Consider the following 57,671-nt stretch of genomic DNA (forward strand, 5'->3'; position numbering starts at 1 on the left):
TATGTTCTTTTGCGGGTGCAGGGCGGGATACCGGGAGACAGCCTGCAGCGTGTGGCCCAGTCTCCTGACCTGGCTTTTAATACGGCCATCTCCTTTACGACCAATACCAACTGGCAGGCGTATTCGGGGGAGTCCAGTCTGTCCAATTTTTCCCAGATGGCGGCCATCACCTTTCTGATGATGATCAGTGCCACAACAGGTCTGGCGGCGGCAGGCGGTTTCATCCGTGGTTTAAGCCGGAAAAGTTCGGCTGATATTGGCAACTACTGGGTGGACTTCACTCGTTCTTTGTATCGCCTGCTCTTGCCGTGCAGCTTCTTGCTGGCCTTGCTTTATATCTGGCAGGGTATGCCGCAGACACTGGCGTCTGATGTCGTGGTCAACACGCTGGAAGGGCTTAAGCAGCAGATTATTCTGGGGCCAGTGGCCAGCCTTGAAAGCATCAAGCATGTGGGAACCAATGGGGGCGGTTTTTTTGGCATGAATGCGGCCCATCCTTTTGAAAATCCCACCCCGCTGACCAATACCATTCACATGCTCAGCATGTTGCTGGTTCCCTCGTCCCTGACCTATGCCTTTGGCACCATGCTGAGCCGCCGTCGCCAGGGTTGGGCATTTTTTGCCGCTTTTCTGGTGATGTTCGTGGGCTTTCTGGCCCTGATTTACAGCGCTGAACAAGCCGGTAATCCCTTGCTGACTCCTTTAGGGGTGGACCAGACTCAAAGCAGCACGCAGGGTGGAGGCAACCTGGAGGGTAAGGAGCTGCGTTTCGGGGTGGCGCAAAGCAGTCTGTTTGCCACAGTGACCACGGCCGCGACCACTGGCTCGGTCGATGCCATGCATTCGTCGCTGACTCCTTTGGGTGGTCTGGTGCCGATTGCCCAAATGATGCTGAACAATGTGTTTGGCGGGATCGGGGTGGGCTTTATCAGTCTGGTCAGCTACGCCATTTTGACGGTCTTTCTGGTGGGGATGATGATAGGGCGCAGCCCCGAGTTTCTGGGCAAGAAGATTGAGGCGCGGGAGATGAAGTACGTGATGCTGGCCATGTTGGCGCATGCCTTCAGCATCCTGGGCTTTACCGCTTTGGCCAGCCTGCAGCCCTCGACCCTGGACAGTCTGTCCAATATGGGCCCGCATGGCTTTAGCGAGGTGCTCTACGCCTACACCTCGGGCACGGCCAATAACGGTTCAGCCTTCGCAGGCTTTAATGCGAACACTCCTTTCTTCAATACGACGATAGGGCTGGCGATGCTGGTTGGGCGGTATCTGACCTTGCTGCCCTTGCTGGCTTTGGCCGGTGTGCTGGCCGCCAAGAAAGCGGTTCCTGCGGGTCCAGGCACCTTGTCGACGGCTACCCCCTTATTTACGGGTCTGTTGATTTTTGTGGTTCTGGTGGTGGGCGGGTTGACGTTCCTGCCTGCATTGGCGCTGGGCCCGATTGTGGAGCACCTGTTGATGCTCGATGGCATTACTTTTTGAGGATTGACCGTCATGTCTACCCATCACTTTTTGGTTTCGACACTGGCTGCCCCGACGATGAGAAGCTTGTTGCGGCCGGTATTGGTGTCTGCTGTGTTTTTTATGCTGTTGACGGGCATTGCCTACCCCTTGGCCACGACCTTTATCGGCACCGCCCTGTTCCCGGTTCAGGCAAAGGGCAGCCTGATTCAACGTGATGGCCAGGTCGTAGGCTCCCGCCAGATTGGCCAGTACTTCAGCCAGCCCGCGTATTTTCACGGCCGCCCCAGCGCGACTGTGGGAGTGGACCCGGCAGATCCTTCCCAAAGTATTGCCCAACCCTATAACGCCGCGGCCAGCGGGGCTGGCAATCAGGGCGTGTTAAGCAGCAGTTTGCTGGATGCTGTGGCGGAGCGCAGCAAGGCCTATCGCCTGATGAACGGTTTGGCAGAGGATGCACCCGTGCCGGTGGATGCCGTGACGGCGTCGGCATCGGGGCTGGACCCCCATATCTCGGTAGCCAATGCCCGTTTGCAGGCCGCTCGTATTGCCAGGATGCGGGACATGCCGCTGGCTCAGGTCCAGGTCTTGATCGATCGCTACACCCAGGCCCGTCAATGGGGAGTGCTGGGCGAGCCGCGTGTGCAGGTCTTGGAGCTTAATCTGGCACTGGACAGGGTCAAGCCTGTTCAGCCCGCCGTGCGTTAGGAACAGGTGTCATTATGTCTATTACTGATCTGAAAGCCATGCAAGAGGCGGGTCATTCATCGTCATTGCGCGCCATACCGTGGGGAACGGTGTGCAAGGAAGCCTTCAAAAAACTCTCGCCCCGGGCGCAATTCAAAAACCCGGTGATGTGCGTGGTGTATCTGGGCAGCATTGTGACCAGCTTGCTGGGCACGCAGGCTCTGCTGGGCCAGGGTGAGGCTCCGGCCGGATTCATCTGGTCGGTGTCGGCCTGGTTGTGGTTTACGGTCCTGTTTGCCAATGCGGCCGAGGCCGTAGCGGAAGGGCGGGGCAAGGCGCAAGCCGATGCATTGCGTTCCACCCGCAAGCGGGTCATGGCCAGGGTATTGAAAGAACCCGCGCGCGATAGCCGTGCCTGGTCGGTCCCCAGCGACGAGCTGCTGCCGGGCGCTTACGTGTTGGTTGAGGCAGGCGAGATTATCCCCGCCGATGGGGAGATTTTGCAGGGTGCCGCCTCGGTGGACGAGTCTGCCATCACAGGTGAGTCGGCGCCGGTGATCCGTGAGTCCGGGGGAGACTTCTGTTCCGTCACGGGCGGTACCCGGGTGCTGTCAGACTGGATCGTGATGCGGGTGACCGCCAAACCGGGTGAGGCCTTTCTGGATCGCATGATAGCAATGGTGGAGGGGGCCAGGCGTGGCAAAACCCCCAACGAGATTGCTTTGACGATTTTACTGGTGGCCTTGACGCTGATCTTCTTGCTGGTGTGCGTCACCTTGTTGCCTTTTTCCAGCTTTGCGACGGTGCTGACCGGACAAGGTTCACCTGTCACGATGACAGCCCTGATTGCTTTGTTGGTGTGCCTGATTCCCACCACCATCGGCGCCTTGCTGTCGGCAGTGGGGGTTGCTGGCATGAGCCGCATGATGCAAGCCAATGTGCTGGCGAGTTCTGGCCGCGCTATCGAGGCAGCCGGGGATGTGGATGTTTTGCTGCTGGACAAGACCGGCACGATCACGCTGGGCAACCGGGAAGCCTGGGCGTTTCTGCCCGCGCCGCAGGTGTCTGAGCAGGCTCTGGCCGATGCCGCCCAATTGGCCTCGCTGGCGGACGAGACTCCCGAGGGGCGCTCCATTGTGGTCTTGGCCAAGCAACTGTTTCATTTGCGAGGCCGTGAGCTGCATAGCGCGCGAACCATTGCCTTTAGCGCCCATACCCGCATGAGTGGAATTGATATTGACGGTCGTCAGATCCGAAAAGGCGCGGCGAGCACGATGCGCGCTCACATTGAATCGTTGGGAGGTATTTTTCCGCCTGAACTGGATGGTCTGGTCAATGAGCTGGCGCGACGGGGCAGCACGCCGCTGGTGGTGACCGAAGGCAATAAAGCGCTGGGCGTGGTGGAGCTGAAAGACATCGTCAAAGGCGGGATCAAGGAGCGGTTTGCTGAGCTGCGGGCTATGGGGATCAAGACCATCATGATTACCGGGGACAACCCGTTGACGGCCGCAGCCATCGCGGCCGAGGCCGGGGTGGATGACTATCTGGCCGAAGCCACGCCGGAGGACAAGCTGCAGTTGATCCGGCGTTATCAGGATGAAGGGCGACTGGTTGCCATGACGGGTGACGGGACCAATGATGCTCCTGCGCTGGCCCAGGCTGATGTGGCTGTGGCGATGAACAGTGGCACGCAGGCGGCCAAAGAGGCGGGCAATATGGTCGATCTGGACAGCAATCCCACCAAGCTGTTGCGAGTGGTGGAAGTGGGCAAACAGATGATTATGACCCGCGGCGCCTTGACGACTTTCAGTATCGCAAATGATCTGGCCAAGTACTTTGCGATTATTCCCGCGGCTTTTGTAGTCACTTATCCCGCTCTGGGTGCCTTGAATGTGATGCAGTTGCACAGCCCGGCCACTGCCATTCTGTCTGCAGTCATTTTCAATGCCCTGATTATCATCGCTCTGATTCCCTTGGCCTTGCGGGGGGTGAAATACCGTGCCGAACCGGCCAGCCGTTTACTCAAGCGAAACCTCTTGATTTACGGCCTGGGCGGGCTGATCGCTCCGTTTGTCGGCATCAAGTTGATTGATCTGCTGCTGACGCCGTTTTTTGGATAAGAGCGTAAGATCATTACCAGTTTTCTGCAGGGAGTACACAGACCCATGTCGCTTGAAGATAGGCCGGACCCGGATGAGCTGTTGCAGGTGGTTGGCGAGGACCCGCACCAGCCTCGCCGGGGGCAGCTCAAGATCTTCTTTGGAGCGTGCGCCGGTGTGGGGAAAACCTACGCCATGCTCAAGGAAGCGCATCAGCGTCAGTCCGAGGGAGTGTCCGTTGCGATTGGTATTGTGGAGACGCATGGCCGTCAGGAAACACAGACGTTGCTGCAGGGGCTGCCCGTACTGGCGCGCAAGGAGTATCAGCGTCAGGGACGGGTGGTCACCGAGTTTGATCTGGATGCGGCCCTTGTGTCGGGGTATCAGTTGCTGCTGGTCGATGAGCTGGCCCATTCCAATCTTGAGGGTAGCCGTCATGCCAAACGCTGGCAGGATGTGGAAGAGCTGCTGGATGCGGGAATCGATGTGTATACCGCGTTGAATGTGCAACATCTGGACAGCCTGAATGAGGTGGTGGGGGGCATTGTCGGGGTGCGGGTTCGGGAGACCGTTCCAGACCGGATATTTGATCGTGCGGCCGATGTGCTGCTGGTGGATCTGCCCCCGGATGATCTGTTGGCTCGCTTGAATGCCGGCAAAGTGTATCTGGCGGACTCGGTGGCCCAGGCGCGTCAACACTTCTTTCGTCGGGGCAATCTGATTGCCTTGCGTGAACTGGCCTTGCGTCGCGTGGCGGACCGGGTCAATGCCGATGTGCATGTCTACCGAATCTCCCATGCCATACGAACCGTCTGGCCTACTCGTGAACTGTTAATGGTGTGCGTCAGTGCGGACAGTGCCCAGGAAGCGCTGATTCGGGAGGGGGCGCGGCTGGCCCAGCAATGGCAAACGCCCTGGATCGTGCTGCATGTGGACACGCCATCGGAAAGCGGTCAGATCAAGGCGCAGGAAGCGCTGGTGCGCCTGGCGGCCAGTGCGCAGCATGCCGGCGCTGAGTTTGCCAATATTGCCGGTCAGGATGTGGCTCATACCGTCCTGGCCTACGCACGGCAACGCAATGCCACCAAGTTGATTCTGGGTAACTCCTCGGCACGTTCGCGCTGGCCCTGGCGGCCTGCCTTGTCGGAGCGGCTGGCGCGTAGCAACCCCGAGATTGGCCTGCTGCTCGTGCGTGTGGATACGGTTCAGCGACCTATCCGCCCCCTTGAGCTGCTGGAGACCCCCATGGCGCAGGGCAAAGCCCTGTCGATTGCCTCCATCATCTGTGTGGTGACGACCTTGCTGGCGGAGCAGTTGTTGCCGTTTTTTGAACTCTCCAATGTGATCATGCTGTTTTTGATCACGGTGGTCTTTACCGCCTTGCGCTTGGGACGGTTGGCCGGTGTGTGGGCCTCGCTGTTGTCGGTGGCCTTCTTTGATTTTTTCTTTGTGGAACCCCGCTATTCGTTTTCGGTTACGGATACCCAGTATGTCTTCACGTTTGGTGTGATGTTGGTGGTGGCCTTGATTATTGGTCAGCTGGCAGCCCGTTTGCAGGCCGAGGCACGAGCGGCGCGCGATGGCGAGCGCCGGGCGGCCGCGTTGACGCGTGTCAGTCGGGATCTGGCCGGGGCGCTGGCATTGGAGCAGGTGCTGGCCGTGTGCCGCGATACCCTGGAGCCTTTGTTTGAGATGCCGATGGTGCTGGTTGTGCCGGATCAGCATAATCAGCTGGTCGCAACTCGCCATACGAGCTTTGTGGAGCTTTCAGTCGCGCAATGGGTGTTCGACCACATGGAAGCGGCGGGCAAGGGAACTGAAACCCTGAATGGGGCCAGTGCCTTGTACTTGCCCTTGAAAGGCCCGATGGCCCCGCGTGGTGTGCTGGTGGTACAGTCTGGCGCGGCAGCTTCGTTACGAACACCCGATGGGCGGCGCTTGCTGGATGCGTGCTGCTTTATATTGGCGCAAGCTCTTGAACGCATTCACTATGTGGCCATCGCCCAAGACACGGTGCTGCGCATGGAGGGGGAGAAAATGCGCAATACCTTGCTGTCGGCCGTCTCGCATGATTTACGTACGCCCTTGACTGTGATCCGGGGTCTGGCTGAAACCCTGGAGCAACCCAAGGGCCTGGGTGAAACAGAACAGCGCGATATTGCGAGGGCCATACGTGTGGAGTCTGATGAGTTGCGTCGTCAGGTGTCCAACTTGCTGGACCTGGCCCGTATGCAAAATGAAGGAGTCAAACTGCACAAGGAGTGGCATGCCTTGGGCGATATTGTGGGGATTGCGCTTGCCCGTTGCGCGGCCGCCTTGCAGCCTCGTCAGGTCGTGACCGAGTTCGCTGCGGACCTGCCGTTAGTCGAAGTCGATGGTGTCATGTTGGAGAGGGTGGTGACGAATCTGCTGGATAATGCCGCCAAGTACACGCCCGATACCAGCACGATCTGGCTGAGGGGGGTGTGGGCGGGTCAGTCCATGTATTTGCTGATCAGCGATGATGGTCCCGGTTTGCCACCAGGGGATCCCGAGCGATTGTTTGATACTTTCACACGGGGACAGAAAGAATCCTCCGTGGCGGGGGTGGGCTTGGGGCTGGGACTGTGTCGAACGATTATTGCTGCACATGGTGGTACGATCAGCGCCAGGCCGCGCTTGCCGCAGGGGGTGGTCTTTGAGATTCGCCTGCCCTGGAAAGCGGCCCCCCGTATGGAGAGTGACGAGCTACCGACATGAACAAAGCCCAGATACTGATCGTGGAGGATGAATCCAATATCCGTCGTTTCGTACGGATTGCCCTGGAGCAGGAGGGCATGGCCGTGATCGAAGCCAGCACCTTGGCGCAAGCGCGTATGGACGCGGCAACCCGTCGTCCCGACTTGATGATTGTGGATTTGGGTCTGCCAGACGGAGACGGCAAGGACTTGATTCGCGATCTGCGCGGCTGGGTCTATTCTCCGATTCTGGTCCTGTCTGCCCGGGATCGAGAAGAAGAGAAGGTGGCGGCCCTGAATGCCGGCGCGGATGACTATCTGGCCAAACCCTTTGGCGTGCCGGAGCTGTTGGCCCGTATACGCGCTTTGTTGCGGCGCTCCCAATTGGTGCCAAACGTGCAGGTAGCCTCCTCGCGGGTCCGCTTTGGAGGGGTGCAGGTCGATCTGGCGTCTCATGAGGTGACGCGGGATGGGCAGGCCGTGCATTTGACGCCTATTGAGTTTCGTCTCCTGACGGCCCTGATTCGGGGGCATGGCAAGGTATTGACGCATCAACATTTGTTGCACGAAACCTGGGGGCCTGCTTACTCAGACCGGCCGCATTATCTGCGGGTGTACATGATGCAGTTGCGTCAAAAGCTGGAGCAGGATGCCGCACAGCCCAAGCATCTGCTGACGGAACTGCAGGTAGGGTATCGCTTGGCGGGTCTGGAAGTTCAGGCGTAAAAAGAAAAAGGGGATACAACGTATCCCCTTTTACATTGTTGAGCCGTTGGCGTGGCTCTGTGGTGTTCAGGCTTGCTGGCGTCCCAGAATCAGGAACTCCATCAATGCTTTCTGAACATGCAGGCGGTTTTCAGCTTCATCCCAGACCACACTTTGTGGGCCGTCGATGACTTCGCCGGTGACTTCCTCGCCGCGATGAGCGGGCAGGCAATGCATAAAGAGGGCGCTCGGGTCCGCCACATCCATCATCTCCTGATCCACACACCAGTCTGCAAAGGCTTTGCGACGCTCTTCGTTTTCGTCTTCGTAACCCATGCTGGTCCACACGTCCGTGGTAACCAGGTGCGCGCCCTTGCAGGCTTCCAAGGGATCGTCGAATTCGCGCAGAATGCTGGAGTCCGGGTTGCCGGTGCGATCCGACTCCAGGTGGTAGCCGTTAGGGGCCGACACATGCAGCGTGAAGCCCAGAATTTCTGCCGCTTGCAGCCAGGTATACGCCATATTGTTGGCGTCTCCGATCCAGGCCACGGTCTTGCCCTTGATATCGCCGCGATGCTCGATAAAGGTAAAGATGTCGGCCAGAATCTGGCAAGGGTGAAACTCGTTAGTCAGTCCATTGATGACCGGCACTCGCGAGTGGGAGGCAAAGCGTTCCAGGCGGGTCTGCTCGAAGGTGCGGATCATGACGATATCGACCATGCGCGAAACCACGCGTGCGGTATCTTCAATGGGTTCGGAGCGGCCCAGCTGCGAGTCAGTGGTGGTCAAATGAATGACCGAGCCGCCCAGTTGATACATGCCGGCTTCAAACGAGACACGGGTACGGGTGCTGGCTTTTTCAAAAACCATCGCCAAGGTGCGGTCGTGCAATGTGTGGTGCGGCTGATAGCGTTTGAACTTGTCTTTGATCAGGCGTGCGCGTTCCAGCACATATAAAATTTCGTCGTGAGAAAAGTCGCGAAATTGCAGAAAGTGCCGAAGCGGTCCTGCTTGCACGATGGCATCCATAAGAAAATCCTGCGGATAAAGAAAGCCATCTTAACCTGTCCGGCTATTTAGAGCAAAGTCGGACCCTGACGGGGGCAGGACGGGGGTGGGCGTTTGGATAAAAAGGGCAGGGCAAAGTAATGCTTGGCAATAAATTGTCAAGTGGCTAATTTATTGAATCCCGGGCTTTGCGCGGCTGCGATCGGATACAATGCGGAGCGACAAAGGAAAAAGTGCAGCCGACCTGTACTGCACGGTGAGCGATTAATTGTTATGACAGAGCCAGTGAAGCAACTTGTAATCCATGGTGTGACCCGGCAGGATCAGCGTTTTCGTCCCAGCGACTGGGCAGAACGCTTGGCCGGTGTAATGTCCCAGTTTCGCCCGGCTGGGGCGATGGGTGGCCATTTGACCTACTCGCCCTATGTGGTGCCGCGGCTGATTGACGGCGTGCGCTGCGTGGTGGTGGATGCTCGTCTGCGAGAGCTCGAGCCTTTGGCCTGGAAATTCGTCTGTGGCTTTGCGCAAGACAATAATTTGAAAATCAGCGGTATCGATCCCGAGAATATGGACCCTGTTGAGTCCTGATCCTGATTTTGCGCAGTCTGCTCAGTCGCCCCCGTTAAACGGCAGGCGACTTGTTTTTTTATAGTGTCAGCGGCGTCAGTACCTTGCCCGTTTTCTGAAACTGCAAGATGTTTTCCAGTGTCAGCGAGAGCATGGCTTCGCGTGTTTCCCGGGTGGCGCTGGCGGTGTGCGGCGCCAGGACAACCTGGTTCAGATCGCGCAAGGCCGCAGGAACCTGGGGTTCCTTTTCGAAGACATCCAGCCCTGCCGCGCCCAGCCGTCCCTGTTGCAAGGCGGCAATCAATGCCGTTTCATCGACGACACTGCCTCGGGCAATATTGACCAGAATCCCGTGCGGGCCCAGGGCGTTCAGGACGTCGACATTGATCAGTCCCCGTGTTTCATCACCGCCCACGGCGGCGATCACCAGGAAATCTGCCCAATAGGCCAGTTCGATCAGGGACGGTTCATAGTGCCAGGGCACATCGTGGCGCGGACGGCGGTTGTGATAGCGCAGCTCCATATCAAAGCCGCCGGCTCGGCGGGCAATAGTCTGTCCAATGCGGCCTAGCCCCACAATACCCAGTTTCTTGCCGCTCACTCGCGTGCCCAGCCCGAAGCCATTTGGTCGGTCCCAGTGGCCAGCGCGCACATAGCGATCGGATTCAGTGACGCGGCGAGCCGCGTCCAGCAGCAAGGCCCAGGCCATATCGGCCACGCAGTCGTTCAGAACGTCGGGGGTGGTGCTGACTTGAATCCCGCGCTGCCTGGCCGCCTGGACGTCGATAGAGTCGTAGCCTACCCCTACACTGCAAATTGCTTGCAACGCAGGCAGGCGCTCCATCAAGGAAGCGGGGGTGGCGGTGACAGCGCTGGTTAACAATACCTGGACGCGTGCAATCTGCTCGTCAGAGAGCTGATTCAGGTCTTGAAGGGAGATGCGCTCGAAATGACGGTCGATATCGTCAAAATAGGGGTGCTGGGCCAAAGATGCCAGTTGCAGCACGATGGGACGTGTCATGGGGACTCGCTCATGAAAACGCAAATCCATAACTTAGCACGATTGGCCTGCACGTTCAGGCAATGGTTTTGTGGCTAATAAAAAAGGGGTGCTAAGCACCCCTTTTTTAACTGGTTTTTAGGCCAGGGCCGATTAAACCATTAAAAATCTTCAGCAATCAGGCCAGTGCCTTGATAGCAGCAGACAGGCGGCTCTTGTGGCGGGCAGCCTTGTTCTTGTGAATGATGTTCTTGTCGGCAACGCGATCAATGATGCTGGTCGCTTTGCGGAATACTTCGTTAGCAGCAGTTTTGTCGCCGGCTTCGATAGCCTGGCGAACGCGCTTGATAGCGGTACGCAGCATGGAACGGATGCTGGCGTTGTGTTTGTTGCGAGCCACTGCTTGGCGGGCGCGCTTGCGTGCTTGTGCGGTATTAGCCATTTTTAATAAAGCCTAAGTTTTAAAGTTTAATCGGCAAAGACAAATATTCTAGGATACTAAGTGCGCTTTGTAAAGTAAGAGGGCCGAATGCCCACGATAAACAACATACCGAAATAGGAAATGCCGCTGGCAGCCAACACCCCACTCAGGGCCAGTACACGCAGCCAGGGGCTTGCCCCCAGACTGATCCAGTCGATGTGGCGGTCTGCCAGCACGAGGATCGCGGCCAAGGCGAGCAAGGCCGGAATGATTCTCAGGAAAAAACGCAACCAGTCGGGATGGGGCTGGTAAATGCCGCGTTTGCGCAGCATCACCAGTAAGGTCAGGGCGTTGACGGTGGCCCCCAGTCCGATGGACAGCGCCAGTCCCGCATGGGCGAAGGCAGGTACCAGCACAAGATTGAAGAGCTGGGTAATGATGAGAACGGCAATGGCGATACGGACGGGAGTGCGGATATCCTGGCGAGCGTAAAAGCCGGGTGCCAGGATTTTGATGGCCAGCAGGCCGACCAGACCGACTGAATACGCTCCCACCGCCAGGCGGGTCTGAGCGACGTCGGCAGCGGCAAAGGCCCCGTAGTGAAACAGGGTGGCCACCAGACCATCCGAGAGCAAGGCCATGCCCAGTGCAGCAGGCAGACCCAGCAACAGGACCAGGCGCAGGCCCCAGTCAAGCAGGGCGCTGTAGTTCTTGTCATCCTGACCGGCATGGGCGGCAGACAGCTTGGGCAACAGGACGGTACCCAGCGCCACCCCGAGCAGTGCGGTGGGAAACTCCATCAGGCGATCGGCAAAGGATAGCCAGGTGACGCTGCCCGACTGCAGCCAGGTAGCAATATTGGTATTGATCAGCAAGGATATCTGCGCCACAGATACCCCCAGGATGGCGGGCAGCATCTGTTTGAGAATGCGTTGCACGATGGGGTCGCGGCGTGCTTCTCCCAGCCGTAGCGAAAATCGTGGCAGTAGTCCCAGGCGAGCCAGGGCGGCCCACTGCACCAGCAGTTGGGCCAGACCACCGGCCATCACCCCGATAGCCAGGGCATAAATGGGGGTTTCCATGTGTTGGGCCAGAAACAGACTGGCGCCAATCATGGACAGATTCAGCAAGATAGGCGTGAAGGCAGGAATCGCAAAGCGACTCCAGGTATTGAGTACGGCAGAAGCAAACGCCACCAGTGACATACAGATGATGTAGGGGAACATCAAGCGGGTCATGGTGATGGCGGCGCCAAATTCGGTGTGCCGCTCGGGCGAGGTCAAGCCACTGGCCATGGCGCTGACGACCCACGGTGCCGCCACTATACCGATGATGGTCACCAGCATTACGGCAAAGGTCAACAGCAGCGCAACGCGGTCCAGCAACTGCTGGACCTTGTCCTGCTCGTGCTCTTTACGTACCTGCCCCAGAATGGGAACGAAAGCCTGCGAAAACGCGCCTTCCGCAAACAAACGCCGCAGCAGGTTGGGAATGCGAAAGGCCACCCAGAACGCATCGGTAAGCGGGCCCGCCCCAAAGGCGCGGGCAATCAGAATATCGCGTGCCAGTCCGGTAATGCGCGAGAGCAGTGTCAGGCCACTAATCGTGGCCGCCGAGCGAAACAAACCCATTGGAGCCGATGCAGAAAGTTATTTTGGTGCCATACGAATGGCGCCATCCAGACGGATGGTCTCGCCATTGAGCATTTCATTATTGATGATGCTCTGCACCAGTTGGGAGAAATCTTCAGGGCGACCCAGACGTGATGGGAAAGGGATGCTGGCTGCCAGGGAGTCCTGAACTTCCTGGGGCATGGCAAACATCATGGGGGTGCCAAAGATGCCGGGAGCAATCGTCATGACACGAATACCGGTCTGGGCCAGATCGCGAGCCAGGGGTAGGGTCAAGCCCACGACGCCGGCTTTGGAGGCACCGTAAGCGGCTTGTCCGATCTGCCCGTCGTAGGCGGCAACCGAAGCCGTATTGATCAGCACGCCACGCTCGCCCGAGGCTTCGGGGGTATTGCTGCTCATGGCAGCGGCGGCTAGACGACACATATTGAAGGTGCCGACCAGGTTGATCATGACGGTTTTCTGAAACAGCTCCAGCGTGTGTGGGCCATTACGTCCTACGGTGCGCGAGGCAGGGGCCACGCCAGCACAGTTGACCAAACCGAACAGGGGGCGGGCACTGTCCTGGCAAGCCAGATCCACGACGGCCTGGGCGTCTTGCTCCGAGGTGACGTCACAATGCAGGTAATCTTGGCCCAGCTCTTGGGCCAGCGCCTGCCCGGCTTCATCCTGAATGTCGGCAATCACCACACGCGCACCGTGTTCCACCAGCATGCGCACAGTGCCTGCGCCCAGACCGGATGCGCCGCCCGTCACGATAAAAGTCTTGTTATTGATTTGCATGAGCTTGTCTCCCTTGAATAATGAACAACCGGCCCTGGGGGCCGGTTGAATATTGGCTTAGCTTGCCAGGGCGTCCAGGATACGCTGGCGAATCTCATCGACGCTGCCCACGCCGGAAATCTTGCGATAGGCCGGAGCGTGTGGGTCGCCGGTGGCTGACCATTGCGAGTAGTAATCGACCAGAGGGCGGGTCTGCTCGCGATAGACAGACAAGCGGTGGCGGACGGTTTCCTCACGATCATCGTCGCGCTGAAGCAAGGGTTCACCGGTCACATCGTCCACGCCGGGGGTCTTGGGCGGATTGAAGGTGACGTGGTAGCTACGACCGCTGGCTGCATGGATGCGGCGGCCACTCATGCGTTCGATAATGCTCTCTTCGGGCACGTCGATCTCGATCACGAAGTCCAGTTTGACCTGGGCATCTTTCAAGGCGTCGGCCTGGGGGATCGTGCGAGGGAAACCGTCAAACAGGTAGCCGGGCTCACAGTCTGCTTCTTTCAGACGGTCGCGAACCAGCCCGATGATGATGTCATCGGAGACCAGGCCGCCGGCGTCCATGATTTTTTTGGCTTCTACACCCAGCGGGGATTGGGCTTTGACAGCGGCACGCAACATATCGCCCGTGGAAATTTGTGGAATACCAAATTTCTCGGTAATGAAAGCAGCTTGAGTGCCTTTGCCGGCACCAGGGGGCCCGAGCAGTATGAGTCGCATGAATTCCTCCAGGAAATGCGTCGATCCGATTCTCGCTTGATGATGCGTTGCAGCATATTTAGCGCATTTTTTATTCGGAAAGCGCAGAAAAAAGATCTTTTATAACCGATTTGCGAAGTGAGCGCGTACTCTTTCCAGGTCTTGCTCGGTGTCCACGCCTGCAGCAGGAATCTCCTGAAGGCGGTGAACCATAATCTGGAAGCCATTTTCCAGGGCTCTGAGCTGCTCCAGAGACTCAAAATGCTCCAGCGGCCCACGCGGCAACTGGGCGTATTGCTGCAAGAAGCGATTTCGGTAGGCGTACAGGCCAATATGGTGCAATGCGGGAAGCTCGTCGGCCAATATCCGGTCTCCCTGGGCCAGGGTATCACGCGCCCAGGGAATGGGGGCGCGAGAGAAATACAGAGCGCGGTCGTTGAGGTCGCACACGACTTTGACGGCATTGGGATTGAACAGCGTCTCGGCGTTGGTGATCGGAGCCGCCAAGGTGGCAATGTCAGCCTGTCCGCTGCGGGCCAGAAGCTGGGCAGCCGCATTGATATGCTCAGGCTGGATCAGTGGTTCATCCCCTTGCACATTGACCACGATTTCGTCTTCGGCCAGGTCCAGCAGTCTTGCCGCCTGGGCCAGTCTGTCGGTGCCAGTGGGGTGTTCGGCATCGGTCAGCAGGGCATGGAAACCATGGGCCTGAACCGCCTCCAGCACCTGCGGCGAGTCGGTCGCGACCCAGACTTGACGCGCCGCGCTTTGCGCTGCCTGTTGAGCACAACGCACGATCATGGGTTGGCCTGCAATATCGGCCAGCGGTTTGTTGGGCAGGCGGGTTGAGCCCAGGCGGGCCGGGATGATGACGGAAAAGGTCATATCAGCGGCTGGCAGGTTCCTGCGCGTCTAGTTGACGAGCTTCGTTGATCAGCATGGTGGGAATGCCGTCCACAATGGGGAAGGCCAGTTTGTCGGCCTTGCAGACCAGTTCTTGCTGTTCGCGGTCGTGGCGCAGCGGGCCTTTGCACAAGGGGCAGACCAGCACTTCGAGTAGGCGAGCTTCCATTATTGAACTCCGGGTAATGAGGGTGAGGTTGAGCGCCGTTCGCGCAGCAGGCTATCCAGTTCAGCAATCCAGTCTGGGCGTGAGAACACGGGCTGGACATCGACAACCCACAGCCGTGGGTCATTCAGGTGCTGGCATTTTACGGCGTCTTTGCGCGTAATGAGTACTGGCCCTTCATGCAGGCCCTGAAAGTCCTGTGCTTGCAAGGCGGCATGGTCGGGCAGGGGGAAAGTCCGGCTTAATTGCAGACCACAGGCGCGCAGCATGGTGAAAAAGCGGGCAGGCTGGCCGATCGCTGCCAGCGCTTGCAGATCCTGATGGCGGTACTCTGTTAGCCAGGCGGCCCAGTCCATGCGACGACCTGAGGCGAGATGCTCCACTTGATAGGGACGCAGGCTCATGGTCAGGGACCGGCCTGACTCAGGAGCTTGAGGCATAGCGGGCGGGGGCTGGTCGGCCACAACCTGGCTGATCAGCCAGTCTGCCTGGTGCAGACGCTCGGGGCCTTCGCGCAGGGGGCCGGCCGGTAGCAGCAAGCCGTTCCCGACACCGCGAGCATCCTGGACCACGACTTCCATATCGCGTTGCAGGGCCAGATGTTGCAGACCGTCGTCCGAAATAATCAGATCGACGGCAGGGAAAGTCTGGAGCAAAGCCTGGGTGGCCAGAGCGCGGCGAGGATGAACGGCGATCGGTGCCTGGGTCTGGGTGGCGAGCAGAGCCGGTTCGTCACCAAATTGCGTTGCGGCTAATTGACCTTGACCAACGCGAGGGGCCGGGCCGATGTCTACGCCATACCCGCGGCTGACAATACCGGGTGTCCATCCCAAAGCGCGCAATTGTTCGGTCAGGGCCATTACGACGGGTGTCTTGCCAGCACCGCCCACGATGATATTACCCACGACTATCACCGGCACCGGACTGCGGTAAGAGGCGTGAGGATCGTTCTCATAACGCTGCCGCTTGCGTCGGACAAAAAAACCGGTCAAGACGGACAGTGGACGCATTAAAACGCTGAACCAGCCTTTCTTCTGCCACTGGCGATGCAGCCAGTTGGTCAGGCGCACGCGCACACTCATGGCGCCTGGGTGGCAAAGTGAATACGGTGGATGCCCGCTTCACGAGCGGCCTCCATGGCCTGGACTACCGTAAAGTGCGGAGCCTGTGCATCGGCCAGAATCAGCAGACTGGTGTTTTGATCCATTTTCTCGCCCGTCAGGGCTTGGCGAAGTGGGGCGCCGCTACTGGCATCCAGCCACAGGCCGTTCAGGGCATACCGTCCGTCCTGGCTGATGGCCAGTAAAAGTTCGGCTTCCTGGGACACCTGGGCCTGAGCCTGGGGCAAGGAGACATCCAGTTGGCGGTAGCGAACAAACGTGCTGGTGGCGGCCAGAAAAATCAGCACCACCAGCAGGACATCAATCAGAGGCACCAGATTCAGCTCCAGGGTGTCTTGATCTTGTGCTCGGCGAAAGCGCATCAGCCAGCCCTCTGAATTAGCAGGCGGTTCAGTGCGCCAGCCTCACATTCCAGACAATGCAGCAGGTAGTCTGCACGGCTACGGAAGTAGCGATGAAAGATCATGGCTGGAACAGCAATCAGAATCCCTAAAGCGGTGTTGTAGAGCGCAACGGAGATGCCGCGAGCGATCAGACTGGGGTCGGCACCGCTGGGGTCGTAGGCGGCAAAAATGTCGATCATGCCGATCACGGTACCAAAAAGGCCCAGCAACGGGGCGATCACGGCCAAGGTGCCCAGTGCCGGGATGTACTTGTTCAACTGGTAGCTGACCTCTCTGCCTTGCGCCTCGACCGCCGCCTCGCGCACAGCGGCAGGCTGATGCCGGTTGCTCAGCACAGTAGCCAGCACACGGCCCAAGGGGGAGTTGTCATACAGTCGGGCTAAGGACTCGTCCTGTATGCGGTTTTGGGCGGTCAGCTCAGTGATCTGGCGGGCCAGGCCGTCCGGTAAGATACGCTTGCTGCGCAGGGCCAGCAGGCGTTCCAGGATCAGTCCCAGGGCTAGAATAGAGCAGGCCAGCAAGAACCAGACGGGCCAGCCGGCGGCATGGATCAAAGTAAGCACAGGTTGAGTTTCCGGTCGCGAAGTAAACCAGTGCTTATTGTAGAGCCCCTGTTTGGATTGCGGGAATGTTCCGGTGTGACCGGAGTACACTTTAGGATCTTTTCTTCCCCCGACGCAGGTACGCCGCTGATGTATGTGAAGTCATAGATGGAGTTCTAAAACTATCCACAAAAACTGTGGATAATTCTGTGTATAAAATGTCCCATAGTGGCTCGGGCGGTGGTTTAGAGGTTCCCTGGCTAATTTTCGACCATCTGTATGTTTTCTCAAATGTCTTTTGTTTTCAATGACTTATTGGATTTCCATAAAGTTTCGCATCAAGTGTTGAACGGAAGCTATTGTCTTGGCGTCTATTTGACAAACACATGACAGTTGTGGATACGAATCGGTGGAAAAGTGGTTTGGGGCGAAACAAAAATAAAGAATATGATGCATTATCAAGAATCTAGAGCGCCTGTCGTGTGGACAGTGGCACAGTTGAACCGCCGCGTCAGTCAACTGCTCGATGAGCATATGCCAGTGGTGTGGGTTAGTGGCGAAGTGTCCAACTTTACTCAGGCTGCTTCCGGACACTGGTACTTCTCCATCAAGGACGACAAGGCCGCCGTGCGTGCGGTGATGTTTCGGGGGCGGGCCCAGGCTGTGGGTTTTGTGCCGCGGGCGGGTGAACGGTTCGAGTTTCGTTGCTCAGTCACCTTGTATGAGGCACGTGGGGACTTTCAGGTTCAGGTCGAGGGGATGCGGCGCGCCGGCTTGGGTGACTTGCATGAGGCGTTCTTGCGTCTGAAAAGCCAATTGCAAAGTGAGGGGCTGTTTGAGCCGGAGCGCAAGCGCCCGATCGCCAGCTTGCCGCGCAGCATCGGCATCATCACCTCACTGGCGGCTGCCGCGCTGCGGGATGTATTAACCGCGCTGGAGCGACGCGCTCCGCATGTACGCATTATTATTTACCCGGCGCCCGTACAGGGTGCTGACGCGCCAGGCCGGTTGCGGCAGGCGCTGGAAACGGCCATTGAGCGCTCCGAGGTTGATACGCTGCTATTGGTGCGAGGTGGTGGCAGCCTGGAGGATCTTTGGGCGTTTAACGATGAGGGGCTGGCGCGTTTGATTGCTGCCAGTCCCATCCCTGTGATTAGCGGGGTGGGGCACGAGACAGACTTTACGATTGCTGATTTTGTGGCGGACCTGCGCGCGCCCACCCCGACGGCCGCGGCTGAGCTGGCCTGTCTGGGTCGCGATCAACTGCTCGAGCAGGTGTTCGCCCGCCTGGGGGCCTTAAGTCATGGCGTGCAGCGTCACCTGGATCGTGCCTCTTTGCGCCTGGATCGCGCCGTTGCCAAGCTGGTCTCTCCGCATCAGCGGCTGGTTCAACAGCAACAGCGGCTGGATCACTTGACACAAAGGCTGCAGCGAGTGGCCCGAGGAGCTCCCGAGGCGGCGGCGTTGCGTCTGGCTACGCTTAAGGCGCGGCTGGTGCGCAGCATTCCTCAGGTAGCTGCACGAGAGCAAAGTCTGAACTTGCTTTTCCAGCGGCTGGAAAAAAGCCTGGCTCATGCCCTGATTCTGCGTCGCCAGCGTCTGGCGGCGGCCCAGCAAACGCTTCAGGCCTTGTCGCCTCGCCTTATCATCAATCGTGGATATGCCATAGTCAGGGATAGCGAGGGGAAAGTTGTAAAAAATGCGTTAGACTTAAAGATTGGTGAACGACTCGATGTCGAGTTGAGTCGCGGTCATGTGACGGTGGATGTGGTGCGCACGCACGATCTGCTTTAGGCTGCGTCGTCCTTGTTGGATACCAAACACGGTTTTTTTTTAGAAGGAATTGAAATGGCATTCACTCTTCCAGCTCTTCCATACGAACTCAACGCCCTTGAGCCACACATCTCCAAAGAAACCTTGGAGTATCACTACGGTAAGCATCATCAGGCTTACGTCACCAACCTGAACAATCTGGTTGCTGGCACCGAATTCGAAAATGCTTCCCTGGAAGATGTGGTCAAGAAATCCTCCGGTGGCGTGTTCAACAACGCTGCTCAGGTCTGGAACCACACTTTCTACTGGAACAGCCTGGCTCCCAATGGCGGCGGCGCTCCTACCGGTAAGCTGGCTGATGCCATCAATGCAAAATGGGGCAGCTTCGATGCCTTCAAAGAAGCCTTTACCAAGTCTGCTGTTGGCAACTTCGGTTCGGGCTGGACCTGGTTGGTCAAAAAGGCCGACGGTTCCCTGGATATCGTCAACACCAGCAACGCTGGCACGACCCTGACCTCCGATGATGTTGCCTTGATCACCTGTGACGTCTGGGAACACGCTTACTACATCGACTACCGCAACGCCCGTCCCAAGTACCTGGAAATTTTCTGGAACCTGGTGAACTGGGATTTTGCGGCCAAGAACCTGGGCTAAACGCTTTAGGGAAGGGCAGTGCTCATCAGAGGACTGCCCACTAATAAAAAACCGCCAAGCGCATGCTGGCGGTTTTTTTTGGCCTTGAGACTGCTCAGGAAAGCGCGGCTTGAGCCTGGCAGGGGTCTGCTGGTTTTTACATCTGTGATTGCTGATAATTTTCCAGGCCGACTTTCTCTATCAAGCCCAATTGTTTTTCCAGCCAATAGGCGTGGTCTTCTTCTGTGTCACGCAGTTGAGCCAGAATGATGTCGCGCGTCACGAAGTCGCTGGCGGATTCGGCCAGTTCAATCCCTTTGCGCAATGCGGCACGCACTTCGTATTCCAGATCCAGGTCTTTGCGCAGCATGCTCACTACGTCATGCCCGGGCTCAAACGCGGTAGGTCGCATGTCAGGAATGCCGTCGAGCATCAGAATCCGGCGGATCAGGGCGTCGGCATGCTGGGTTTCTTCTTCCATTTCATGGTTCATTCGCTCGTAGAGCCGGGTAAAGCCCAGATGTTCATAAAACCGGGAATGGATAAAGTATTGGTCGCGTGCTGCCAGTTCGCCGCGTAGCAATTGATTCAAATAATTGATGACTTCGGGGTTGCCTAGCATGATGATGAGCCTGTAGGGGGTGTCGACGTGGCAAGTATGCCATGCGCAACGAAATTGCGGGACGTGTGCCGGGGCCGCGGAGCAAGGTGACCAGACAGCCTGTCACGGGGTCTTGTGGCGGGTCGGTCTGGCAAGGGGGGCGTAGTTGGCTGGTCGGGGCATCGGAAGTCACTCTGTTAAAATGACCACGGTGTGGACAGCCGCAGGGACGGGGAAAATACCCGTGATGCTCAGGCGCTACTATCAAAACAGTAGATTTGGAGCGTTCTGTAGAGGGCGCTCACCTCATTTTATTCCAGTTATCAGGGTGATTTTCATGACTCAGGACGCCTTTATTTGTGACGCAATTCGTACGCCTTTCGGACGTTATGGTGGTTCGCTGTCCGCTGTGAGGGCGGATGACCTGGGCGCAGTGCCCATCGCAGCCCTGATGAAGCGCAATCCGCAAGTCGATTGGAGCAAGCTCGATGACGTGATGTACGGTTGCGCCAATCAAGCCGGTGAAGACAATCGTAACGTTGCGCGCATGTCTGCGCTGTTGGCTGGTTTGCCCGTGGACGTGCCCGGTGTGACCCTGAACCGTCTGTGTGGCTCGGGCCTGGACGCGATTGGTTCGGCCGCTCGCGCGATTCGCGCCGGCGATGCCTCCTTCATCCTGGCCGGTGGTGTGGAAAGCATGAGCCGTGCTCCCTTTGTCGTGGGCAAGGCGGAAACAGCTTTTTCCCGCAGCGCAGGAATGTACGACACCACGATCGGCTGGCGTTTCATCAACAAGGCCATGAAAGAGCAGTACGGGGTGGATTCCATGCCCGAAACGGCTGAGAATGTGGCGCAGCAGTTCAACGTGTCGCGTGAAGACCAAGACCTGTTTGCGCTCAACAGTCAGTTGCGTGCGGCCGCTGCTCAGGAGGCCGGCATTCTGGCTGAGGAAATTACGCCTGTAATTATTCCGCAGCGCAAAGGCGATGCCATTGTGGTGGACAAGGATGAGCATCCCCGTGCTACGACGCTGGAGTCTCTGGCTCGTTTGAAACCTGTCGTGCGTGCCGATGGTACCGTCACCGCTGGCAATGCGTCTGGGGTGAACGATGGGGCCTGCGCACTGTTGGTTGCCAACAAGGCAAGCGTGCAGGCGCATGGTCTGACACCTCGGGCGCGTGTGGTGGCCATGGCGTTTGCCGGCGTGGAGCCCCGCATCATGGGTATTGGCCCCGCTCCTGCCAGCCAGAAAGTCCTGGCCCTGGCCGGACTGACCTTGGATCAAATGGATGTGATTGAATTGAACGAGGCCTTTGCCGCGCAGGGTCTGGCGGTCACGCGCATGCTGGGCCTGGCCGACAATGATCCGCGCGTGAACCCGAATGGGGGCGCAATTGCGTTGGGCCACCCGCTGGGTGCCAGTGGCGCGCGTTTGGCGATTGCAGCTATCAATCAACTGCATCGTACTGGTGGCCGCTACGCCCTGTGCACCATGTGTATTGGCGTCGGTCAGGGCGTGGCTTTGATTCTTGAGCGCGTCTAAGCTAGGGTTTTAGAGCAGGCAGGCCGGTGATCTTCTCACCGGCCTTTTTATTGGCCTGCTTAAACCAGCCCTGCTCCATCTCCAGGGCGTAGCGTACGGGTTGCACCGGGCAGTGAGATTGAAGATCAAAGGGTTGCATGGCCTCGATATTGCTAATGGTGCCGTCATCCGTAATGAAGGCAATATCCAGCGGCAAAGGCGTATTCTTCATCCAGAAGCAAGGCATTCCGGTTTGTTCGAATACAAATAACATGCCGTGATCGGGGGGCAGGCTTTCTCGATGCATCAAACCTTGTGCACGCGTCTCATCGCGATCAGCCACTTCGGCCTGGATCTGTTTGGAACCCAGTTTCAGTGTCAGGGTGGGAAGAGTCTCATTTGCCAGGGCCGGGGCGCTGATGCAAAACGCGGCCAGAAGACAGGCAAAAAAAACAGGGCGCGCAGGCCCCGTAGTCGTCGTGCGATACTGCATGTGTGTTGCGAACCTGCTTTTGTTAGAATCGAGAGCGCAAGAAATCTTAAGGCGAAGTAATATTAAGTGCCTGCTTGCCTTTGGGGCCTTGGGCAACTTCATACAGAACTTTCTGGCCTTCTTTCAACGTCTTGAACCCGTTCATCTGAATGGATGAAAAATGAGCGAAGAGATCTTCGCCGCCGTTATCGGGTGTAATAAACCCAAAGCCTTTGGCGTCATTGAACCACTTAACGGTCCCGGATAGTTTTTGATTGTCTCCAGTGCCTGCGGTGGTGGTAGTTTCCGACATGCTTGCTGCCTCTCAACTTAGTGTATGGTTGATACTTTTTGCGGCCCCTCCCTGGGCCTGTGATCGCGGTACTCCATTTTTTTATGAAGTTGACACGATCAGTCGGATGATGCTGAATTTTGTTCCCCCCAGTCAACCTATGGAAAGCACCTAGTTCTGTATTATGGCCATTGAGATCGATAAGCAAGGCGCCACAACGGTAGAGCGCCAATCCGCGCGGCTTGCCCCACCACCCATGTATCAGGTCATCTTGCTCAATGATGACTACACGCCCATGGAGTTTGTGGTGAATGTACTGGAGCGGGTGTTTGCCAAAACCCCGGAGCAGGCCGAACAGCTTATGCTTAAAGTACATTACGAAGGTCGGGCTGTCTGTGGGGTGTATCCGCGCGACATCGCGGCCACCAAGGTGGAAATTGTGCGACAACTGGCGCAGTCGCGACAGCACCCTTTGCAGTGCGTGATGGAACCGGTGCCTGATGCTTGACCATTTAATGGTTTACCGTATTGTTCAGATCAGGCAAATTAGTCATAGAATAGCCTTAACCCCTAGTTTTACTCTTGCCGTGTAGGAGGAAGCATGATCTCCGAAGAACTTGAAGTCAGTCTACACATGGCCTTTGTCGAGGCTCGTGCCGCGCGCCATGAATTCATCACGGTAGAGCATCTGCTGTTGTCCCTGCTCGATAACGCCTCCACGCTGGAAGTGTTGAAAGCATGTGCTGCCGATATTGATGCACTGCGCCAGAACCTGCGTAAATTCATCAACGAAAATACGCCCACTTTTCCTGGCGAGGGCGAGGTCGACACCCAGCCCACGTTGGGCTTTCAGCGTGTGATTCAGCGTGCCATCATGCACGTATCGTCCAGTAACTCCGGTAAAAATGTGGTGTCCGGAGCGAATGTGCTGGTGGCGATGTATGGGGAAAAAGATTCGCACGCGGTGTATTACCTGCAGCAGCAAGGTGTCACGCGTCTGGATGTCGTCAATTTCCTCTCCCACGGCATTACCAAGGCCAATCCGGAGCCTGCCGCTCCCGAGCCACCCAAACCGGCCGCCGCTTCGGAAACCGATACTCGTTCGGATGCCCAGAAGTCGCCGCTGGATCTGTACGCCACCGACCTGAACACCGAAGCCAGCCTGGGTCGTATTGACCCTCTGATTGGCCGCGAGAAGGAAGTGGAGCGTGTCATCCAGGTGCTGTGCCGTCGCCGCAAGAATAATCCCTTGCTGGTGGGCGAGGCCGGCGTGGGCAAGACCGCAATTGCCGAAGGCCTGGCCTTGCGTATTCAGCGTGGCGATGTGCCGGACATTCTTAGCCAGGCACGTGTGTATGCGCTGGATATGGGGGCCTTGCTGGCTGGCACCAAGTACCGTGGCGACTTTGAGCAACGTCTGAAAGCCGTGCTCAAGCAGCTCAAGGAAACGGCCCAGTCCATTTTGTTTATCGACGAGATCCATACCTTGATCGGCGCTGGCTCGGCGTCGGGTGGTACGCTGGATGCGTCCAATCTGCTCAAGCCTGCCTTGTCTTCTGGTCAGCTCAAGTGTCTGGGGGCGACGACCTATTCGGAGTACCGCGGTATTTTCGAAAAAGACCACGCCCTGTCGCGTCGTTTTCAGAAAATCGATGTGGCCGAGCCGACGGTTGAGCAGACCATCCAGATTTTGCGTGGACTGAAAGCCAACTTCGAAGAGCATCACGGCGTGCGCTATTCGGCGGCTGCCCTGACTGCGGCTGCAGAGTTGTCTGCACGCTACATCAATGACCGCTTTTTGCCGGATAAGGCCATTGATGTGATCGACGAAGCCGGAGCCGCGCAGCGTTTGTTGCCGCGCTCCAAGCAGAAGAAAGTTATTGGCAAGGCCGATATCCAGGCAACGGTCTCGCGCATTGCCCGCATTCCGCCTCAGACCGTATCCAGCGACGATCGCAATAAGCTGGCAACCTTGGCACGCGATCTGAAATCGGTGGTGTTCGGTCAGGACATGGCGATTGATGCCCTGGCTGCCGCCATCAAGATGGCCCGTTCTGGCCTGGGGTTGCCCGACAAGCCTATCGGTTCCTTCCTGTTTTCCGGACCGACCGGTGTGGGTAAGACTGAAGTGGCTCGTCAATTGGCCTTTGTGCTGGGCGTGGAGTTGCTGCGCTTTGACATGTCCGAGTACATGGAGCGTCACACCGTATCGCGTCTGATTGGTGCGCCTCCCGGCTATGTGGGGTTTGATCAGGGTGGTTTGCTGACTGAAGCGGTCACCAAGCAGCCCCACTGTGTGCTCTTGCTGGACGAAATCGAGAAAGCGCACCCGGATGTCTATAACATCCTGCTGCAGGTGATGGATCACGGTACGCTAACGGATAACAATGGCCGCAAGGCAGATTTCCGCAACGTTATCTTGATCATGACCACCAATGCGGGGGCCGAGGCCCTGAACAAGACCAGTATCGGGTTTACTCAGGCTCAGCGCTCGGGCGATGAAATGCAGGATATCAAGCGTCATTTCTCGCCAGAGTTCCGCAACCGTCTGGATGCCATTATTGGCTTTAAGCCATTGTCGCGCGATATTATCCTGCGCGTGGTGGACAAGTTCCTGATGCAACTGGAAAACCAGCTTCACGAGAAGCGGGTGGAAGTGACCTTCTCGGATGCCTTGCGCGATCATCTGGCTGCCAAGGGCTTTGATCCTGCCATGGGTGCTCGCCCCATGCATCGGCTTATTCAGGACACCATCCGTCGCGCCCTGGCTGACGAGCTCTTGTTTGGCCGTCTGGTCGATGGGGGGCAGGTCGAGGTCGATCTGGACGAGAACGGTGAAGTGGTACTGGAATATCCTTCTTCAGGACCTGATGAGCCCGGCAGCAAGGCTTCTTCGCGTCCCGAGCCGGAATTAGTCGACTAAGCCGTGAGGGCATCGCGCCCCTTGATCGTCTGTACGCATTGTGACACCGTACACGAGCGAGTCCCCGTTCAAGGAGCGGGGCTCGCTCGTTGTGTACGTTGCGATACCGAACTGTACCGCCACAGCCGCTTTTCACCACGTGAATGGCAAGCGCTGGTTTTGGCAGTTTTCATTCTTTTTCTGATTGCCAACCTGTTTCCTGTCGTCCATCTGAGCATGGCGGGAAAAACGGTGGCTCCCACCTTTCCCAAGGCCTTGTTGCTGATCTGGCAGCAAGGGTATTGGGGCTTGTCCGTGATGGCCGGGCTGGTGGGGTTCTGGCTGCCCTTGTTCCAGTTGATCTTTCAATTTTGGGCCTTGGACCTGATCGCCCGTGAAAAACCGTTGCCCGCGGATTTCGGAGTGGGGCTAAGAGCCTTGAGTCATCTTGAGCACTGGTCCATGACAGCCGTGTTGTTCCTGGGGCTGATCGTGGCTATCGTGAAGTTTGCCGGAATAGGGCATTTGACGGTGGCGCCGGGCTTGTATGCATTTTTTGCCCTGACCTTTTTGCTGACCGGCCTGAGCCGTATTACGGCAGGCCGACTTTGGCGTTGGGCCGAGGATCGTGATCTGGTTCCGATTGCAACCCGCCAGGACTTGAAAGCGTATCCGGCCTGGAGCGCCTGCACCCATTGCGGGTTTGTCCAGTCCAGTCAGAACTCACGTTGTGGCCGTTGTGCAGCGCCCGTTCACAAACGCAAACCCAATAGCCGTGCGCGGGTGGCGGCGCTGGTGCTGACGGCCTGTGTCTTTTACATTCCGGCCAACGTCCTGCCTGTCATGGAACTGCGCAGCATTATGGGCACGAGTGCCCACACTATTTTGGGTGGGGTGATCCAGCTTTGGCAATTGGGCTCCTGGGACTTGGCCCTGATTGTTTTTATTGCCAGTATTGTCGTTCCCATTACCAAGCTCTTGGCCCTGGTGATTCTGCTGATAGGACGGCGCTGGCGAGGCAATGAGGTGCAGCGGCAACGCAACCGCATTTACGATATGGTCGAGCTGATCGGGCAGTGGTCCATGCTGGACGTATTCGTCGTGGTGCTCATGGCAGCCTTGGCGAACTTTCCGGGCTTATCGCAGATCATTCCCGGCGCGGGGGCCTTGAGTTTTGGCATTGTTGTTGTCTTGACCATGCTGGCCGCGTTAAGTTATGACCCTCGCCAGGGCTGGGATCTGGACCCTCGAGAAGAATTACTCATAGAACCGCGACCAAAGCCGTCTCCGCCTGGTACCCAGGCGACTTCCTGAAGGAAACAAGGTGCAAGAATCAAAAACACATCAGCCTGACGGCCAGACCGAGCCAGCACAACCTAAACTGATTCCCTCCAAGCAATCCCGATTCTCCTGGATCTGGATCTTGCCCATTGCTGCGGCGCTGGTCGGTGCCTCATTGGTGCTGCGTAACTGGATGCTGACCGGACCTCGCATCACGATCAGTTTTGAGTCGGCCGAAGGGCTGGCCGTGGACCAGACCAAGCTGCGTTATCGCGAAGTGGATGTGGGGACAATCTCGGACATTCAGGTATCACCAGACCGAAAAGGGGTGCTGGTGACGGCGCAATTGGAGCGCGACGGCTCGGAGTTCATTACTCAGGAAGGAACACGCTTTTGGGTGGTGCGTCCTCGTCTGGGCTTGAGTGGCGTGTCGGGGTTGGGCACCTTGCTGTCGGGGGTATACATCGGTGTGGATGCCCCTTTTGCGGTCGACAAGAAGGCCGAGCAGCTGGATTTTGTAGGTCTGGAAAGTCCGCCCGAGGTGACCAGTGGCCGGGCAGGAAAACGCTATGTGTTGACCGCGCCCGAACTGGGTTCGCTGGATTTGGGCTCACCGTTGTACTACAAGGGCATCCAGGTGGGGCAGGTCAGCAGCTATGAGCTGAATGAGGACGGCAATGGGGTGCGCATACAGGTATTCGTGGACGCTCCTAATGATAAGTTCGTGACGCAGGGATCACGCTTCTGGAATGTTAGCGGTGTCAATATGTCCTTGGATTCCACCGGCTTCAATGTGCGTACGCATTCGCTGGTTTCGGCGCTGGCCGGGGGCCTGGCGTTTGATCAGATGGAAGGCGAACCCTTGGAGGTGGCGAAGGCGGACACTCAATACGAGCTGTTTCCCACGCAGGAGCGCGCCATGGCCGAGCCTGATGGCCCGGCCGTCGAGCTGCGTTTCCATTTCCATCAGTCCGTGCGTGGCTTGGTGCCCGGCTCCAAGGTGGAGTTCCGGGGGCTGGAGCTGGGGCAGGTCTATGATGTGGATCTGGAGTTTGACTTTGAGCGCAAACGTTTCTTTGCCCTGGTGAAAGCGCGTATTTATCCGCAGCGCTTCGGTCATCTGTATGAACAGGTGGTGGAGAATCGTCCGGACGACAAGGACCCGGTCAGCGCCTTGTTCAAACCGATGGTTGAACGTGGTCTGCGTGCCCAATTGCGGCCGGCCAGCCTGATTACCGGCCAGCAATATATTGCTCTGGAGTTCTTTGACAAAGCGCCTGCCGCGGAATTGGATGACACCACCAAACCCCTTGTAGTACCCGTTATTGCTGGCGATTTTGATCGCCTGCAAGAGCAGGTCAGCGATATTGTCACCAAGATTGCGGCGGTTCCTTTTGACCAGATTGGCAAGAATCTGCAAAGCGGGTTGACCGAGCTGGGACAAGTGCTCAAGCAGTTGGACAAGACCACCGTACCGCAACTGAATGGAGCCCTTAAATCCATGGATGCGGCTGTCCAGAAGCTGGGTGCCATGCTCGATTCGGATTCCGCCTTCAATGCCTCTGTCGATCAAACGCTAAGTGAGCTCAAGCGCTCCTTGCGATCCTTGCGTGATTTAAGCGATACCTTGCAAAGCCAGCCCTCTGCCGTATTGCGAGGTCGTTCCCCTGACGTGTTGCCGGAGCCCGCGCCATGATGTCCCGTTTACTGATTCCTGTGGCGATTGCCAGTTTGCTCACCGCCTGTGCCTCGAGCACGCCAACTTATTACACCTTGCAGGCCCCAGAGGCAGTCCCGGCAGACAAGGCGGTTTCCGCACAGCCCTGGAAAGGGTTTCAGTTGCGACGCCTGGATGTACCGGCGCAGTTGGACCGTCGTTCTCTGGTGCTGACGCAAGCGGCAGGGGGGCAGGTCAAGCTGCTGAACGATAGCCAGTGGGCATCGCCTTTGCCCGATGAAATGTCCTTGGCGCTGGTGTCCGGTCTGCAAAATCGCCTGGGCGTGCCCCAGTTGGCCAGCGCAGCAACCAACACGCCCCGTTGGCAGATTGATGTCCTGGTTCAACGTTTTGATTCGGTGTATGGCGAGCGTGCCACCTTGGAACTGAGTTGGACCTTGACGCCCCTGGGTTTTGAGGCACCCATTCGGCAGTGCCGCTGGCTCGATTCCGAGCCTGCCACTGGCATTACTGAATTAGTGACGGCCCACCGTCAATTGCAGCAGCGTTGGGCGGATGCGTTGGCTGCTCAGATGCAAGGTAAACCTATCCCGGTTAACCTGGGCAAGTCTATGCTGTGCGCCGCATAAGATAAAAGGTTAACCCGTTCTGTTGCGGGTTAACCTGAATACAGATTTAGGTTAACCGTCAGTATTATTTCGGCATATCGCAGTCAATACAGCGTAACCGGGATAAGAAGCATGGCCAGCACAACCTTAGGGATTAAAGTCGATATCGAGCTGCGCGAGCGTTTGCGGCGTGCGGCGGATCAATTGCAATGCACTCCGCATTGGCTGCATAAACAAGCGCTGCTGTCGTATATCGAAGGGATAGAACGAGGTGTGCTGCCCAGTGAGCTGGCTCTGTTAAGTGGGGGCGATGCGGAACTGGCCGAAGATGGCGTCGTCATGCCGGCCATTCCTTTCTATGGTTTTGCCCAAGATGTGCAACCCCAAAGTGTCCTGCGTGCCGCGATTACCGCGGCGTACCGCCGTCCTGAAACCGACTGCCTGCCCTTGCTGCTTAGCGCAGCGCGTTCATCGCAAAGTGCCCGCGCCCAGGAACTGGCAGCGCGTCTGGTCAAGGCGTTGCGTGCCAAGCGTCGTGGCGGCGGGGTCGAAGGTCTGATCCAGGAGTTCTCTCTGTCCAGTCAGGAAGGGGTGGCGCTGATGTGTCTGGCCGAAGCCCTGCTGCGCATCCCCGATCGTGCCACCCGTGACGCTCTGATTCGCGACAAGATCAGCCATGGCGATTGGCGTGCGCACGTTGGCGAGTCACCCTCCTTGTTTGTGAACGCCGCCACCTGGGGCTTGATGTTGACCGGCCGGCTGGTCAGCGTCAATAGCGAAAAGAACTTGTCCTCTGCGTTGACTCGCATGATCGGTAAAGGTGGCGAACCCCTGATTCGCAAAGGCGTGGACGTTGCCATGCGCATGATGGGCGAGCAGTTTGTGACTGGGCAAACCATTGCGTCGGCCCTGGCCAATAGTCGAAAGTTTGAGGAACAGGGTTTCCGGTATTCCTACGACATGCTGGGCGAGGCCGCCACCACGGCGGAGGACGCCCAGCGCTACTACCAGGCCTATGAGCAGGCGATCCACGCGATTGGCCGGGCCAGTCAGGGACGTGGGATTTACGAAGGGCCTGGTATTTCCATCAAGTTGTCAGCCTTGCATCCGCGTTATAGCCGGGCCCAGCGCGATCGTGTCATGCGCGAGCTCTATCCGCGCCTATTGTCCCTGGCGCAACTGGCTCATCACTACGATGTGGGTCTGAACATAGACGCGGAAGAGGCAGATCGTCTTGAAGTCTCTCTGGATTTGCTGGACAAGCTGTGTTTTGATCCTTCGCTGGCCGGTTGGAATGGCATTGGCTTTGTGGTGCAGGCTTATCAGAAGCGCGCACCTTTTGTGATTGATTACCTGATTGATCTGGCCCGTCGCAGTGGCCATCGCCTGATGCTGCGTCTGGTCAAAGGCGCTTACTGGGATTCGGAGATCAAGCGTGCCCAGGTCGATGGACTGGAAGATTATCCCGTTTACACGCGCAAGGTTCACACGGATGTGTCGTATCTGGCCTGCGCCCGCAAGCTTTTACAGGCCCCCGACGCTGTATACCCGCAGTTTGCAACGCACAATGCGCAAACGCTGGCGGCAATCTATGTGATGGCAGGCCAGAATTATTACACGGGTCAGTATGAGTTCCAGTGCCTGCACGGCATGGGTGAGGACTTGTATGAGGAAGTGGTTGGCCCGATCAAAGAGGGTAAGTTGAACCGTCCATGTCGTATTTACGCCCCGGTCGGCTCCCACGAGACCTTATTGGCCTATCTGGTGCGTCGTCTGCTGGAAAATGGCGCCAATACCTCCTTTGTGAACCAGATCGGCAACGCGGATGTGGATCTGGATAAACTGGTTGCCGATCCCGTGGCCCAGGCCTTGAGCCTGCAACCATTGGGGCGTCCCCACGACAAGATTCCCCTGCCGCGCCAGCTTTACTGGAGTGCCGAGCAGCGCTTGAATTCGGCCGGTTTGGACCTGAGCAATGAGCATCGCCTGGGTTCGCTGGCTGCCACCTTGATGCAAACAGCTGCCTTGCCGCGCCAGGCTCAGCCTGTATTGGGTCAGGGCAATCCGGTCTGGGACGAGACCAAAGCGATATGGGTGCGCAATCCGGCCAATCATCAGGACGTGGTGGGGCAGGTCATGTATGCCACTTCGCAGGATGTGGAGCAGGCTCTGGAGGCTGCCAGTCATTATGCGCCGATCTGGCAGGCAACGCCGGTGCAGGAGCGCGCCGCCGCTTTGCAGCAGGCGGCTCAATTGCTGGAAGACAATATGCAGGATTTGATGGGCTTGCTGGTGCGTGAAGCCGGGAAGTCCTACGCCAATGCGATTGCCGAGGTGCGCGAAGCGGTAGATTTTCTGCGCTACTACGCCGGACAGGTGCTGCGTGACTTCGATAACGATGAGTATCGTCCTGTAGGCGTGGTGCTGTGCATCAGCCCCTGGAATTTCCCCTTGGCTATTTTTCTGGGGCAGGTATCGGCGGCCTTGGCCGCCGGTAACGTGGTTCTGGCCAAACCGGCCGAACAAACTTGCCTGATTGCGGCGGCGGCTGTAGAGCTGCTGCATAAGGCGGGGATTGCTCCCGGTGCCTTGCAGCTCTTGCCCGGTGATGGCCCATCCGTAGGTGCCCCATTGGCCGCCAGCGACAAGGTTAACGCTGTCATGTTTACAGGGTCGACAGCGGTAGCCCTGGGCTTGAATCGTCAATTAGCCCAGCGCCTGACGGCCGACGGGCGGGCAGTACCGCTGATTGCCGAAACCGGTGGCCTGAACGCCATGGTGGTCGACAGCTCTGCTCTGGCCGAGCAGGTTGTGTTTGATGTGCTGAATTCGGCCTTTGACTCGGCAGGCCAGCGTTGTTCGGCTTTACGCTTGTTGTGTATTCAGGAAGATGTGGCCGACCGCGTGCTGAACATGCTCAACGGGGCCATGCAGGAACTGAGCGTGGGCAATCCGGATCTGCTCAGTACCGACGTAGGCCCCGTCATTGACGAGGAGGCCCGTGCCGGTATCGAAGAGCACATTACGGCGATGCGTGAAGCAGGCTTCCGTGTTACCCAAAGCGAGCAAAGCCGCAGCCTGACCGGTACCTTTGTATTGCCGACGATTATCGAGATTGAGCAGGTCAAGGATCTGGAGCGCGAAATCTTTGGCCCGGTACTGCATGTGATGCGCTTTAAGCGTAGCGAGCTGGATGGCCTGATCGACCAGATCAACGAGCGTGGTTACGGCCTGACTTTTGGTGTTCACACCCGGCTGGACGAAACCGTAGAGCGCGTAGTCTCACGCATTCGGGCGGGTAATGTGTATGTGAACCGCAATATGGTGGGGGCGGTGGTCGGCGTGCAGCCCTTTGGTGGCGAAGGCTTGTCCGGTACCGGCCCCAAAGCGGGTGGCCCTTTGTATCTGCGCCGTCTGCTCAGTCGCTGTCCCCAAAACCTGCCTTTGCAGAGCTGGCAGCAGCACGGTATGGTCTTGCCCGGTCCCACCGGCGAATCCAATCTGTACCAGCTCCACCCGCGTGGGCGTGTGCTGTGCATGCCTGTGAGTGCGCAGGGCTGGCAGGCGCAGCGTGAGGCTTGCACTCGCAGTGGTAATCAGCCCGTCTTGCTGGATCGTCTGGGTCTGGGAGCGTGGCAGGATGCGCCTGCCGAACAAATTGCCATGTCCGATTTGGGTGAGGCAGATTATGATGCTGTTTTATTTGAAGGCGACAGTGACGAACTTCGACTGGTACTGGGTTACGTGGCTGAGCGCCCCGGTCCGATTGTCGGGGTTCAGGGCTTGTTGACACAGGAATTGGAGGGGGGCGCAACCTACGTGGTCGAGCGTTTGCTGCGTGAAGTCTCAGTCAGTACCAATACAGCGGCAGCTGGGGGTAATGCCAGTTTGATGATGGTTGGTTGATCTGGCAGGCACCCGTTTTTATGCACACGTTTGGTCGCACATTTCACCTGGAGCGGCGGCCCTGCGTTCTTTCTCACGGCACGGGCCCACTTGTAGTGCGGCTATATTAAAAAACGAAGGAGAACAATATGCAGTCCATCATGAGCTTTAAATTGGCCTTGGTATCGACAGCGGTTTTTGGGGCACTGGCAGCAGGTCCGGCGTTGGCCGCTGACAAGGTCATCAAGCTGGGTTTTGCCGCCCCCTTGACGGGCCCTCAGGCGCACTACGGTGAAGACATGCGCAATGGCCTGGTGCTGGCGCTGGAAGAGGCCAATGCCCAGAACATTGAAATTGATGGCGCGACCGCCCGTTTCGAGTTGGTCGCCAAAGATGACCAGGCTGACCCGCGCACGGCGGTTCAGGTCGCCCAGCAGATTGTGGACGAGGGTGTGGATGGCGTGTTGGGACACTTCAACTCGGGCACCACCATTCCTGCCTCGCGTGTGTACAACGACGCGGGTATCCCCCAGATCGCCATGGCCACCTCGCCCGAGTACACCCAGCAGGGTTACGACAATACCTTCCGCATGATGACCAGCGACACTCAGCAGGGCGCTGCCGTGGGTCAGTTCATCGTCAAGGATCTGGCCGCCAAGAAAGTGGCCCTGATCGACGACCGTACCGCCTATGGCCAGGGTCTGACGGATCAGGTGGCCCGTGCCGTGGAAAAAGCAGGTGGTCAGATTGTGGCGCGTGAGTACACCACGGACAAAGCCAACGACTTTACCTCCATTCTGACCAACATCAAGTCCAAGCAGCCTGACGCCATCTTCTTTGGTGGTTTGGATGCGCAGTCCGGCCCCATGAAGCGTCAGATGCAAACGCTGGATATCAAAGCGCCACTGGTATCCGGTGAAATGACCCGCAGTGACACCTTCTTGCGTCTGGCAGGCGGGGCGGCCAACGGGACCTACGCCTCTCTGGCTGGTGTGCCTTTGTCCACCATGGCTGCTGGCGAGAAGTTTGCCAAGGACTATCAGGCGCGCTTCAAGGCAGAGCCGGGTGTCTACGCGCCTTACGCGTATGACGGTGCCTGGAACATGATTACGGCCATGAAAGAAGCCGGTTCGTCCAAGGCTGAAGACTATCTGCCCAAGCTGGCTGCTCTGAAACGGAATGGTGCGACCAGCAACAACATCGCCTACGACCAGAACGGTGATCTGAAAGAAATTGCCGTCACCATCTACGAGGTCAAAGATGGCCAGTGGACGATGGTGAAAACCATGGTCAGCCAGGCGAACTAAGCCTTTCTGAGCCTGCAGTTTGAGCCCCTCGGGGCTCATCTTTACCGTGGCCTGTGTCTGGCAGGCCCACGCTCCCTGTTCTATCGTCATGCGCCGGGGCAGGGGGCAATGACCACGAGTCCCAATCTATGGAAATCCTGATACAACAACTAATAAATGGCCTGACCGTGGGCAGTGTCTACGCCCTGGTGGCGCTCGGCTACACCATGGTGTACGGAATTATTGGCCTGATTAATTTTGCGCATGGTGACGTCGTCATGGTTGGGGCGATGCTGGCCACGACAGTGGTGTTATCGCTGGTAGGCGCAGACCCGGCAGGCTTGTCTGCCTGGCTGATGGTCGGCTTGGCTTTGTTGGCCGCCATCCCTGTTTGCATGGGCATAGGCTGGACCGCCGAACGTTATGCCTATCGGCCCTTGCGTCGTGCGCCTCGTTTGGCGGCGCTGATTACCGCCATTGGTGTGTCCTTTATTGTGCAGAACTTGGCCATGATGATCTGGGGCCGCAATTATCTGAGTTTTCCGCACATTATTGAGCCCATGGTTTTCCAGGTGGGCGATGCGCGCATCAGCTTGCTGCAAATTCTGATTATTGTCGGTGCCGCCGCGATCATGTCCGGTCTGATGGTACTGGTGCATCGTACCCGTTTGGGCACTGCCATGCGCGCCACTGCCCAGAACCGGGAAGTGGCGGGCTTGATGGGGGTGAACATCAACACGGTGATTTCCGCCGCTTTTGTCATCGGTTCGGCCCTGGCTGCCGTGGCCGGTGTGATGATCGTCACTTATTACGGGGTGGCTCAATACACCATGGGCTTTATGCTGGGACTGAAAGCGTTTACCGCCGCCGTTCTGGGTGGCATTGGCAATTTGGGCGGCGCCATGCTGGGTGGCTTGCTGCTGGGCCTGATCGAAGCCTTGGGTGCCGGTTACATCGGTGACCTGACCAACGGCGTCTTTGGCAGCAACTATCAGGATGTGTTCTCGTTCATCGTGCTGATCCTGGTGCTGATTTTCCGTCCCTCGGGCCTGTTGGGTGAGCGTGTGGGAGATCGCGCATGAGTCTGAATCAAACATGGGGTGGATCGGGTTCGAAGCCGCGTCCTGCAACACCCGCCAAAGTCTGGGTCGGCGCGCTGCTGATCGGGGTGGTGCTGGCCATTTTGCCTTTTGTGTTGGGCATGGCCGGTCAGAGCTGGGTCCGTACCCTGAACTTTGCCTTGCTCTATGTGATGCTGGCACTGGGCCTGAACATCGTGGTGGGTTTTGCCGGCCTGCTGGATCTGGGCTATATCGCGTTCTATGCGGTAGGAGCCTATGTCTGGGCTATGCTGGCCTCGCCACATTTTGGATTGCATTTGCCCTTCTGGGTGGTGTTGCCAGCCGGTATTGCCCTGGCAGCGGTATTTGGCGTTTTGCTGGGCTTTCCGGTGCTGCGCCTGCGTGGGGACTATCTGGCCATCGTGACTTTGGGGTTTGGTGAGATTATCCGCATCTTCATGAACAATCTGGATGCGCCCATCAACATCACCAACGGCCCGCAAGGGATCAATCGGGTCGATACCTTCAAGATTGGTGATTTCATCTTCGGTAAAGCGGAAACCCTGTTTGGCATACGGATAACCGGGCCGGAAAAGTACTATTACCTGCTTTTGCTGATCACCCTGCTGATTGTGTTCATCTGCGTGCGCTTGCAGCACTCCCGTATTGGGCGCGCCTGGGAAGCCATTCGTGAAGATGAAATTGCGGCCAAGGCTATGGGCATCAATACCCGTAACGTCAAACTGCTGGCTTTTGCCATGGGCGCAACCTTTGGTGGCGTGGCCGGCGGTCTGTTTGCTTCCATGCAAGGCTTCGTCAGCCCAGAGAGTTTCAGCCTGACCGAATCGATCGCCGTGCTGTGCATGGTTGTGTTGGGAGGGATGGGACATATCCCCGGAGTGATCGTGGGTGCCTTGCTGCTTTCCGTCTTCCCCGAGTTGCTGCGCTCCGTCGTGGTGCCCTTGCAGCAAAGCGTGTTTGGCGACGTGATTCTGGACCCGGACGGCATCCGTATGCTCCTGTTTGGTTTTGCTCTGGTACTGGTCATGATCTACCGCCCGGAAGGGCTATGGCCCTCCGCGGTGCGCCGTCGTGAGCGCAAAATGAAGCAGGTGCAAGCATGAGTGTGACCATGAACCAACACGTAAAAGAGGGCGAGGTGCTGTTGCAGGCAGAAGGCTTGTCCAAGCGCTTCGGCGGTTTGCAGGCCTTGTCCGATGTCAGTTTCAGCATTCGCAAAGGTGACATTTACGGTTTGATCGGCCCGAACGGCGCAGGTAAAACTACGCTGTTCAACGTGATGACGGGCCTGTATATCCCTGAGTCGGGCCGCTGCACCTTTGCGGGTCGTAACCTGACCGATTGCAAGCCCCATCAAATTGCTGAGTCCGGTTTTGCGCGTACTTTCCAAAACATTCGTTTGTTTGGCAGCTTGTCTGCCCTGGAAAACGTCATGATTGGTCGTCACGTCCGCACCCGCGCAGGCGTGCTGGGTGCGGTGCTGCGTAACCGCGCTACTCGTCAGGAAGAAGAGCAGATCGAGGCCCGTGCCTACGAGTTGCTGGATTACGTGGGCATCGCCCAGCACGCTAACGAGATTGCCCGGTCCTTGTCCTACGGTGACCAGCGCCGCCTGGAAATCGCCCGCGCCTTGGCAACCGATCCCATGTTGCTGGCCCTTGACGAACCGGCCGCTGGGATGAACCCGTCCGAGACCGTCGTCCTGCGCCAGCTGATTGAAAAAATCCGTGGTGACGGCATTACTGTCCTGCTGATCGAACACGATATGAAGCTGGTCATGGGCCTGTGTGACCGAGTCCTGGTGCTGGAATACGGCAAAGTATTGGCCGAAGGTAAACCTGCCGAAGTCCAGCATAACCCGCGTGTGATTGAAGCCTATCTGGGTGCGGGTGCTGCCAAAGAGCTGGGTATTACCGTTGAAGAGGAAAAGGCATGAGCACAGAACCGTTGATGCTGGATATTCGGGGCCTGGACGTGGCTTATGGTGGCATCCGGGCGGTACGCGGCCTGGACCTGCGAGTCGGGCAAGGCGAACTGGTTTGCCTGATTGGTGCTAACGGTGCTGGTAAAAGCACCACCTTGCGGGCTATTACCGGACTGGTTCCGGCGGCTGCCGGTCAGATTCAACACCAGGGCGAGAGCATAGTCGGCCTGCCATCACACCAGCTCGTGCGCCGTGGTGTGGTCATGGTGCCGGAAGGGCGGGGCATCTTTCCTCAACTGACGATTGAGGAAAACCTGGCCATGGGGGCATACACCCGCAAGGATCATCACGAAGTACGCCAGGATATCGAACGTATCTACACCCTGTTTCCTCGACTGGCTGAGCGTAAAAAACAATCGGCCGGGACGTTGTCCGGTGGGGAACAGCAGATGGTGGCCATGGGACGCGCCATGATTTCCCGGCCGTCCTTGCTACTGTTGGATGAGCCGTCGATGGGGCTGGCCCCGATCATGGTTGAGCGGATTTTCGAGCTGATCCAGACCATTGCCAAAGAAGGCGTGACGATCTTGCTGATCGAGCAGAATGCGCGCTTGGCATTGGAACTGGGAGATCGGGGCTATGTGATGGAGTCGGGGCGGATTATTCTGGAAGGGCCGGCTGCGCAGTTGCTGCATGACCCCAAGGTACGAGCCGCGTATCTGGGGGAAGAGGATTTTGCTGCGTAAGTAGGATTTAGGATTAGAAAAAAAAGCCAATCAGCTCAGAGCTGATTGGCTTTTTGATTTTTGTGCTGGGTTTTATAAGTAGTGAAGATTAATCTTGAGAGGGCTGCTTTCGACCCGTTGCCGCCATTGAGCTTTCAGGAAAGCTGTTGTTCAATGCTTTTCACTTAGTGGTGGTGTGCATCAGGTCAGCCTTTGCAGGGCCTTTACTATGCTGTCTTTGCGCTTCTCGTAGAACTCGTCAAACGCATCAAATACGTAGGATGTCATTTCTGGTATGAGGTGCCGCCGTCGAAAAGAAGCATCGCGCGTCTTGACCCATTCCTCAAATGGCGTAGCGTTTTTCGACAAATTCTCGGATTCGGTAAGCAATTGCAGGTTAGCGAGCAGGTTGTATTTAGCGATATACGATTGCACTTTGGATTCAGCGTAACCACGTCGTTTTAAGAGTCGAATCTGAAACTCCGACTGAGGGAATATATGGTCCTCGTGGAATACGGCGTCCTTCCAGTCCCGGTCGGGGTAGAGCAGTGACAGAACCAGGTTCGTATAGCGGCCCTGGTAGCGGTAGGTGAGTATGCGCTCGATCTCAGCATCGGTGAGCCTTGGCTCAATTTCCAGAGACTTGTAAAGGTCGTCGGCTGGGAACGGTGTATCGGGGCCTGCATCTTTCAACAACTCCCGAAGGCGGTTCAGCGTGGTGTCCGACGATCCGCCAAAAGCGTTCTTCAGGGTCGAGAAGATAAACCACTGTCGAATGGCGATTTGGGCCTCGGCGTCCTCGACCTTTGAGGACATGTCGAAGGTCCGGTTGCCCCGCTTAAGCAGGTAAAGGGCAATCGGCAGCAGTGCCAGAGGGGCAACGACGTTCTTGGAGTTGAAACCAAAGCGGGAGATCAGCCGCACGGTTGTTGTCAGGGCCTCCTTGATGTCGCCCCAATTTTCCTCGATCTTGCGCAAATTACTCCGAGAGAAGTTCTTCACCCTATATTGGATGGGTAGGTCTTCAGTCAGGTACAGACAAGCCTTCAGTACGAAGTCCTTGCCGAATCCGTAGCCGGTCCCGATGTCGTTGAGTGAGTCGGTGAACTCGTGGATTTCTTTTCGGGCATCCAGTGTCTCCCACTTCGCTGTCGCTGTGGCGAGCAGCAGATCCGAGTATTCTAGCGGCTGGCCCGCCGAGTTCGCCCGGACAAACACCTGCAATACCTTGTCGTAATCTTGAGATTTCTCCTGGTAGTAGTTGCCCACCAGGGTTGTGTGGATTTGGTTGTGCAGACGGCCGATCAGCCTGTTGGCGTTATCACGCAGGTCTTCCGGTAGCTCAGCCAGCTTCGATTTCATGTCGGCCTTCGCGTCTTCAGCGTCCTCGAAGTCGAGGATGCGGCCCACGGGATACCAAAGCTGCGGGGCTTTGCCACTAGGATCGCCGCTCTCACGGAAGGCGAAACCGTAGGTCAACTCCTCCGGGTTGTCCTCGTTCGGCGTCGGAGGCTTTAGCAGATTGAGATAGAGGCTGGTCTGGCGCCAACGGTAGTAGAAGTAACGGTACGAACCCTTCAGGCCGATCAGGAGTGATGTGATGCGTTGCTGGCCGTCGAGGACGAGAGTAACGTCCCTGGTGATCCCCGCCATGTTCGCCAGTGGGTTGTGCGACGACTCGCCGTCGAAGTCTCGGATGAATTCGTAGATCGGCCACTCGTCTTTATTCTTTTGCTCTAACTTCCAGTACAGGAACGAACCGATGGGGAAGTCCGCCATAATCGAATCGAACAGCCGTTCGATGCGGTCGGTCCCCCACACGAATTCCCGCTGAATGGCCGGCAGGTAAATATCCCGATTTACCTGCCGGATGATGTCGCTGACCCTAACGGGTATATATTCCAATTAGCCTCTCCTTGCCTAACTTTGTTTTCTGGCAACATCTCCGTCGCGTAACATTGGAATGCCTGAGAATTTGCCCAACAAGTGTCTTTTTAGAAAAACAAAACATGAGCAAGATGGGATAGTAAGGCAGGAATAGCTGTAGTCAACAGCCTTAGGGGTAGATGCGATCAATCTGGCATACAGTAGGCCTCTCTTGTCTTGATGAACGCAATCCGCATTGGATGGCCAGCGACTGCTCAAGGCCGAAAGCAGCCTTGATGAGCTGAACGCTATCGTTCTACTGGGGATATCCATCTGGCATTGTCAAAGAAGGTCCTGCAATTAAGCAGCCACACCAAACAAAGCACCGACGCCAGCCGTTAGCCCCATCGCCAATGCCCCCCAGAAGGTCACGCGGGCGGTCGAGACGAATAGCGGAGCGCCACCTGCCTTGGCGGCGATCAAGCCTAGAAGGGCAAGAAAGAGCAGCGAGCTGCCTGCGACATACCACATGAGTGCAGCCGTCGGCAGCAGCAGAACCACCAGCAAAGGCAGCAGGGCGCCGGCTGCAAACGTCGCAGCGGAGGCTAGTGCAGCCTGTACCGGTTTGGCCGCCAAGGTCTCTGATATGCCGAGCTCGTCTCGCGCATGGGCCCCGAGTGCGTCGTGGGCCATTAGCTGGGTCGCGACATGTGACGCCAGATTTTCATCCAGGCCCCGATTGATATAAATGGCTGTGAGTTCGGCATGTTCCTGCTCAGGGTTCTTCGCCAGTTCTGCTTTCTCGCGGGCCAGATCTGCGCTCTCTGTATCGGCTTGTGAACTGACTGATACATACTCACCGGCCGCCATGGACATGGCACCAGCGACCAGGCTGGCAACGCCTGCAACAAGAATGCTCTTGGCACTTGCTCCTGTGGCCGCCACCCCCAAGACCAAGCTGGCTGTCGAGACAATCCCGTCATTCGCCCCTAAAACAGCGGCTCGAAGCCAGCCTGTACGGTGCGTCTTGTGTCTTTCAGTATGTCTCATAGATAGCCCCAGATTGGTGTGTGGTTGCGTACGGTGCCGGTCGTATGACGTATGGCCTGTTTAAGTGAAGCATGAAGCGCGCGCTGTCAGTCCCGGCATCTAATTAACCATCATCAGGATCAACAGTCATGCGATATTGACGCCAGTATGGTTGTCTGCGTGCCGTTCTTCGCGTGAAACCGTGGTGAATCTACATGCCCCCCTGCACCACTTATTTACAAGCAAAGCATACACAAGTCTGTGAAGACTGCGGCAAGACATGATCCTGTTGGTGGGCTAGCGCGTGGGCGAGCGAATGAATGTGGTAGGGGAGTGAGTCGGGGGTATCACTCAGCACCGTCGGTGACAGCCACTTCGGGCCATGATTGGCATGCTCAGCGGCAGCGGTTTTGGTAAGCTGGTACTTGGCATCACCAGTGAGTAAGGTCCTGCTGGCGCGATTGCTTGTTTCTCTGTCCTCCATTCAAAGAAGGTGCTCCATGAAGATTTTGATGATTCTGACTTCGCACGATCAACTGGGCAACACAGGTCAAAAAACGGGTTTCTGGCTGGAGGAGTTCGCTGCGCCTTATTACGTCTTTAAGGACGCGGGGGCGCAGATCACGGTCGCGTCGCCACAGGGTGGGCAGGTGCCACTGGACCCCAAGAGCGACGATCCTGCGGCGCAGACCGATGACACACGCCGTTTCAAGGAAGATCCCGCCGCCCAGGCCTTGCTTGGCAACACGCATAAACTGAAGGAGGTTGCCGCCGCCGACTTTGATGCTGTGTTTTATCCCGGTGGCCATGGGCCATTGTGGGACTTGGCCGAAGACCCCTTATCCATTGCGCTGATCGAAACCATGCTGAGCGCCGGCAAGCCGGTCGCTGCGGTCTGCCATGCACCCGGCGTATTGCGTCGTGTCAAGGCGCCTGATGGCACGCCGCTGGTTCGGGGTAAATCCGTCACCGGTTTTGCCAATAGCGAGGAAGAGGCTGTCGGCCTGACCGATGTTGTGCCATTTCTGGTGGAAGACATGTTGAAAGAGAACGGCGGTAATTACAGCAAAGGCGGTGACTGGCAACCCTATGTGGCCAGCGATGGCTTGCTGATCACTGGTCAGAACCCGGCCTCGTCCAAACCGGTCGCCCAGGCCTTGCTGAAGCTCTTGGGCTGACCCAGCCTAGCCAACGATGCTGAGCGCAGCATCGTTGGTGTGGTGGTTCTTGCGCCTGGTAGGGACGAGGTACGTTCAATTGTTCGGGCAGCCATGGTTTTTGGACGTTGAGACAGCTAACCGTACTTGGGTGGTCAGTTGTACCTTTAACTGCTCACGGCGATCGCGCTACTGCGGGCCGTTGCGGCGGCAGGCCTGAATATCCAGTGCGCTCGTGGTTGCGCCAGCCTCACGCTTATGAGACCGGCCATGTGTGTGGCCCTGCAAATCAAGTTGTATGCCCTTTGCCTGACACTGAGGGGCAATGAGCAGCAATGCATCCAAATGGCGTGACAAAGCAGCTGAAAACGTCGCTCGAGGCTACAATGTAAAATTCTTGAAACCTAATCTATATGCTGGGACGCTTCGCGATGCGACGAGTGACACGCAGCTTGCGTCAGCGGCTGATCATGATTTTCGGTGGAGTTTCGCTGCTGTTGGGGCTTGTGTCCTCCGTCGTGATCGAGAATAGAGCCACACAGACCTTAACATCCCTCGGCCAAGACAAGCTGGAAGAAATCTCTCGCTCAATTGCCAGGGTGATGTCCCAGAGTTTGGTAGAAAGGCGCCGTGAGATCGATCTTATCAGCCGCTTGCCAACCCTGACTCTTGAGGACTGGCAAACCGAGTCTGTACGGACCATTATTGATGCCGTTAAACAAGGCTATCGGCCTTACGCCTGGATGGGGCTAAGCGACATCAACGGTCGTGTCATTGTGGCCTCCGACGGTCTGCTTGAAGGCGTTGATGTCAGTGCTCGCCCTTGGTTCATCAGGGGTAAAGAACGCTTGTTTACGGGCGACGTTCATGAAGCCCTACTTCTGGCTCGTCATCTTCAGCCCTCCGCATCCCCGTCTGAGCCTCTGCGTTTCATTGACTTTGCCGCCCCGGTCCGCAACAGCCAAGGCGAAATAATTGGAGTCATTGCGACACACGCGCATTGGACGTGGATCGAAGCGGTCATCAAGGAAAGTGTCAGCCAGGAGCATACCAGTCATCAGATTGATGTCTTTCTTGTCGATCGGGCAGGGCAAGTACTGTACACACTTTCAAGAACGCGTGAAGTCGAGCTATTCGGTACCTCATCTGCCAGCGGTGCACTCAACCTCACCTTAACTGAGGACATGTTCAAGGAATATATTTCAGCTCGTGCCGCCATCGTCGGCCCAGGCTCGGAAGACCTTGGATGGTCGATTGTCGTGCGCCAGCCACGCGAGATTGCACTTGCCAGCGTCAGCATCCTGCACCAGCAGATGCTCTGGCTCGGAATCGGTCTTTCCCTGCTGCTGGTCGTGCTGGCTGACCGGGCCGCTGTCCGGTTCAGCAGGCCGTTGCAAGACATTGAAAGAACCGCGTCTCAGATCAACGCGGGCAAAGAGGACGTCAATTTTTCTGTTAAATCCAGTGGAATCCGCGAACTCGACTCCTTGAGCCTGTCGCTTGCTGGCATGACGCATACGCTGATAACGCGCAAAACAGCGCTACAAGACCTGAATCAGTCGCTTGAGTCTCAGGTGCTGGCTCGAACCGCCGACCTGACAGAAGCGAACAGGAAGCTGGAGTCGCTCGCCTCCACAGATGGTTTAACGGGTTTAGCCAATCGACGCCAGTTCGACAAAATCTTGCTGGAAGAAATTGCACGCGCTCGTCGTCATTCTCATCCTCTTGCGCTAATCCTGCTGGACATTGATTTTTTCAAGCATTTCAATGATCGCTATGGACATCAAGCCGGTGATGACTGCCTGCGAGCTGTGGCGCAGGCCCTCAAGAAGGTGGGCCGACGCTCGAGCGATTTTGTGGCCCGCTACGGGGGTGAAGAGTTTGCGATTATTTTGCCTGAAACTCCATGCGCTAAAGCCCTAGAGCTGGCAAAGGCCGTTTGCACCACCGTGCGATCCTTGGACATCCCGCATTCGGACTCACCCATCGGGTTTGTCACAATCAGTGCGGGCGTCACCTGTCTCGACACACGCGATCCTCAACCCGCGATCACACTTGTGTCGCGTGCTGACGCGGCGCTCTATAAGGCTAAAGTCAGCGGTCGCAACCAAGCATTCCTCGACAATTCTGGCCATTTGGACGGTAGGGGCAAGCCTACGGCCTGAAGGCTTGAGTTGCTGGGTGGTGGGGGAGTGACGTCATTGAGCCGGGCAGCCTCCGAGGGCGCGGCGCGTGAGAGTACGGTAGGTCGAAACCGTGTGGACCTAGTGTTCTCGTTGGCGTTGTGTCACCTAAGACTTCCTTAGCAGCGCAAGCGCTGTTTATCTGGCTGTATCTCGTCCAGCGTTTGCTACGAGCCTACTGCCAACGCGCCTTGCGCCAAGCCTCTTGTTCCCCAGCGTCAAGAAACGTCCAGGCTACAAACCGACTTTGCTTTTGACCTTGCGTCATTTCAACTGTCTGTATCTTGAAGGCCTTGGCCTTCCTCAAAGCAGACAAGATTCCAGGTAAGTTCGACGCTTTGGACACCAAGCTGCTGAACCATAGCACTTGCCGGCCTACAATCGTGCTTTCTTCTATCATGCGGCGTATAAAGCGTGCTTCACCACCCTCACACCATAGCTCTGCATGTTGCCCACCGAAATTCAGCACAGGCGCCTGTTGTTTAGGCACCGCCTTGCCCAGTCCGCGCCATTTGCGCTGGCTGCCGCTTAAGGCCTCATCGAGCGATGAATGAAAGGGCGGGTTGCATAGCGTCAGGTCAATGTAGTCATTTGCACCCAGGATGCCTTTAAAAATATGGGCGGGCGATTTCTGTTGACGTAACTTGATGGCAGCCGACAGGCCGGGATTGGCATGAATAATCGTGCGCGCCGATGTTAAGGCACTTGCGTCAATGTCCGTGCCCAGAAACTGCCAGCCATACTCGGCATGACCAATCAAAGGGTAGATGGCATTTGCGCCGACGCCAATATCAAGGACACGCACTGCTTCACCGCGGGGAATGCTCCCCTTATTGCTGTTGGCTAGCACATCGGCCAAGTAGTGCACGTAATCGGCACGCCCAGGAATAGGAGGGCACAGGTAATTGGCCGGAATATCCCAATGTGCTATGCCGTAAAAGCTCTTGAGCAGGGCGCGATTCAGGGCTTTGACGGCATTCGGATCTGCGAAGTTGATGCTTTGATCGCCGTAGGGATTGACGAAAACGAAAGCTGCCAGTTCGGGTGTCTCTTTGATCAGGGTGTCAAAGTCATAACGGCCCTGATGGCGGTTACGCGGATGGAGTTGAGCCGCTGTTTTGTTTGATGTGGCTCGTTCAGCGTTGGAACTACCTGTTTTGTGAGAGGGCATTGAAGTCCGAAAATGGCTTGGGTCAGTCTGAATCGTGGCGCTGGCACGCGTGTAGAGCATCGTGTCAGGGCTGTAAAGGAGCGATGCCTGCTGTGGTCAGGCGGGTGTGCATCGCGTCCTTCTCTCGCCTTAAGGCTTAATGCTTGCCTGTGCTGCCAAAGCCGCCGGTGCCACGTTCTGTCTCAGTAGAGAACTCGCTTACCAACTGCAGCGCTACTTGCACGACTGGCTGGAACATGAGCTGAGCGATACGTTCGCCGGGCTGAATGACATAGTCCTGGTCGCTGTCGTTGGCCAGAATCACCCCGATCTCGCCGTGGTAGTCGGCATCAATCACGCCAATGCCTTGTGCAACCCGCACACCGTGTTTGAGGGACAGGCCCGAGCGTGAGGCGACGATGGCAACCAGACCAGGGTCCATCATATTAATGGCCAGTCCGGTTTTAACCAGTGTGCGGCCGCCTGCGGGCAGGGTGACGGCTTCGCTCAGGCAAGCACGCAGGTCCATGGCAGCAGAGCCGTCCGTGGCGTAGCTGGGGGCTTCAATGGTCGTGCCCAACAGATCATTGACGATGCGAGCTTCAATACGGCGATGCATAGACGGTATCCTGAAAAAAAGAGGCAGCGCATCTGCTTGGCGCTGCCCGCAATCATAAAAGAGAAAAAGCGTTAAAGCCGCTGGGCGATATTTTGTACCAGTTGACGTGCAGCCAGCAGTTTATCCTGGGCAGGCCAGTGCATATGGCCTTGCTCGTCAAATAGCACGAGTTCGGTGTCGTCGGCGTTCATGGCGCGCTGGGCCAGGTTGGCAACCAGCAAAGGCACATTTTTACGCTGGCGCTTGGCCTGGGCGTGCTCGATCAAATTGTCTGTCTCGGCGGCAAAGCCGACGCAGAAAGGACCGTTCTTAAGTGCGGCAACCTCGGCCAGAATATCGGGATTGGGGCTGAATTGCAGGTTTGGTGTGGCTTGTTCAGACGTCTTTTTAATCTTGATGTCGCTGGCATTGCTGACGTACCAGTCGGCCACCGCTGCAACGCTGATGAAGATATCGGCATCATCCACTTGAGACATGACGGTGGCGTGCATTTGGCGGGCCGTTTCCACGTTGATGCGACGCACCTGGTAAGGCGTTTCCAGTGCAACCGGCCCTGAGACTAGCGTGACGTGTGCACCAGCCTCCTGAGCCGCCCGTGCAATGGCGTAGCCCATCTTGCCGGAGGAGCGGTTGCTGATGACGCGCACCGGGTCAATCGGCTCGCTGGTAGGGCCAGCGGTAATCAGCACGCGTTTGCCCGCCAGCAGTTTGGGCTGAAAGAACGCCGTCAGCTCAGCAAGCAGTTGGGCCGGTTCCAGCATGCGCCCGTCGCCGGTTTCACCACAGGCCTGGTCCCCTGTGCCGGGGCCCAGAATATGCACACCGTCGCGGCGTAGTTGTTCCACATTGCGCTGGGTAGCCGGATGCAGCCACATTTCCCGGTTCATGGCCGGGGCCAGCAGTAGCGGGCAATGACCACGGGCGATGCACAAGGTGCTGAGCAAGTCGTCGGCCAGGCCATTGGCCAGCTTGGCCATGAAGTTGGTGCTGGCCGGCGCAATCAGAATGGCGTCTGCGTCCCGGCTGAGCTGGATGTGGGCCATATTATTAGGTACACGTGCATCCCACAGATCGGTATAGACCGTGCGGCCCGACAAGGCCTGAAAAGTGACCGGGCTGATAAAACGCGTGGCCGATTCGGTCATCACGACATCAATCCGGGCGCCCAGGTCCTGGCTGCGACGCAAGAGTTCGGCGGTTTTATAAGCAGCGATGCCGCCGGTGATGCCAAACACCAGTTTTTTATTGCTAAGCATAGGACATGATCCTTACAGACTCAGGAGCGCTGTCGTTTGTTGCGGCGCATGCGCAGAAACTCATCCAGCACCAACAAGGCAGCGCCGCAGCTAATGGCGACGTCGGCAATGTTGAAGGCTGGAAAGTAGGACTGATTCCAGTAAAAAAGCAGGAAATCCACAACGTGACCATGCATCAGACGATCGACCACATTACCTACGGCCCCGCCCAGAATCAGGCTCAGTGACAGGCAGAACAAGGGCTGTTTGGCGGATCGACGCAGCATGGTCACGATAAACACCGTGGCAATGGCGGCAATGCCGACAAAGAACCAGCGTTGCCAGCCCTGGCCGCCGGCCAGGAAACTGAACGCAGCCCCGGGGTTGTAGAGCAGGGTGAAGTCAAAAAAAGGCAGGATGTTCCAACGTTCCTGATAGAACAGGTTGCTGTCGAAATACTGCTTGGTCCACTGGTCCAGACCTACGATCAAGGCGGCCAGACCAATCCAGGCCCAGAACTGCCGGGAGGGCAGTCGGGCCTGGTCGGGAGAAGAGGCCATGTCCTGATCAGGCATGGTGACGCACTTCGCCTTCGCCAAACAGATTGTCCTCGCAACGACCACACAGGGTGGGGTGCTCGGCGCTTTGGCCTACGTCAGGGCGATGGTGCCAGCAGCGCTCGCACTTGGCCTGTTCGGTAGGGGTGACATCAATGCGCAAGTCGCCTTCGCCAGCGTGCACGTCGGCACGGGAAACGATCAGCATGAAGCGCAAGTCTTCGCCCAGGGATCGCAGGAATTCCAGATCCTGATCTTGGGCGTAGATGTCGATCTCGGCAGCCAGGGACGAACCGATGGCGCCGGTGCTGCGTACATCTTCAATACGACGCATCACGTCGGCACGGATGGCGCGCAGACGCTGCCATTTGGCGCTAAGTGCCGACTGCTCGCCTTGCTCGGGCAAGGCATGGAACAGTTCGGTGAAGATGGTGCCGCTAGGAACCGAACCACCGTGCATGTCGCGCCAGGCTTCTTCTGCCGTGAAGGACAGGATAGGGGCCATCAGCTTGAGCAGTGTCTGGGTCAAGTGATACAGCGCGGTCTGAGCCGAGCGGCGGGGCTGACCCTCTTTAGCGGTGGTGTACAGGCGGTCTTTCAGAATATCCAGGTAGAAAGCCCCCAGATCTTCAGAGCAGAAGGTTTGCAAGCGGGCCACGATAGGATGGAATTCGTAGCGCTTGTAGTTCTCCAGCAGGTCGGCCTGCATGTCGGCGGTCATTTGCAGGGCGTAACGGTCGATCTCGATCAATTGATCAACAGGCACTGCATGTTGGGTGACATCGAAGTCGGCCAGGTTACCCAGCAGAAACTTCAAGGTATTGCGGATACGGCGGTAGCCTTCCACAACACGCTTCAGAATTTCATCGGAGATGGACAGCTCGCCCGAATAGTCCGTGGAGGCGGCCCACAGGCGCATGATTTCGGCGCCCATCTTGTCGGCAATCTCTTGCGGCTTGATGATGTTGCCCAGCGATTTGCTCATCTTGCGGCCATTGCCGTCCACCACAAAACCATGGGTGAGCAGGGCTTTGTACGGTGCGCGACCGTACAACATGCAGCCAGTCAGTAAGGAGGAATGGAACCAGCCACGGTGTTGGTCCGAACCTTCCAGGTACAGATCGGCAGGCCATTGCAGCTTGTCGGCGTGCGAACCGTGCGTGGTGTGATCCTTGCCGCCCAAAACGGTGGCGTGCGTGGTGCCCGAGTCAAACCACACGTCCAGCGTGTCGCGGTTTTTCTCGTACAGATCGGCCTCGTCGCCCAGGAGCTCACGCGGGTCCAGGTTCTGCCAGGCTTCGATACCGTTTTTTTCGATGCGTTGAGCGACTTGTTCCATCAGCTCGGGCGTGCGCGGATGCAGCTCACCCGTTTCCTTATGTACAAAGAACGCCATGGGTACACCCCATTGACGCTGTCGCGACAAGGTCCAGTCAGGGCGGTTGGCGATCATGGCATGCAGGCGGGCGCGACCCCAGGAGGGGTAGAACTCGGTGTTGTCAATGGCTTCCAGCGCCATCTCGCGCAGCGTGCGGCCACTGCTGTTTTCCTTGTCCATGCCGGCAAACCATTGGCTGGTGGCGCGGTAGATAATGGGGGTTTTGTGGCGCCAGCAGTGCATATAGCTGTGTGGGTGTTGCTCGGTCTTGAGCAAAGTGCCAGCGTTTTGCAAGGTTTCCACGATTTGTGGGTTGGCCTTCCAGATCAGCTGACCGCCAAACAGAGGCAGATTGTCGGCGTAGTGCCCATTGCCCATGACGGGTTTGAGCATATCGTCGTCCTTCATGCCGTGGGCTTTGCAGGAGATAAAGTCCTCAATACCGTAGGCAGGGGCCGAGTGAACCACGCCAGTACCGCTGTCCAGGGTGACATAGTCGCCCAGGTACACGGGGGAGCGGCGCTGATAGCCAGCATCCACCTTGGCCAGCGGGTGATCAAATTCGATCAGGTTCAGGGCTTCACCCGTCGTGGTGGCAACAATCTGGCCGGTCAGCCCCCATTGTTCCAGACAGGATTTAACCAGATCCTCAGCTACGATCAGCATGGAGCCAGTCGCGCGTGCCGTGTCCAGTTTGACCAGGGCGTAGCGGATTTCGGGGTGGACGTTCAGCGCCTGGTTGGCAGGGATGGTCCAAGGAGTGGTGGTCCAGATGACGATGGCGCCATCGTCCACGTTGCTTACGCCAAAAGCGCTCGCCAATTTGTCTTTCTGGGCGAAGGGGAAAGCCACATGCACGGATGGGTCGGTGCGATCCGCGTATTCAACCTCGGCTTCTGCCAGGGCCGAGCCACAGTCAAAACACCAGTTCACCGGTTTCAGGCCACGAAAGACGAAACCCTTTTGCATGATCTTGGACAGCGCGCGCAGCTCGTCGGCTTCGTTGCTGAAGTTCATGGTCAGGTAGGGATTCTCCCAGTCCGCCAGCACGCCCAGACGTTTGAAGTCCTTGCGCTGGCTCTCGATCTGTTCCAGCGCGTAGGCACGTGCCTTGGCCTGAACGTCGGCCACAGGCAGGTTCTTGCCGTACTTCTTTTCAATCTGAACTTCAATGGGCATGCCGTGGCAGTCCCAGCCAGGCACATATTGCGCGTCAAAGCCAGCCATGTTGCGGCTCTTGACGATGATGTCTTTCAAAATCTTGTTGACCGCGTGCCCGATGTGAATGTCACCGTTCGCATAGGGCGGGCCGTCGTGCAAAATGAACTTGGGACGACCGGCGCTGGCTTGCCGAATTGCTGCATAGACTTTGTTTTCTTCCCACTGGCTAATCCAGCCCGGCTCACGTTTGGCGAGATCACCACGCATGGGAAAAGGCGTGTCGGGCAAATTGAGAGAGTTTTTATAGTCCATTTGAAGCAAAGTAGTCGCGAGCGCGTTGTGCATCGTTGTCGATGGCAGCGATCATTGTGATGAGGTCAGGGAATTTTTCTTCGTCCCTGACAAATTCCAGAAATTCTATACGGGCAAGTTTACCGTAAGCATCCAGGCGTTGGTCCAGTAAATGCACCTCCAAGAGCAGCCGTCCCTGGTCGATGACAGTTGGGCGCACGCCCAGGGAGGCAATGCCGGGCAGAGCCTGCCCGGCCAGTCCGTGAACGCGAACCACGTACACGCCCGAGCGGGCGGCACAGTGCTCAGGGACACGGACATTGAGTGTCGGGTAGCCAATATCCCGGCCCAGCTTCTGGCCATGAATGACATGACCACTAATGTGAAAAGGTTTGCCCAGCAGCGCACGGGCGCGGTCCAGTTGACCGACGGCCAGGGCGGTGCGCACTTCCGAGCTGGAAATGCGGCGGCCATCGGCATCGGCCACGTCGTGCAAGGTCTCGACACTAAAACCATGACGTTTGCCCGCTTCGCGCAACATCTCAATGTCGCCGGCGCGTTTGTGGCCATAGCGGAAGTCTTCGCCCACCAGTAGCCAGCCCGTATTCAGGCCCTGAACCAGAATGTCTTCAATAAAGGTTGCTGCCGACATGTCGGCCATGGTCTGGTTGAAACGGGCCAGATAAATTTGTTCAATGCCGCACTGGTGCAGGGCCTCGACCTTGTCCCGCAAGCCGCTGATTTGCGTCGGTATCAGTTCGGGCCGTTGGCCGCGCTGCGCGAAAAAGGCGCGTGGGTGCGGGGTGAAGGTCATGACACAGGAGCTAAGACCTTGCTGGCGGGCCACGTCATTGACGCGGTGCAAGATGGCCTGGTGGCCCAGATGCACGCCGTCAAAATTACCAATGGTGACCGCGCTGCGGGCCGTGCTGTTGCGCCGTGGCAGAGAGCGATAGAGTTTTAGATCAGATTTCACAAGCGAGAGTTTACAATTTTGGATTCGTTATTTCTCGGGAAACAGGATTTTGACCGATTCCACCGTACCTTGTCGCCTTGTTGTGCTTATTTCAGGCCGCGGCTCCAACTTGCAAGCCATAGGCGAACTGATCAAGACAGCGGGCCTAAATGGCCGTATCGAGGCGGTCATCTCTAACAAGGCCGATGCGCCCGGATTGGCATGGGCACAGCGTCAAGGGCTGCCTGTCCAGACCGTTTCGCATCGCGAATTTGCAACACGCGAGGCCTTTGACCAGGCTTTGGCGCGCGTGATTGACCGCTACCAGCCAGATTATGTTCTACTGGCAGGATTCATGCGCATCCTGAGCACCGATTTTGTTCAGCACTATGCAGGCAAGCTCATCAATATACACCCATCCTTGCTTCCCAGCTTTCCCGGTTTGAATACCCATCAACAGGCACTTGACGCAGGCGTGCAGTTTCATGGCTGCTCGGTGCACTTTGTGACCCCTGTGCTCGATGATGGTCCCATCATTGCCCAGAGCATTGTGCCTGTCTTGCACAACGATGATGCACAAACCTTGGCAGAGCGCGTTCTGGCCACTGAACATCACGTCTATACCGAGGCCGTACGCTGGCTGATCGAGGGGCGCGTGCGTTTGCATGCCGATGGCCGTGTCGAGGTGGCCGGTCTTGCGCATCGCGGCTTTTATTTCCCCGCCTGATTTAAGCGGGTTATTTGGAATTTTTGAATATTCATGTCTGATCACCAACAATCTCGCGGCCGCTCGGACCGCAAGCGCCCATCCTCGACGGACCAACGTAACGAGTCTGGAGCGCGCGGTCGTCCTTATGCAGCACGCCGTGACAAACCCTCGGGCCCACCCGAGCCGGGAGCGATGGCACAGCGTCGTCTGGAACAGGTTTCCAGTGCCCTGGGTGAAGTTTTGCAATGGAAGCATCCCGCCGACCTGGCTTTGACCCGCTGGGCCCGTACACGCCCCAAAATGGGCTCGCGTGACCGTGCCGAGATTCGTGAAGCTGTTTTCGACGTATTGCGTCACTTGCGCCAGTACCGTAATTGGGCAGAAAGCGGCGTGGGCCCGTCCACCCGTCGTCTGGCCATTCTTGGCCTGTCTACCGCGATGGGGCAGGAATCTCTGGCGCTGGGGCTGACACAAGAAGAGCGTCAGTGGCTGAGCCATATCCGTGCCCTGAACGTAGACGGTTTGCCAGTTGGCGTGCGCCTGAGCCTGCCTGAGTGGCTGGAAGAGCGTCTGAAAGAGATTCCGGACTCTTACAAACTGATGGCCGCCATGAACGAGCAGGCTTTGCTGGATCTGCGCGTCAACCCCATGAAAGCCGAGCGCGACATCGTGCTGCGCCAGTTGCAAAACGGTCCCATGGCCCGATTCAAACCGGTTGCCATGCCTTTTTCGCCCTGGGGTATCCGAATTGAAGGCCGCCCCTCTGTCGCTGTATGGCCACAGTATGAAAAAGGTGAGCTGGAAATTCAGGAAGAGGGCAGCCAGTTGCTGACCGCCTTGCTTGAGCCCCGTCGGGGCGAGATGGTCATCGATTACTGCGCGGGCGCCGGTGGCAAATCCCTGCTCCTGGGAGCCCTGATGCGCTCCACAGGCCGCCTGTACGCCTTTGACGTGTCGGCCACGCGCCTGAACAAGGCCAAGCCGCGGTTTGCCCGCGCCGGTCTGTCCAATGTGGTACCGGTGGTCATTCAGGAAGAAGGCGACCAGCGTGTTCGTCGCCTGCATGGCAAGGCTCACCGTGTGTTGGTGGATGCACCGTGCAGCGGATTGGGAACTTTGCGTCGAAATCCTGATCTTAAATGGCGTCAACACCCGCAGGCTCTGGAGCAGTACACTCAGATGCAGGCCGACATTCTGGAACAAGCCGCCGCTTGTGTTGCACCAGGAGGTCGTTTGGTTTACGCAACATGCAGTTTCTTGCCCGAGGAAAACGAGCAACAAGTGCAGGCATTCTTGGACAAACATCCCGAGTTCCGACTGCTGGACGCCCGGGAAATATTGAAGGACAAATGTCCGGCCCTTGCGCTAGAGGGGCCTTATTTAAATCTGCGCACGGACCGTCACCAGACAGATTGTTTCTTTGGTGCGGCACTTGAACGAATCACGGAAAGTGCTTGATTTAAAGCAAGTTCGTCCTTAAATAATGTTATTGTTAAGGGGTTAGGTGAGCTACACTTTTCCAGTTTCCCTTAACAAAAATCAGGTCTAAAAGGGTCTATGCAATCGTTTCTTTCTTTTCTTGCTGACGGATGGCTGCAACTGTCTTGGTGGCAGCTTATTCTCGTTATTTTGGCGATGACACATGTCACTATTGTGGCAGTGACCGTATTTCTTCACCGCAGTCAGGCGCACCGCGGGCTGGACCTGCATCCAGCGCTGATGCATTTCTTCCGTTTCTGGCTTTGGATGACCACTGGCATGGTCACGAAGGAATGGGTTGCGATTCACCGCAAGCACCACGCCAAATGCGAACGTGAAGGCGATCCTCATTCCCCCGTTGTCTTTGGCCTGGGCCAGGTGTTTTTCCGTGGCGCAGAGCTTTACCGCCAGGAAGCCACCAATCCGGAAACCCTCAAGCGTTTCGGTCACGGTACCCCCGATGACTGGCTCGAGCGCAACCTGTACAGCAAGTACAGCATGCTGGGTATTACCATCATGCTGGGTATTGACCTGTTCCTCTTCGGCCTGCTGGGTCTGACTGTCTGGGCGATCCAGATGGCCTGGATTCCTTTCTGGGCAGCCGGTGTGGTGAACGGTCTGGGTCATGCGATCGGTTACCGCAACTTTGCCAGTCCCGATACCAGCACCAATGTGTTCCCGTGGGGCATCATCATTGGCGGCGAGGAACTGCACAACAACCACCACGCTTACGGTACATCGGCCAAGTTCTCCAGCAAATGGTACGAGTTTGATCTGGGCTGGTGCTATATCACGGTGTTCAAGGCACTGGGGTTGGCCAAGGTCAAGAAGGTGGCTCCCAAGCTGCGTCTGGAACCGAGTGTGCCGTCGAATGCCCCCGTGGAAAGTATCAGTCTGTCCACCCTGCAAGGCGTGATCACGCACCGCTACGAAATTTTGGCGCGCTATGCGGACATCATCAAAACCACCGCATCGGAAGAGATCGCCCGTTTGAAGCCACAGGTGAACAAAGACAATCCCAATTGCTCGTGGGCCTTGTTGGAAAGCTGCAACGACTGGATCGGTCGTGGCGACGATGTTCTGGCCCCTGAGCAGCGTGCGGAGCTGGAAAATGTGGCAGCGGGTAACTCGCGCCTGTCCATTCTGGTTCGCATGCAGCGTGAGCTGGCCGGCATCTGGGAGAGTTCCAGCGCATCGAGCGAGCAGTTGCTCGCGGATCTGCGCGCCTGGTGCCAGCGTGCTCAGCAAAGTGGCATTGACAGTCTTGAGCAGTTCGCCTTGCGTCTGCGCCGCTACGCGGCATGATGGATCGCTTAAACCCGGAACAGCGAGCCGCCGTCACCTTACCCTCTGGCCATGCCTTGGTGCTGGCCGGAGCTGGTAGCGGGAAAACCAGTGTCCTGACCTCCCGAATGGCCTGGTTAATCCAGACCGGGCAGGTCAGCCCACACGGCCTTGCTGCTGTTACCTTCACCAATAAAGCCGCGCGCGAAATGCTGACGCGGCTTACTTCTTTATTGCCCATCGACACCCGCGGTATGTGGGTGGGAACCTTCCACGGTCTGTGCAATCGCTTGCTGCGCATGCATTATCGCGATGCCGGGCTGGTACAGACATTCCAGATTCTGGATACGGCTGACCAACTGGCCTCTATCAAGCGCCTGGTCAAGGCCAATAATATTGATGACGAGAAATTCCCGCCCAAGGAAATCCAGAAATTCATCAATGCTTGCAAGGAAGACGGCCAGCGTCCTGGAGACCTGGACGCCCACGATCCCCACCGTCGCCGTCTGATCGAGCTCTATCAGCTGTATCAAGATCAATGCGAACGGGAGGGCGTCGTAGACTTTGGCGAGCTGCTGTTGCGTGCCTACGAGCTCCTGTCTCGTAATGCCCCTATTCGCGAGCATTATCAGCGCCGTTTCAAGCACATTCTGGTCGATGAGTTTCAGGACACCAACGTCCTGCAGTATCGTTGGCTGCGCTTGTTGGCGGGTGAGCAGGCCAGTTTGTTCGCCGTGGGTGATGATGACCAGTCCATCTATGCGTTCCGTGGTGCGAACGTGGGCAATATGGCCGACTTTGAGCGCGACTATGCTCGTGGCAATGTGATTCGTCTGGAGCAGAACTACCGCTCCTGTGGTCATATTCTGGAATCGGCCAATGCGCTGATCGAGAATAACAGTGGCCGTCTGGGCAAGAATCTGTGGACGGATAGTGGCGAAGGCGAGCTGGTGCGCATCAGCGAGCTGGCCTCCGATGCTCTGGAAGCGCAATGGATTGTGGATGAAGTTCGCGCCTTGATTGCCGAGGGCAAGCCGCGCCGCGAGATTGCCATTTTGTATCGCAGCAATGCCCAGTCGCGGGTCATTGAGCACAGGCTCTTTTCCCAGGGGCTGCCCTACAAGGTGTATGGCGGCCATCGCTTCTTCGAGCGCCAGGAGATCAAACATGTGCTGGCGTATCTGCGTTTGATGGATAACGCGGATGACGATACGGCGTTTTTGCGTGTCGTGAATTTTCCCACGCGCGGAATTGGCGCCCGCTCTGTTGAGCAACTGGCCGATTTGGCGCGTGAACGTGGTACGAGTTTGCTGCGGGCCATTCCTTATCTGCAAGGGCGTGCAGCAACAAGTTTGATGCGTTTTGCCACGCTGATTCAGGATATGGCCAGCCAGGCACAGATTTTGTCCTTGCCCGAGCTGATTGAGCATGTGGTTCACCACAGTACCTTGCTGGCTCACTATCAGGCTGACCGTGAAGGCGCTGAACGGCTTGAGAACTTGCAGGAACTGGTGAACGCAGCCACCGTGTTTGTGGGTGAGGAAGGCTTTGCCGAACTGCCTGCAGGCCGTGTTCCTGAAGCTGTGCCCGGTGAGTCCGAACAGGCAATGCAAAATCCGGAGCAAGCGGCAGCCTCTGTACTGGCACCCATGTCGCCCTTGGGCTCCTTCCTGACCCATGCTTCGCTGGAAGCGGGCGACAATCAGGCACAGGCGGGTCAGGATGCGATTCAGTTGATGACCATCCATGCGGCAAAAGGACTGGAGTTTGATGCAGTCTTTATCACTGGTCTGGAAGAGGGGCTTTTTCCTCATGAAAACAGCCTGTTTGACCCAGGTGGGATCGAGGAGGAGCGTCGCCTGATGTACGTGGCGATTACGCGGGCGCGTCAGCGTTTGTACATTACCTTGGCGCAAAGCCGCATGTTGCATGGACAAACGCGTTACGCCATGCGCTCTCGCTTTCTGGAGGAGCTGCCGGAACAACACATCAAGTGGTTGTCGGCGCGTTACACCAGTTCGCCCATGCAGTCTGAAGCCAGTTCGGGTGCGTTCCGTCGTGGCCAAAGTTGGGAGTCCAAGGACAAGAGCTACTCGGCTCAGCCCTATGGCGGTCGTAGTCACACCAGTGTTCTGGAGGTGAACGGTCAGACCTTCCGGGTCGGGCAGGGCGTGCACCACAATCGTTTTGGTGAAGGCACCATCATCAACCTGACCGGTCAGGGGGAGGATGCACAGGCTTTGATCCAGTTTCGCGAAGTGGGAAGCAAGACCCTGGCCTTGGCGATCGCCAAGCTGGATACGGTTAGCTAAGCAAGAGCCAGACAGGCCATAGCAAACTGAGGGCCCCCGCAATGACGGGGGCTTTTTTAATGCTCTGTGCCTGGAGCACCGCAAGCTCCTCTACCTTGGCCTATGAGTCTATCTCCGTCTTTGTTTCTTTCTGTTGGCCTTGGGCATGAGCAGGTTTTTTGATCCTGTACGAGTCTACGTCTGCATCTGAACAGGACGATGAACCCGGGCCTGACCCTGAAACCGAACCCGGAATGCGCTTTAAGCCGGTCCCCATCCGGGACGGCAACTTTAATCTCATCCCCAGTCCCACTCCCATTCTGACGCCTGGCCCAGGTCCTGGCCATGGCATTCACCCCAGCCTGAACCAGTGCTTGGAGTCTGGAGCTGATTTTCAGCCTTTGCTCCCCGTGTTTAAGCCGTCACGCCCAGCTTGTACGTGCTGATAAGGCAGACCACTCTTGAACCTTCTGCCATTACGGTCAGATAGTGTGCATTTTTGTCGAGCATCCGGCTCCCATGCTGGTCGGTTTAGTGTCTGTCAGCGCGCCACGTCAAGCGGATGGATAAAAGTCTAGCCTTCTTCCTCGGACGGATGAACGACTGCTCGATTTTCTAAAGAACCTTGTTTAGCGCGGGTTTCCGCGCGTTCGTCCTTGCCCTTAAATCTCAATCCAAGCGTTATATACAAGGGTTATATTTTCTAGTTATAAAATGGGTGCCCCCATAAAATCGAAGCCTAAATTAATTACAGT

48 protein-coding genes (1 of these 48 only partly in view) are annotated in these 57,671 nt (G+C 57.3%); 26 read left to right on the plus strand and 22 right to left on the minus strand.

The features are described 5' to 3' along the window. The 5 genes in view from kdpA to RSQ48_RS06635 are tightly spaced (at most 45 nt apart) and all read left to right on the plus strand, a layout consistent with a single transcriptional unit that may run on beyond the window. Positions 1-1,482: the 3' portion of a potassium-transporting ATPase subunit KdpA gene (gene kdpA / locus RSQ48_RS06615; protein WP_415302261.1), read on the plus strand. Its footprint begins 222 nt before the window's first position; the window shows 1,482 of its 1,704 coding nt (coding positions 223-1,704); its start codon lies beyond the left edge, outside the window; its stop codon occupies positions 1,480-1,482. Positions 1,483-1,494: 12 nt separating this feature from the next. After that, on the plus strand, positions 1,495-2,169 hold the full coding sequence (kdpC, locus tag RSQ48_RS06620) for a potassium-transporting ATPase subunit KdpC (RefSeq protein WP_415302262.1): 675 nt from the start codon (positions 1,495-1,497) through the stop codon (positions 2,167-2,169). 38 nt (positions 2,170-2,207) lie between these two features. Further along, positions 2,208-4,268, plus strand: coding sequence for a potassium-transporting ATPase subunit KdpB (gene kdpB, locus RSQ48_RS06625; RefSeq protein WP_415302356.1), 2,061 nt, complete (start codon positions 2,208-2,210; stop codon positions 4,266-4,268). 45 nt (positions 4,269-4,313) lie between these two features. Continuing rightward, positions 4,314-6,986, plus strand: coding sequence for a DUF4118 domain-containing protein (locus RSQ48_RS06630; RefSeq protein WP_415302263.1), 2,673 nt, complete (start codon positions 4,314-4,316; stop codon positions 6,984-6,986). Further along, on the plus strand, positions 6,983-7,690 hold the full coding sequence (locus RSQ48_RS06635) for a response regulator (protein WP_336579633.1): 708 nt from the start codon (positions 6,983-6,985) through the stop codon (positions 7,688-7,690). Before RSQ48_RS06630 ends, RSQ48_RS06635 begins: the two co-directional genes overlap by 4 nt. Before the next feature lie 66 nt (positions 7,691-7,756). Here the strand turns inward: RSQ48_RS06635 and argF are convergent, their stop codons facing one another. Then, entirely contained in the window at positions 7,757-8,698 is a 942-nt protein-coding gene (gene argF / locus RSQ48_RS06640; RefSeq protein WP_039943281.1) for an ornithine carbamoyltransferase, read from the minus strand. A gap of 252 nt (positions 8,699-8,950) precedes the next feature. Here argF and RSQ48_RS06645 point away from each other — a divergent pair, with 252 nt between their 5' ends. Beyond that, positions 8,951-9,265 (plus strand): DUF3579 domain-containing protein, encoded by a 315-nt coding sequence (locus RSQ48_RS06645; RefSeq protein ID WP_003801512.1) that lies wholly within the window; start codon positions 8,951-8,953, stop codon positions 9,263-9,265. Positions 9,266-9,323: 58 nt separating this feature from the next. On the opposite strand, the gene RSQ48_RS06650 is transcribed toward RSQ48_RS06645, so the two are convergent. The 10 genes from RSQ48_RS06650 to RSQ48_RS06695 all read right to left on the minus strand — a co-directional run bounded on the left by RSQ48_RS06650 (position 9,324) and on the right by RSQ48_RS06695 (position 16,929). After that, a complete protein-coding gene (locus tag RSQ48_RS06650; protein WP_039943280.1) occupies positions 9,324-10,265 on the minus strand; it encodes a 2-hydroxyacid dehydrogenase in 942 nt (313 codons plus the stop codon). A gap of 157 nt (positions 10,266-10,422) precedes the next feature. Next, positions 10,423-10,686: a 30S ribosomal protein S20 gene (gene rpsT / locus RSQ48_RS06655; protein ID WP_003801510.1), complete on the minus strand. Its 264-nt coding sequence runs from the start codon at positions 10,684-10,686 to the stop codon at positions 10,423-10,425. Between the two features lie 56 nt (positions 10,687-10,742). Beyond that, complete coding sequence (gene murJ, locus RSQ48_RS06660; protein ID WP_003801509.1) at positions 10,743-12,296, minus strand: murein biosynthesis integral membrane protein MurJ; 1,554 nt, start codon at positions 12,294-12,296, stop codon at positions 10,743-10,745. Positions 12,297-12,314: 18 nt separating this feature from the next. Then, complete coding sequence (locus RSQ48_RS06665) at positions 12,315-13,079, minus strand: 3-hydroxyacyl-CoA dehydrogenase (protein ID WP_003801508.1); 765 nt, start codon at positions 13,077-13,079, stop codon at positions 12,315-12,317. A gap of 57 nt (positions 13,080-13,136) precedes the next feature. Then, positions 13,137-13,793 carry an adenylate kinase gene (gene adk / locus RSQ48_RS06670; protein ID WP_003801506.1) on the minus strand — a complete coding sequence of 219 codons (657 nt, stop codon included), beginning with the start codon at positions 13,791-13,793 and terminating at the stop codon, positions 13,137-13,139. A 99-nt stretch (positions 13,794-13,892) separates the two neighbouring features. Continuing rightward, positions 13,893-14,657: a 3-deoxy-manno-octulosonate cytidylyltransferase gene (gene kdsB / locus RSQ48_RS06675; RefSeq protein WP_219235914.1), complete on the minus strand. Its 765-nt coding sequence runs from the start codon at positions 14,655-14,657 to the stop codon at positions 13,893-13,895. Position 14,658: 1 nt separating this feature from the next. After that, the gene (locus RSQ48_RS06680; RefSeq protein ID WP_003801501.1) at positions 14,659-14,844 is read right to left on the minus strand and encodes a Trm112 family protein; all 186 of its coding nucleotides are present in this window, start codon (positions 14,842-14,844) and stop codon (positions 14,659-14,661) included. After that, complete coding sequence (gene lpxK, locus RSQ48_RS06685) at positions 14,844-15,923, minus strand: tetraacyldisaccharide 4'-kinase (protein ID WP_059317769.1); 1,080 nt, start codon at positions 15,921-15,923, stop codon at positions 14,844-14,846. Before lpxK ends, RSQ48_RS06680 begins: the two co-directional genes overlap by 1 nt. Then, positions 15,920-16,324 (minus strand): ExbD/TolR family protein, encoded by a 405-nt coding sequence (locus RSQ48_RS06690; protein ID WP_003801497.1) that lies wholly within the window; start codon positions 16,322-16,324, stop codon positions 15,920-15,922. Before RSQ48_RS06690 ends, lpxK begins: the two co-directional genes overlap by 4 nt. Then, positions 16,324-16,929, minus strand: coding sequence for a MotA/TolQ/ExbB proton channel family protein (locus RSQ48_RS06695; protein WP_003801496.1), 606 nt, complete (start codon positions 16,927-16,929; stop codon positions 16,324-16,326). Before RSQ48_RS06695 ends, RSQ48_RS06690 begins: the two co-directional genes overlap by 1 nt. Positions 16,930-17,355: 426 nt before the next feature. On the opposite strand from RSQ48_RS06695, the gene xseA reads away from it, so the two are divergent. Both xseA and sodB read left to right on the plus strand, forming a co-directional pair. After that, complete coding sequence (gene xseA / locus RSQ48_RS06700; protein WP_039943276.1) at positions 17,356-18,702, plus strand: exodeoxyribonuclease VII large subunit; 1,347 nt, start codon at positions 17,356-17,358, stop codon at positions 18,700-18,702. Positions 18,703-18,756: 54 nt separating this feature from the next. Continuing rightward, positions 18,757-19,335, plus strand: coding sequence for a superoxide dismutase [Fe] (sodB, locus tag RSQ48_RS06705; RefSeq protein WP_003801491.1), 579 nt, complete (start codon positions 18,757-18,759; stop codon positions 19,333-19,335). Positions 19,336-19,471: 136 nt separating this feature from the next. Here sodB and bfr read toward each other — a convergent pair whose 3' ends face one another. Beyond that, entirely contained in the window at positions 19,472-19,936 is a 465-nt protein-coding gene (gene bfr, locus RSQ48_RS06710; protein WP_003801489.1) for a bacterioferritin, read from the minus strand. Between the two features lie 316 nt (positions 19,937-20,252). On the opposite strand from bfr, the gene pcaF reads away from it, so the two are divergent. Then, positions 20,253-21,458 carry a 3-oxoadipyl-CoA thiolase gene (gene pcaF, locus RSQ48_RS06715; RefSeq protein ID WP_003801486.1) on the plus strand — a complete coding sequence of 402 codons (1,206 nt, stop codon included), beginning with the start codon at positions 20,253-20,255 and terminating at the stop codon, positions 21,456-21,458. A gap of 1 nt (position 21,459) precedes the next feature. Here the strand turns inward: pcaF and RSQ48_RS06720 are convergent, their stop codons facing one another. Then, complete coding sequence (locus RSQ48_RS06720; protein WP_003801484.1) at positions 21,460-21,930, minus strand: DUF192 domain-containing protein; 471 nt, start codon at positions 21,928-21,930, stop codon at positions 21,460-21,462. A gap of 46 nt (positions 21,931-21,976) precedes the next feature. Then, a complete protein-coding gene (locus RSQ48_RS06725) occupies positions 21,977-22,222 on the minus strand; it encodes a cold-shock protein (protein WP_003801483.1) in 246 nt (81 codons plus the stop codon). Positions 22,223-22,385: 163 nt separating this feature from the next. On the opposite strand from RSQ48_RS06725, the gene clpS reads away from it, so the two are divergent. The 11 genes from clpS to RSQ48_RS06780 all read left to right on the plus strand — a co-directional run bounded on the left by clpS (position 22,386) and on the right by RSQ48_RS06780 (position 37,593). After that, positions 22,386-22,709 (plus strand): ATP-dependent Clp protease adapter ClpS, encoded by a 324-nt coding sequence (gene clpS, locus RSQ48_RS06730; protein WP_003801481.1) that lies wholly within the window; start codon positions 22,386-22,388, stop codon positions 22,707-22,709. 93 nt (positions 22,710-22,802) lie between these two features. Next, positions 22,803-25,124 carry an ATP-dependent Clp protease ATP-binding subunit ClpA gene (gene clpA, locus RSQ48_RS06735; protein WP_003801478.1) on the plus strand — a complete coding sequence of 774 codons (2,322 nt, stop codon included), beginning with the start codon at positions 22,803-22,805 and terminating at the stop codon, positions 25,122-25,124. 3 nt (positions 25,125-25,127) lie between these two features. Continuing rightward, on the plus strand, positions 25,128-26,417 hold the full coding sequence (locus RSQ48_RS06740; protein WP_415302264.1) for a paraquat-inducible protein A: 1,290 nt from the start codon (positions 25,128-25,130) through the stop codon (positions 26,415-26,417). Between the two features lie 10 nt (positions 26,418-26,427). Then, positions 26,428-28,080: an intermembrane transport protein PqiB gene (locus RSQ48_RS06745; RefSeq protein ID WP_415302265.1), complete on the plus strand. Its 1,653-nt coding sequence runs from the start codon at positions 26,428-26,430 to the stop codon at positions 28,078-28,080. Then, positions 28,077-28,691 carry a membrane integrity-associated transporter subunit PqiC gene (locus RSQ48_RS06750; RefSeq protein ID WP_219235922.1) on the plus strand — a complete coding sequence of 205 codons (615 nt, stop codon included), beginning with the start codon at positions 28,077-28,079 and terminating at the stop codon, positions 28,689-28,691. The genes RSQ48_RS06745 and RSQ48_RS06750 overlap by 4 nt, the downstream gene beginning before the upstream one ends. Positions 28,692-28,802: 111 nt before the next feature. Continuing rightward, complete coding sequence (putA, locus tag RSQ48_RS06755; protein WP_219235924.1) at positions 28,803-32,576, plus strand: trifunctional transcriptional regulator/proline dehydrogenase/L-glutamate gamma-semialdehyde dehydrogenase; 3,774 nt, start codon at positions 28,803-28,805, stop codon at positions 32,574-32,576. A gap of 140 nt (positions 32,577-32,716) precedes the next feature. Then, positions 32,717-33,862, plus strand: coding sequence for a branched-chain amino acid ABC transporter substrate-binding protein (locus tag RSQ48_RS06760; protein WP_039943347.1), 1,146 nt, complete (start codon positions 32,717-32,719; stop codon positions 33,860-33,862). Positions 33,863-33,990: 128 nt separating this feature from the next. Next, the gene (locus RSQ48_RS06765; protein WP_003801466.1) at positions 33,991-34,923 is read left to right on the plus strand and encodes a branched-chain amino acid ABC transporter permease; all 933 of its coding nucleotides are present in this window, start codon (positions 33,991-33,993) and stop codon (positions 34,921-34,923) included. Between the two features lie 119 nt (positions 34,924-35,042). Beyond that, a complete protein-coding gene (locus RSQ48_RS06770; protein ID WP_240208849.1) occupies positions 35,043-36,026 on the plus strand; it encodes an ABC transporter permease subunit in 984 nt (327 codons plus the stop codon). Continuing rightward, entirely contained in the window at positions 36,023-36,859 is an 837-nt protein-coding gene (locus tag RSQ48_RS06775) for an ABC transporter ATP-binding protein (protein WP_003801463.1), read from the plus strand. The genes RSQ48_RS06770 and RSQ48_RS06775 overlap by 4 nt, the downstream gene beginning before the upstream one ends. Further along, the gene (locus tag RSQ48_RS06780; RefSeq protein WP_131071556.1) at positions 36,856-37,593 is read left to right on the plus strand and encodes an ABC transporter ATP-binding protein; all 738 of its coding nucleotides are present in this window, start codon (positions 36,856-36,858) and stop codon (positions 37,591-37,593) included. The genes RSQ48_RS06775 and RSQ48_RS06780 overlap by 4 nt, the downstream gene beginning before the upstream one ends. A gap of 180 nt (positions 37,594-37,773) precedes the next feature. On the opposite strand, the gene RSQ48_RS06785 is transcribed toward RSQ48_RS06780, so the two are convergent. Then, a complete protein-coding gene (locus RSQ48_RS06785; protein ID WP_415302266.1) occupies positions 37,774-39,477 on the minus strand; it encodes a DUF262 domain-containing protein in 1,704 nt (567 codons plus the stop codon). A gap of 321 nt (positions 39,478-39,798) precedes the next feature. Continuing rightward, positions 39,799-40,488 carry a VIT family protein gene (locus RSQ48_RS06790; RefSeq protein WP_039943272.1) on the minus strand — a complete coding sequence of 230 codons (690 nt, stop codon included), beginning with the start codon at positions 40,486-40,488 and terminating at the stop codon, positions 39,799-39,801. A gap of 479 nt (positions 40,489-40,967) precedes the next feature. On the opposite strand from RSQ48_RS06790, the gene RSQ48_RS06795 reads away from it, so the two are divergent. Both RSQ48_RS06795 and RSQ48_RS06800 read left to right on the plus strand, forming a co-directional pair. Beyond that, the gene (locus RSQ48_RS06795; RefSeq protein ID WP_415302267.1) at positions 40,968-41,645 is read left to right on the plus strand and encodes a type 1 glutamine amidotransferase domain-containing protein; all 678 of its coding nucleotides are present in this window, start codon (positions 40,968-40,970) and stop codon (positions 41,643-41,645) included. Positions 41,646-42,037: 392 nt separating this feature from the next. Next, the gene (locus RSQ48_RS06800; RefSeq protein ID WP_003801457.1) at positions 42,038-43,789 is read left to right on the plus strand and encodes a diguanylate cyclase; all 1,752 of its coding nucleotides are present in this window, start codon (positions 42,038-42,040) and stop codon (positions 43,787-43,789) included. Between the two features lie 193 nt (positions 43,790-43,982). On the opposite strand, the gene rlmF is transcribed toward RSQ48_RS06800, so the two are convergent. The 6 genes from rlmF to RSQ48_RS06830 form a co-directional block, all read right to left on the minus strand. Next, positions 43,983-44,978: a 23S rRNA (adenine(1618)-N(6))-methyltransferase RlmF gene (rlmF, locus tag RSQ48_RS06805; RefSeq protein ID WP_301607190.1), complete on the minus strand. Its 996-nt coding sequence runs from the start codon at positions 44,976-44,978 to the stop codon at positions 43,983-43,985. Between the two features lie 136 nt (positions 44,979-45,114). Next, positions 45,115-45,576, minus strand: coding sequence for a dUTP diphosphatase (gene dut, locus RSQ48_RS06810; RefSeq protein WP_003801455.1), 462 nt, complete (start codon positions 45,574-45,576; stop codon positions 45,115-45,117). A gap of 71 nt (positions 45,577-45,647) precedes the next feature. After that, complete coding sequence (gene coaBC / locus RSQ48_RS06815; RefSeq protein ID WP_003801454.1) at positions 45,648-46,832, minus strand: bifunctional phosphopantothenoylcysteine decarboxylase/phosphopantothenate--cysteine ligase CoaBC; 1,185 nt, start codon at positions 46,830-46,832, stop codon at positions 45,648-45,650. A 20-nt stretch (positions 46,833-46,852) separates the two neighbouring features. After that, positions 46,853-47,386, minus strand: a complete 534-nt coding sequence (lspA, locus tag RSQ48_RS06820; RefSeq protein ID WP_003801453.1) for a signal peptidase II — start codon at positions 47,384-47,386, stop codon at positions 46,853-46,855. After that, entirely contained in the window at positions 47,379-50,219 is a 2,841-nt protein-coding gene (gene ileS, locus RSQ48_RS06825) for an isoleucine--tRNA ligase (protein WP_336579621.1), read from the minus strand. Before ileS ends, lspA begins: the two co-directional genes overlap by 8 nt. Next, positions 50,209-51,174 carry a bifunctional riboflavin kinase/FAD synthetase gene (locus RSQ48_RS06830; protein WP_415302268.1) on the minus strand — a complete coding sequence of 322 codons (966 nt, stop codon included), beginning with the start codon at positions 51,172-51,174 and terminating at the stop codon, positions 50,209-50,211. The genes ileS and RSQ48_RS06830 overlap by 11 nt, the downstream gene beginning before the upstream one ends. 49 nt (positions 51,175-51,223) lie before the next feature. Here RSQ48_RS06830 and purN point away from each other — a divergent pair, with 49 nt between their 5' ends. From purN to RSQ48_RS06850, 4 genes are all read left to right on the plus strand, one after another. Further along, on the plus strand, positions 51,224-51,880 hold the full coding sequence (purN, locus tag RSQ48_RS06835) for a phosphoribosylglycinamide formyltransferase (protein ID WP_003801450.1): 657 nt from the start codon (positions 51,224-51,226) through the stop codon (positions 51,878-51,880). Between the two features lie 174 nt (positions 51,881-52,054). Then, entirely contained in the window at positions 52,055-53,320 is a 1,266-nt protein-coding gene (locus tag RSQ48_RS06840; protein ID WP_240208848.1) for an RsmB/NOP family class I SAM-dependent RNA methyltransferase, read from the plus strand. A gap of 99 nt (positions 53,321-53,419) precedes the next feature. After that, complete coding sequence (locus RSQ48_RS06845) at positions 53,420-54,646, plus strand: fatty acid desaturase (protein ID WP_003801447.1); 1,227 nt, start codon at positions 53,420-53,422, stop codon at positions 54,644-54,646. Then, on the plus strand, positions 54,643-56,937 hold the full coding sequence (locus tag RSQ48_RS06850) for a UvrD-helicase domain-containing protein (protein WP_059317760.1): 2,295 nt from the start codon (positions 54,643-54,645) through the stop codon (positions 56,935-56,937). The genes RSQ48_RS06845 and RSQ48_RS06850 overlap by 4 nt, the downstream gene beginning before the upstream one ends. Positions 56,938-57,671: the final 734 nt, after the last annotated feature.

Origin of the sequence: Alcaligenes sp. SJTW-7 (assembly GCF_047716895.1) — a bacterium.
Classification (GTDB): domain Bacteria; phylum Pseudomonadota; class Gammaproteobacteria; order Burkholderiales; family Burkholderiaceae_B; genus Alcaligenes; species Alcaligenes ammonioxydans.

Excerpts from the sequence above, each read along its gene's own strand:
- RSQ48_RS06635 (WP_336579633.1), top strand. The coding sequence starts at position 6,983 with ATGAACAAAGCCCAGATACTGATCGTGGAGGATGAATCCAATATCCGT.
- RSQ48_RS06650 (WP_039943280.1), bottom strand. The coding sequence starts at position 10,265 with ATGACACGTCCCATCGTGCTGCAACTGGCATCTTTGGCCCAGCACCCC.
- ileS (WP_336579621.1), bottom strand. The coding sequence starts at position 50,219 with ATGGACTATAAAAACTCTCTCAATTTGCCCGACACGCCTTTTCCCATG.
- lspA (WP_003801453.1), bottom strand. The coding sequence starts at position 47,386 with ATGCCTGATCAGGACATGGCCTCTTCTCCCGACCAGGCCCGACTGCCC.
- RSQ48_RS06690 (WP_003801497.1), bottom strand. The coding sequence starts at position 16,324 with ATGCGCTTTCGCCGAGCACAAGATCAAGACACCCTGGAGCTGAATCTG.
- kdpC (WP_415302262.1), top strand. The coding sequence starts at position 1,495 with ATGTCTACCCATCACTTTTTGGTTTCGACACTGGCTGCCCCGACGATG.
- RSQ48_RS06770 (WP_240208849.1), top strand. The coding sequence starts at position 35,043 with ATGGCCGGTCAGAGCTGGGTCCGTACCCTGAACTTTGCCTTGCTCTAT.
- RSQ48_RS06750 (WP_219235922.1), top strand. The coding sequence starts at position 28,077 with ATGATGTCCCGTTTACTGATTCCTGTGGCGATTGCCAGTTTGCTCACC.
- rlmF (WP_301607190.1), bottom strand. The coding sequence starts at position 44,978 with ATGCCCTCTCACAAAACAGGTAGTTCCAACGCTGAACGAGCCACATCA.
- murJ (WP_003801509.1), bottom strand. The coding sequence starts at position 12,296 with ATGGGTTTGTTTCGCTCGGCGGCCACGATTAGTGGCCTGACACTGCTC.
- rpsT (WP_003801510.1), bottom strand. The coding sequence starts at position 10,686 with ATGGCTAATACCGCACAAGCACGCAAGCGCGCCCGCCAAGCAGTGGCT.
- RSQ48_RS06795 (WP_415302267.1), top strand. The coding sequence starts at position 40,968 with ATGAAGATTTTGATGATTCTGACTTCGCACGATCAACTGGGCAACACA.
- xseA (WP_039943276.1), top strand. The coding sequence starts at position 17,356 with ATGATGCATTATCAAGAATCTAGAGCGCCTGTCGTGTGGACAGTGGCA.
- RSQ48_RS06680 (WP_003801501.1), bottom strand. The coding sequence starts at position 14,844 with ATGGAAGCTCGCCTACTCGAAGTGCTGGTCTGCCCCTTGTGCAAAGGC.
- RSQ48_RS06850 (WP_059317760.1), top strand. The coding sequence starts at position 54,643 with ATGATGGATCGCTTAAACCCGGAACAGCGAGCCGCCGTCACCTTACCC.
- RSQ48_RS06790 (WP_039943272.1), bottom strand. The coding sequence starts at position 40,488 with ATGAGACATACTGAAAGACACAAGACGCACCGTACAGGCTGGCTTCGA.
- lpxK (WP_059317769.1), bottom strand. The coding sequence starts at position 15,923 with ATGAGTGTGCGCGTGCGCCTGACCAACTGGCTGCATCGCCAGTGGCAG.
- putA (WP_219235924.1), top strand. The coding sequence starts at position 28,803 with ATGGCCAGCACAACCTTAGGGATTAAAGTCGATATCGAGCTGCGCGAG.
- RSQ48_RS06840 (WP_240208848.1), top strand. The coding sequence starts at position 52,055 with ATGGCACAGCGTCGTCTGGAACAGGTTTCCAGTGCCCTGGGTGAAGTT.
- RSQ48_RS06800 (WP_003801457.1), top strand. The coding sequence starts at position 42,038 with ATGCTGGGACGCTTCGCGATGCGACGAGTGACACGCAGCTTGCGTCAG.
- RSQ48_RS06630 (WP_415302263.1), top strand. The coding sequence starts at position 4,314 with ATGTCGCTTGAAGATAGGCCGGACCCGGATGAGCTGTTGCAGGTGGTT.
- RSQ48_RS06665 (WP_003801508.1), bottom strand. The coding sequence starts at position 13,079 with ATGCAAATCAATAACAAGACTTTTATCGTGACGGGCGGCGCATCCGGT.
- RSQ48_RS06845 (WP_003801447.1), top strand. The coding sequence starts at position 53,420 with ATGCAATCGTTTCTTTCTTTTCTTGCTGACGGATGGCTGCAACTGTCT.
- adk (WP_003801506.1), bottom strand. The coding sequence starts at position 13,793 with ATGCGACTCATACTGCTCGGGCCCCCTGGTGCCGGCAAAGGCACTCAA.
- RSQ48_RS06725 (WP_003801483.1), bottom strand. The coding sequence starts at position 22,222 with ATGTCGGAAACTACCACCACCGCAGGCACTGGAGACAATCAAAAACTA.
- RSQ48_RS06645 (WP_003801512.1), top strand. The coding sequence starts at position 8,951 with ATGACAGAGCCAGTGAAGCAACTTGTAATCCATGGTGTGACCCGGCAG.
- clpA (WP_003801478.1), top strand. The coding sequence starts at position 22,803 with ATGATCTCCGAAGAACTTGAAGTCAGTCTACACATGGCCTTTGTCGAG.
- RSQ48_RS06720 (WP_003801484.1), bottom strand. The coding sequence starts at position 21,930 with ATGCAGTATCGCACGACGACTACGGGGCCTGCGCGCCCTGTTTTTTTT.
- coaBC (WP_003801454.1), bottom strand. The coding sequence starts at position 46,832 with ATGCTTAGCAATAAAAAACTGGTGTTTGGCATCACCGGCGGCATCGCT.
- argF (WP_039943281.1), bottom strand. The coding sequence starts at position 8,698 with ATGGATGCCATCGTGCAAGCAGGACCGCTTCGGCACTTTCTGCAATTT.
- RSQ48_RS06765 (WP_003801466.1), top strand. The coding sequence starts at position 33,991 with ATGGAAATCCTGATACAACAACTAATAAATGGCCTGACCGTGGGCAGT.
- dut (WP_003801455.1), bottom strand. The coding sequence starts at position 45,576 with ATGCATCGCCGTATTGAAGCTCGCATCGTCAATGATCTGTTGGGCACG.
- kdpB (WP_415302356.1), top strand. The coding sequence starts at position 2,208 with ATGCAAGAGGCGGGTCATTCATCGTCATTGCGCGCCATACCGTGGGGA.
- sodB (WP_003801491.1), top strand. The coding sequence starts at position 18,757 with ATGGCATTCACTCTTCCAGCTCTTCCATACGAACTCAACGCCCTTGAG.
- RSQ48_RS06760 (WP_039943347.1), top strand. The coding sequence starts at position 32,717 with ATGAGCTTTAAATTGGCCTTGGTATCGACAGCGGTTTTTGGGGCACTG.
- RSQ48_RS06775 (WP_003801463.1), top strand. The coding sequence starts at position 36,023 with ATGAGTGTGACCATGAACCAACACGTAAAAGAGGGCGAGGTGCTGTTG.
- clpS (WP_003801481.1), top strand. The coding sequence starts at position 22,386 with ATGGCCATTGAGATCGATAAGCAAGGCGCCACAACGGTAGAGCGCCAA.
- kdsB (WP_219235914.1), bottom strand. The coding sequence starts at position 14,657 with ATGACCTTTTCCGTCATCATCCCGGCCCGCCTGGGCTCAACCCGCCTG.
- bfr (WP_003801489.1), bottom strand. The coding sequence starts at position 19,936 with ATGCTAGGCAACCCCGAAGTCATCAATTATTTGAATCAATTGCTACGC.
- pcaF (WP_003801486.1), top strand. The coding sequence starts at position 20,253 with ATGACTCAGGACGCCTTTATTTGTGACGCAATTCGTACGCCTTTCGGA.
- RSQ48_RS06780 (WP_131071556.1), top strand. The coding sequence starts at position 36,856 with ATGAGCACAGAACCGTTGATGCTGGATATTCGGGGCCTGGACGTGGCT.